The sequence below is a fragment of the Streptomyces sp. NPDC104309 genome (assembly GCF_055584025.1).
This window is the reverse complement of the sequence record NZ_JBVJMV010000054.1, coordinates 1-47900: the sequence shown is the minus strand read 5'-3', so window position 1 is coordinate 47900 and position 47900 is coordinate 1. Positions and strand designations below refer to the sequence as shown.

General features: G+C 68.6%; 34 protein-coding genes and 8 pseudogenes. 20 read left to right on the top strand and 22 right to left on the bottom strand.

The genetic code is table 11. The features are described 5' to 3' along the window. Positions 1 to 197: 197 nt before the first annotated feature. Positions 198 to 3698 carry a DEAD/DEAH box helicase gene (locus ACZ68L_RS40740; protein ID WP_469588269.1) on the bottom strand — a complete coding sequence of 1167 codons (3501 nt, stop codon included), beginning with the start codon at positions 3696 to 3698 and terminating at the stop codon, positions 198 to 200. Then, positions 3683 to 4573 carry a hypothetical protein gene (locus ACZ68L_RS40735; protein ID WP_469588267.1) on the bottom strand — a complete coding sequence of 297 codons (891 nt, stop codon included), beginning with the start codon at positions 4571 to 4573 and terminating at the stop codon, positions 3683 to 3685. Before ACZ68L_RS40735 ends, ACZ68L_RS40740 begins: the two co-directional genes overlap by 16 nt. Positions 4574 to 5130: 557 nt before the next feature. Between ACZ68L_RS40735 and hydA the strand changes: the two genes are divergently transcribed. The 5 genes and pseudogenes from hydA to ACZ68L_RS40710 all read left to right on the top strand — a co-directional run bounded on the left by hydA (position 5131) and on the right by ACZ68L_RS40710 (position 9009). Beyond that, on the top strand, positions 5131 to 6522 hold the full coding sequence (gene hydA / locus ACZ68L_RS40730) for a dihydropyrimidinase (RefSeq protein WP_469588264.1): 1392 nt from the start codon (positions 5131 to 5133) through the stop codon (positions 6520 to 6522). Between the two features lie 196 nt (positions 6523 to 6718). Continuing rightward, the gene (locus ACZ68L_RS40725; RefSeq protein ID WP_469588261.1) at positions 6719 to 7537 is read left to right on the top strand and encodes an IS5 family transposase; all 819 of its coding nucleotides are present in this window, start codon (positions 6719 to 6721) and stop codon (positions 7535 to 7537) included. 21 nt (positions 7538 to 7558) lie between these two features. Continuing rightward, the gene (locus tag ACZ68L_RS40720) at positions 7559 to 8089 is read left to right on the top strand and encodes a GNAT family N-acetyltransferase (RefSeq protein WP_469588258.1); all 531 of its coding nucleotides are present in this window, start codon (positions 7559 to 7561) and stop codon (positions 8087 to 8089) included. Positions 8090 to 8157: 68 nt separating this feature from the next. Continuing rightward, positions 8158 to 8492, top strand: a pseudogene (locus tag ACZ68L_RS40715) (transposase); the annotation flags it as partial. After that, entirely contained in the window at positions 8458 to 9009 is a 552-nt protein-coding gene (locus ACZ68L_RS40710) for a contact-dependent growth inhibition system immunity protein (protein WP_469588257.1), read from the top strand. The pseudogene ACZ68L_RS40715 and the gene ACZ68L_RS40710, both read left to right, overlap by 35 nt. Here ACZ68L_RS40710 and ACZ68L_RS40705 read toward each other — a convergent pair. The 6 genes and pseudogenes from ACZ68L_RS40705 to ACZ68L_RS40680 form a co-directional block, all read right to left on the bottom strand. Beyond that, on the bottom strand, positions 8899 to 9420 hold the full coding sequence (locus ACZ68L_RS40705) for a transposase (RefSeq protein ID WP_469588277.1): 522 nt from the start codon (positions 9418 to 9420) through the stop codon (positions 8899 to 8901). The two genes, ACZ68L_RS40710 and ACZ68L_RS40705, sit on opposite strands and share 111 nt — an antisense overlap. 88 nt (positions 9421 to 9508) lie before the next feature. After that, positions 9509 to 10018, bottom strand: a pseudogene (locus ACZ68L_RS40700) (SDR family oxidoreductase); the annotation flags it as partial. A gap of 47 nt (positions 10019 to 10065) precedes the next feature. Further along, positions 10066 to 10428: a VOC family protein gene (locus ACZ68L_RS40695; protein ID WP_469588255.1), complete on the bottom strand. Its 363-nt coding sequence runs from the start codon at positions 10426 to 10428 to the stop codon at positions 10066 to 10068. A 122-nt stretch (positions 10429 to 10550) separates the two neighbouring features. Beyond that, positions 10551 to 12026 carry an NF041680 family putative transposase gene (locus ACZ68L_RS40690; protein ID WP_469588253.1) on the bottom strand — a complete coding sequence of 492 codons (1476 nt, stop codon included), beginning with the start codon at positions 12024 to 12026 and terminating at the stop codon, positions 10551 to 10553. 183 nt (positions 12027 to 12209) lie between these two features. Further along, on the bottom strand, positions 12210 to 13238 hold the full coding sequence (locus tag ACZ68L_RS40685) for a hypothetical protein (protein ID WP_469588251.1): 1029 nt from the start codon (positions 13236 to 13238) through the stop codon (positions 12210 to 12212). Positions 13239 to 13397: 159 nt separating this feature from the next. Then, positions 13398 to 13934, bottom strand: a pseudogene (locus tag ACZ68L_RS40680) (JmjC domain-containing protein); the annotation flags it as partial. 392 nt (positions 13935 to 14326) lie between these two features. On the opposite strand from ACZ68L_RS40680, the gene ACZ68L_RS40675 reads away from it, so the two are divergent. The 3 genes and pseudogenes from ACZ68L_RS40675 to pdxR form a co-directional block, all read left to right on the top strand. Beyond that, positions 14327 to 14503, top strand: coding sequence for a hypothetical protein (locus ACZ68L_RS40675; protein ID WP_469588248.1), 177 nt, complete (start codon positions 14327 to 14329; stop codon positions 14501 to 14503). 18 nt (positions 14504 to 14521) lie between these two features. Next, positions 14522 to 15412 (top strand): serine hydrolase, encoded by an 891-nt coding sequence (locus tag ACZ68L_RS40670; protein ID WP_469588246.1) that lies wholly within the window; start codon positions 14522 to 14524, stop codon positions 15410 to 15412. Between the two features lie 9 nt (positions 15413 to 15421). After that, positions 15422 to 16837, top strand: a pseudogene (pdxR, locus tag ACZ68L_RS40665) (MocR-like pyridoxine biosynthesis transcription factor PdxR); the annotation flags it as partial. Positions 16838 to 16864: 27 nt separating this feature from the next. Here the strand turns inward: pdxR and ACZ68L_RS40660 are convergent. From ACZ68L_RS40660 to ACZ68L_RS40635, 6 genes and pseudogenes are all read right to left on the bottom strand, one after another. Continuing rightward, positions 16865 to 16969, bottom strand: a pseudogene (locus tag ACZ68L_RS40660) (DUF1048 domain-containing protein); the annotation flags it as partial. After that, complete coding sequence (locus ACZ68L_RS40655; RefSeq protein ID WP_469588243.1) at positions 16966 to 17292, bottom strand: PadR family transcriptional regulator; 327 nt, start codon at positions 17290 to 17292, stop codon at positions 16966 to 16968. The pseudogene ACZ68L_RS40660 and the gene ACZ68L_RS40655, both read right to left, overlap by 4 nt. 148 nt (positions 17293 to 17440) lie before the next feature. Then, positions 17441 to 17773, bottom strand: a pseudogene (locus ACZ68L_RS40650) (transposase); the annotation flags it as partial. Beyond that, positions 17773 to 17940, bottom strand: coding sequence for a hypothetical protein (locus ACZ68L_RS40645; protein ID WP_469588280.1), 168 nt, complete (start codon positions 17938 to 17940; stop codon positions 17773 to 17775). The pseudogene ACZ68L_RS40650 and the gene ACZ68L_RS40645, both read right to left, overlap by 1 nt. Before the next feature lie 96 nt (positions 17941 to 18036). Further along, positions 18037 to 18228, bottom strand: a complete 192-nt coding sequence (locus ACZ68L_RS40640) for a hypothetical protein (RefSeq protein ID WP_469588240.1) — start codon at positions 18226 to 18228, stop codon at positions 18037 to 18039. A 126-nt stretch (positions 18229 to 18354) separates the two neighbouring features. Next, complete coding sequence (locus ACZ68L_RS40635; RefSeq protein WP_469588237.1) at positions 18355 to 19128, bottom strand: heavy metal-responsive transcriptional regulator; 774 nt, start codon at positions 19126 to 19128, stop codon at positions 18355 to 18357. Positions 19129 to 19212: 84 nt separating this feature from the next. Between ACZ68L_RS40635 and ACZ68L_RS40630 the strand changes: the two genes are divergently transcribed. From ACZ68L_RS40630 to ACZ68L_RS40615, 4 genes are all read left to right on the top strand, one after another. Then, positions 19213 to 19503 carry a hypothetical protein gene (locus ACZ68L_RS40630; RefSeq protein WP_469588235.1) on the top strand — a complete coding sequence of 97 codons (291 nt, stop codon included), beginning with the start codon at positions 19213 to 19215 and terminating at the stop codon, positions 19501 to 19503. A 297-nt stretch (positions 19504 to 19800) separates the two neighbouring features. Further along, positions 19801 to 21102 carry a PP2C family protein-serine/threonine phosphatase gene (locus ACZ68L_RS40625; RefSeq protein WP_469588274.1) on the top strand — a complete coding sequence of 434 codons (1302 nt, stop codon included), beginning with the start codon at positions 19801 to 19803 and terminating at the stop codon, positions 21100 to 21102. Positions 21103 to 21819: 717 nt separating this feature from the next. After that, on the top strand, positions 21820 to 27966 hold the full coding sequence (locus ACZ68L_RS40620) for a DNRLRE domain-containing protein (protein ID WP_469588232.1): 6147 nt from the start codon (positions 21820 to 21822) through the stop codon (positions 27964 to 27966). A gap of 124 nt (positions 27967 to 28090) precedes the next feature. After that, on the top strand, positions 28091 to 28618 hold the full coding sequence (locus ACZ68L_RS40615; RefSeq protein ID WP_469588229.1) for a hypothetical protein: 528 nt from the start codon (positions 28091 to 28093) through the stop codon (positions 28616 to 28618). Positions 28619 to 29468: 850 nt separating this feature from the next. On the opposite strand, the pseudogene ACZ68L_RS40610 reads toward ACZ68L_RS40615, so the two are convergent. After that, a pseudogene (locus ACZ68L_RS40610) lies at positions 29469 to 30446 on the bottom strand (IS1380 family transposase); the annotation flags it as partial. A gap of 345 nt (positions 30447 to 30791) precedes the next feature. Here ACZ68L_RS40610 and ACZ68L_RS40605 point away from each other — a divergent pair. The 3 genes and pseudogenes from ACZ68L_RS40605 to ACZ68L_RS40595 all read left to right on the top strand — a co-directional run. Beyond that, positions 30792 to 31730: pseudogene (locus tag ACZ68L_RS40605) on the top strand (amidohydrolase family protein); the annotation flags it as partial. An 11-nt stretch (positions 31731 to 31741) separates the two neighbouring features. Then, entirely contained in the window at positions 31742 to 32743 is a 1002-nt protein-coding gene (locus tag ACZ68L_RS40600; protein ID WP_469588227.1) for a TIGR03842 family LLM class F420-dependent oxidoreductase, read from the top strand. 88 nt (positions 32744 to 32831) lie between these two features. Further along, entirely contained in the window at positions 32832 to 34412 is a 1581-nt protein-coding gene (locus ACZ68L_RS40595) for an NCS1 family nucleobase:cation symporter-1 (protein WP_469588224.1), read from the top strand. Here ACZ68L_RS40595 and ACZ68L_RS40590 read toward each other — a convergent pair. Continuing rightward, positions 34372 to 35151, bottom strand: a complete 780-nt coding sequence (locus ACZ68L_RS40590; RefSeq protein ID WP_469588222.1) for a hypothetical protein — start codon at positions 35149 to 35151, stop codon at positions 34372 to 34374. The genes ACZ68L_RS40595 and ACZ68L_RS40590 overlap by 41 nt on opposite strands. Positions 35152 to 35371: 220 nt before the next feature. Between ACZ68L_RS40590 and ACZ68L_RS40585 the strand changes: the two genes are divergently transcribed. Continuing rightward, on the top strand, positions 35372 to 35725 hold the full coding sequence (locus ACZ68L_RS40585) for a hypothetical protein (RefSeq protein ID WP_469588219.1): 354 nt from the start codon (positions 35372 to 35374) through the stop codon (positions 35723 to 35725). A 333-nt stretch (positions 35726 to 36058) separates the two neighbouring features. Next, positions 36059 to 37534, top strand: coding sequence for an amidase (locus ACZ68L_RS40580; protein WP_469588216.1), 1476 nt, complete (start codon positions 36059 to 36061; stop codon positions 37532 to 37534). On the opposite strand, the gene ACZ68L_RS40575 is transcribed toward ACZ68L_RS40580, so the two are convergent. Both ACZ68L_RS40575 and ACZ68L_RS40570 read right to left on the bottom strand, forming a co-directional pair. Continuing rightward, complete coding sequence (locus ACZ68L_RS40575; RefSeq protein ID WP_469588272.1) at positions 37512 to 38321, bottom strand: class I SAM-dependent methyltransferase; 810 nt, start codon at positions 38319 to 38321, stop codon at positions 37512 to 37514. The two genes, ACZ68L_RS40580 and ACZ68L_RS40575, sit on opposite strands and share 23 nt — an antisense overlap. Before the next feature lie 2 nt (positions 38322 to 38323). Beyond that, a complete protein-coding gene (locus ACZ68L_RS40570; protein WP_469588213.1) occupies positions 38324 to 39307 on the bottom strand; it encodes a carboxymuconolactone decarboxylase family protein in 984 nt (327 codons plus the stop codon). A gap of 168 nt (positions 39308 to 39475) precedes the next feature. Between ACZ68L_RS40570 and ACZ68L_RS40565 the strand changes: the two genes are divergently transcribed. The 3 genes from ACZ68L_RS40565 (at position 39476) to ACZ68L_RS40555 (ending at position 43950) form a co-directional block, all read left to right on the top strand. Further along, entirely contained in the window at positions 39476 to 40624 is a 1149-nt protein-coding gene (locus tag ACZ68L_RS40565) for a sensor histidine kinase (RefSeq protein WP_469588210.1), read from the top strand. Beyond that, on the top strand, positions 40621 to 41310 hold the full coding sequence (locus ACZ68L_RS40560) for a response regulator (protein ID WP_469588207.1): 690 nt from the start codon (positions 40621 to 40623) through the stop codon (positions 41308 to 41310). Before ACZ68L_RS40565 ends, ACZ68L_RS40560 begins: the two co-directional genes overlap by 4 nt. Positions 41311 to 41418: 108 nt before the next feature. Next, complete coding sequence (locus ACZ68L_RS40555) at positions 41419 to 43950, top strand: SpoIIE family protein phosphatase (protein ID WP_469588204.1); 2532 nt, start codon at positions 41419 to 41421, stop codon at positions 43948 to 43950. A gap of 190 nt (positions 43951 to 44140) precedes the next feature. Here ACZ68L_RS40555 and ACZ68L_RS40550 read toward each other — a convergent pair whose 3' ends face one another. The 4 genes from ACZ68L_RS40550 to ACZ68L_RS40535 all read right to left on the bottom strand — a co-directional run bounded on the left by ACZ68L_RS40550 (position 44141) and on the right by ACZ68L_RS40535 (position 46736). Then, positions 44141 to 45196, bottom strand: a complete 1056-nt coding sequence (locus ACZ68L_RS40550; protein ID WP_469588201.1) for a lipoyl protein ligase domain-containing protein — start codon at positions 45194 to 45196, stop codon at positions 44141 to 44143. A 110-nt stretch (positions 45197 to 45306) separates the two neighbouring features. After that, positions 45307 to 45525 carry a hypothetical protein gene (locus ACZ68L_RS40545; protein ID WP_469588199.1) on the bottom strand — a complete coding sequence of 73 codons (219 nt, stop codon included), beginning with the start codon at positions 45523 to 45525 and terminating at the stop codon, positions 45307 to 45309. A gap of 60 nt (positions 45526 to 45585) precedes the next feature. Beyond that, the gene (locus ACZ68L_RS40540; RefSeq protein WP_469588196.1) at positions 45586 to 46152 is read right to left on the bottom strand and encodes a signal peptidase I; all 567 of its coding nucleotides are present in this window, start codon (positions 46150 to 46152) and stop codon (positions 45586 to 45588) included. Further along, positions 46149 to 46736 (bottom strand): hypothetical protein, encoded by a 588-nt coding sequence (locus tag ACZ68L_RS40535; RefSeq protein WP_469588193.1) that lies wholly within the window; start codon positions 46734 to 46736, stop codon positions 46149 to 46151. Before ACZ68L_RS40535 ends, ACZ68L_RS40540 begins: the two co-directional genes overlap by 4 nt. Positions 46737 to 47900 lie beyond the last annotated feature (1164 nt).

Genomic DNA, 47900 nt, shown 5'->3' with positions numbered 1-47900 from the left:
CAGACCGCATGGATCAACGACCCAGCCAAGCGCAGGGAACCCACACCACAAACCTCATAGCGTCACGACCGTCTCACTGGACTTGAAATCTTCCGGCTCCACTGTCAGCCAGTCGCGGGCGGGGTCGGCGGCGTGGTTGTGGAAGCCGCCTTCCGCAGAGAGGCCGATCCTGCCCGGCGCTGGCCAACCTCGACGCCCTACGAGCTGGCCCTTGCCAAGGTGGTGACCAGCTGCCCGGCCTCAAGGCGGTGGGTGAGGTCGAGGCCGCTGTCGATCACGGTGAGGACGGCGTGATGCCGGGCGGCGGGGATGGCGGCGATCTGACTGCCGTCGCGGTTGACCTTGATGGTCGCCGGCTTCTTGCCTGGGTGGTTCAGGGTGACCGGCCCGTCTGCGGTGCCCGGTCCTACCAGCGCAAGAGGGATGGTCACGGGGCGACCTCGCAACAGTTCGTTGAGCGGGTTGGCCGACTTGCTCACGTAGTCGAGTAGGTCCTCGACCTCGTATGTGTTGGCCTTGTAGGCGGTGATCCAGCCGTCGATCTGCTGATCGGCGAGCCAGGTGCGAAGCTCGCCGGAACTGATGCGGGCATCTGCTGCGGCGCGGCCAATCTGGTGGGCCAGGCGGCGGGAGGTGATGCCGGAGGTGAGCAGGGTGATTGCCTGCTCGCTATCGACGCCGTGCCGGATGTGCCAGGCCGTGTGTGTGAACAGGCGGGGCGTGGTGGGGGTCAGCAGGGGGTGGGTGTTGACGAGGTTGACCAAGGCGCCGGCTGTCCAGCTGATCGCGTGCTCGAAGGCCTGGCTGATGTTGTGCACGGCCTGCTCAAGCGGCTGGGGATCGGACGGCTCGCTGTCGGGCATCCAGGTGCGCGCCAGTTCCGGGATGGAGGTGCCGGAGATCCAGTCCCGGATCGCGCCGCTGATCGGCACGTCTGAGTCCAAGTCCCAGCACCCGGAGGTCTCGGGCATCTCCAGAAGCTCCTCGAAGACGCCTTGCTCGGACAGGAAGCTCATAGTCTGCTCCAGCTGCCATTCGGGCGGCCCGAAGAAGATGCTGATCTCGTCTGGGGCGTCTGCTGGGTCCGCTTGGGCGACGAGCTGCTCCGCGAGGCGCTGAGCGATGCTGTCGAGGGAGCGCGCGGATTTGAGGCTGGTGCCGGTGCTGGCCCAGCGACGTGCGGAGCCAGGGTCGGTGGTGTCGTAGACCGTGGCGACCTTCTCCGCGAGCGCCATCCAGCGGGTCGGGACCGACGCGTCGTCAGCCTGTTCCATCGCGAGCAGCGATCGCACCGGGTCTAGCCGGTCTCCGGGTGCGTGAAGGGTCTCGGCATGGGTCTGCAGGACGAGCCACACGAACGTGGCGAAGTCGGCCGCGACAGTCCCTGTCACATCGAATAGGTTGCCGAGGTATTGGTGCAGCTGCCGCTCAGCCTCCTCCAGGGCCGACAGTGCTTCCTCGCTGAGCAGTTCGGAAGTGACGGTGAGCTGCTCAGCGTCAGGGGTGAGCGTCTCGAACTCCGCTGAGCGTGGCGGGTAGGCGCGGGTAGGGCGGGTGAGGATGACCCACCCTTCGCTCTCACGCCCAGCCCGGCCGGCCCGGCCGATGGCGTTTAGCAGCTCCGCTGGGCTGAGGCTGCGCTGCTTCTCGCGCTTGAAATCACCGTCGATCGTGTGATTGATGATGACAGTGCGTACTGGAAGGTTGACGCCGTCGGTGAGAGTGGTGGTGCTGGCGATGGCCAGCAGGTCTCCGTCGCGAAGCCCTTGTTCGACGGCGTGGAGGACGTCGTCGGGAAGGTCACCGTGGTGGAAGGCGACGCCGTGGCGGGTGCAGTTGACCAGGGGGTGCTGCTCGCCGAGGGTCTCGGCCAGGAACTCGGTGAGCGCCGCGGCCTCGGGCCGGACACCCAACCGCTCGGCCATGGCGTTCGCGGCGTTTCTGGCGATGGCTTTGCTGGCGACGACCATCAGGACGCTGCCGGCACGGGTCAGGGCAGCGGCGCCGGCGGCGAAGACCTTGTAGTCCTGGATGCTCCCGGTGAGCTTGGTTCCATTGTTCCACTGCCAAGAGTTGGCGGAGGCGTACGCCCTGGTGCCGACGTCGGGGATGGTCAGACCGAAGGTGCCGCTGGTGGCAGTCGGCCGGACGTCGAGCTGGGATACCACCGGCACGGTGGCCCGGGTGGTGGAGGGTTGCTTCTTGCTCGGGTTACGCGTGGTGAGCTTCGCCTTGCCCTTGAGCAGCTGCGGGTACATAAGGCCGTGCAGCCGCCGGGGGCCGCGCCAGTCGTCGGTGAAATACACCTCCTCCGGTGGCCGTGTGGGGTCCAACCACGAAGCCAGGGCAGCCCGGTTGCCGACGGCGGCTGACAGCAGCACCAGCCGGATGTCGGGGCGGGTTCGCAGGAGGGCGAGCAGGCTCTCCAGCACGAAGCCGCGTCGTCCTTGCGTGAGGTGGTGGGCCTCGTCAACGACGATGAGGCTGACTTCGTCCAACGCATCGCCAGGGTTGTTGCGGATCATGTGCATGAGCCGTTCCGGGGTCACGACGTCCACGTCCCCGATTAGGGACCCGCTGCCGTCGGCGAGCGGGAAGTCCGGCTGCTCGGCGACCAGCTTGCGTTCCATCAGCCGTAGCCGACCGCGTAGCGCGGCCCTCATCTCCCGGCCGAGGCTGCGCATTGGCGATACATAGATCACGCGGCCGGGCTTCTGCGCCAGGTGGGAGCAGATGATCAGCTGGGCCATCAGTGTCTTTCCCGCGCTGGTAGGCACGCTGATCAGGCTGCGGCCAGTGCCGGGGTCGACCGGGTTGCCCCGCTCCAGGTTCAGCAACTGGCGTTGCGGGGGCCACAGGGTCAACACCGGCGGGTGGGACACAGTGAAGGTCCGGGCAACCGCATCCGGTGTCCCTTGCGGAAGCAGCGTGTACAGGCTGCTGGCGGCCATTTCGCCGCTCAGATGGAGAAGGTGGGCCGCGACCCACCGGGCGGACGGGTCACCGCGGCCGGCACGCCCGTCCAGCACGCTACCCAGAAGGTCCTGTGCGTCGTGCAGACGGTCCAGATCACCGAACGAGAGGAACAGTCGGAGGAGGTGGACCGCCTCGACGACGGCTTCGGCGGGGCCGTACATCGTGCCCGCCAGCGGTTCGTCGTCCATCAGCATGCGCAGCTCAGCGAACTGGCGGCGCCAGGCAGACAGGGCCCTGTTCATGTCGGGCCGGTCGAAGGCCAGGAACACGACACCGGCCTCCAGGGCCAGGGTATCGAGGTGCGCCGGGAGCGAGGAAGTGAAATTCACCAGACTCTTGACCTGGCGGTAGACGGCGGTGGCGTTGGGCTCTTGCTCACACCTGCGGTACCCGGCCTGGGCGGCGAAGGCGATCCTCAGCCGCTCGGTCGGGGAGTGGCGCCCGTCGGCCAGGGCCAGATCCATCACGTGCGCGCTGACCGCGAGGGCCTGCCGGGTCCGCATCGGGTCGAACCCGGGCGTCTCCGGCTCGACTGCGGCCAGTCCGTGCAGAAGCCACGCCGTCGCCAGCACATCGTCGGGGATCTCCTGGTCCCCGCCGAAGGCGGCAATCTCCAGCCGGGTGATGGACGCCAGCAGTTCCTGCGCCGAGGGCAGGACCCCGCCAGGGCGGTGTTCTCCGAGGGCGGTCGCGAGTGCAACCGGATCTAGAGTGCGGTCCACACGTACTCCCTCACCTCATGGGCGAAGCCCTCGAGATCGTCGAGCGCCACCACCAGGCCCTGCAATGCGCCAGGGTGCTTGTGAGTGGTGAAGTGCTCGTGCGCGAGGTGGAAGGCCTTTGTCGGGATCGCCGTGGTGTTCAGTGCGACGCTGACCCCGCCGCCGGCCGACTCCTCCTCATCGACCCACTGCTCGGCCAGACTGCCCACGAACTCCCGAGTGTCGTCAGCGAGCAGTTTGTCGCCCCAGGAGAGCATTCCCAGGTAGGTCGCCCCCTTGGTGCTGAGCTGCGTCCAGCCCTTGTGGATCGCCCCATCCGGCCGGTTCGCCTTCCCGGTGTACTTCTTCATCTCCCACAGACGGAAGGAGAAGCCCCGGGCCGTTCCGTCTTCCCGGTAGACGATGAGTCCGTCGCCGCCTCCGTCGTTGACGGCGGCCTTAGGCGGTCCGAGAATCTCCACGGCGCGCGCTGGATCCTCGGGCAGGTCGCGGGTCAGGAGGTACCAGAGCCACTCGCCCACGTACCCAGCCAGCCCGTGATTGTGCTCCTTCTTCGCCGCTGCCGCTTCGAAGACGGGCTTCGCGTAGTGCTCCACCAGGGCGTGATCCTTCCCGGTCAGCTTCACCCCGTTTAAGGTGGCATCGCGCCACTTTCCGTAGCTCCGTGGGCGCCCGCCGGTGCGTTCCCGCATGATCTCATCGGCGATGATCCACCCGGCAGCCGCCCGGTCCTCGAGGCTGCCGCTGAGGGTCACGACGAGCTCCCAGCGGCACGTCTGGTCGTCTCCTCGGGGCTCTCGTCGTACCAGATCGGCCACCCGCCCACCGACGGCCGTCGCTCGGGCCAGCGCCTGCGCGGGCGAAACGTTTGCCACCCGAACCCCCTGCTCGTCCGAAACGACCCGCACCGTATCGGCTGGGTGCAGGGACCGAGGTGGCCCTCGGCAGCGTCACCCTATCGAGTGGTCCTCTTCGAAGCCGAAGGGCCGTCCGTGCGTGAGCATTTGCGCTGGCAGCGGCCTGACTGGGGACGTCGTTGCTGTCCTCGGTGGGCCGGCGCAGGTGTGGTCACTGCGATGACGAGCTGTTGGTCGTGGATGAGCAGGTGGAGCTCTGCGGCTCCGTTGTGAGTGCGCAGGGTGGTGGGGACGTATTCCGAGATGACCACGGCATTTCAATGGGCCTCTTCTTCGGATGGGGGAGGCGACGTCGAAGGGGCATTTCAGAGAATCCAAGGGTTTCATTGGCTCGGGTGACCAGGGATGTTCAGTCCTCGTAAGCATCTGACCTGCAGGGACGCGGAGATCTCGAACGGCCGGCGGGGCGAAGTCGCCTATCTGTCCCGTCGGTAGATCCTCATCGGGGCGCACCGGGCGGGCAAGAACGGTTCAAGAGCGAACGCCGTTGATCCGACGCGAATGGAGCAGAAGCTATGGCACGCACTCTCATCACGGGCGGACTGGTGATCACGGCCGCCGACGAGTTGCACGTTGATGTGCTCGTCGACGGTGGCCACGTCGTGGCCATGGCCACCCGTGACAGTCATGGGTGGACGGCCGACCACGTCATCGACGCTGCCGGGAAGTACGTGATTCCGGGTGGGGTCGATGGTCACACGCATATGGAGATGCCGTTCGGTGGCACGTTCGCTTCCGATACTTTCGAGACCGGTACCCGGGCTGCGGCGTGGGGCGGCACGACAACCATCATCGACTTTGCGATCCAGTCCAAGGGCGGGTCCCTAGGTGAAGGGCTCGATGCCTGGCATGAAAAGGCGAATGGAAAGTGCGCGATCGACTACGCGTTCCACATGATCATGTCCGATGTGAACGAGTCCTCGCTCAGAGAGATGGACGGGCTCGTCTCGGCCGGCGTTACATCATTCAAACTCTTCACTGCGTACCCGGGGGTCTTCCTCTCTGACGATGGTCAGATCCTTCGAGCCATGCAGCGCGCCGGTTCGAACGGTGGCCTGGTAATGACGCATGCGGAGAACGGTCTCGCGATCGATGTGCTCGTAGAGCAGGCGCTGGCGCGCGGTGAGAGGGACCCGCGCTATCACGGCGAAGTCCGCAAGGCGCTCCTTGAGGCAGAGGCGACGCACCGGGTGATCAAGCTGAGCCAAGTTGCGGGTTCTCACCTCTACGTGGTGCATGTGTCGGCTCAGGAGGCTGTCGCAGAGTTGGCGAGAGCTCGGGACGAGGGGCTTCCTGTGTTCGGTGAGACGTGTCCGCAGTACCTTTTCCTGTCGACCGACAACCTTGCTGAGCCTGAATTCGAAGGTGCGAAGTATGTTTGCTCCACTCCGCTGCGCCCGAAGGAGCATCAGGAAGCTTTGTGGCGAGGGTTGCGGACGAATGATCTGCAGGTGGTGTCCACGGACCATTGCCCGTTTTGCTTTAAGGGGCAGAAGGAGATGGGACGGGGAGACTTCTCGAAGATCCCGAATGGCATGCCGGGTGTCGAGAACCGCATGGACCTGTTGCACCAGGCCGTTGTTGACGGGCATATCAGCCGACGTCGCTGGATCGAGATTGCCTGTGCTGCGCCTGCTCGCATGTTTGGCCTTTATTCGAAGAAGGGCACGATTGCTCCGGGAGCGGACGCCGACATCGTCATCTACGACCCGACTGCCGAGCAGATCATTTCCGCAGAGACGCATCACATGAATGTCGACTACTCGGCTTACGAGGGTAAACGCGTAGTGGGGCGGGTTGAGACCGTGCTATCGCGCGGGGTTCCCGTGATCGAAAACCGTGCGTATGTGGGGAAGTCCGGACACGGAGCCTACTTGCCACGCGGTATTTGCCAGTACACGAACTGACTCGACAGTGGTGATGGGATACCCGGGCCTCAGAGGGTGGCGCACGCCGGTGATGGGCCAGTGCGCGACGACGTCCTGCGGTCAGCTTCGTCTGTCCACGCCGATTGTGCAGCTCTCTTGGGATCCACGGCCGGAGCCCGCAGCACGGAGACTATTAAGACGGTGTCCTATGTGGTGACGGCTCGTTGGGTTGTTCATGGGGCGGGATACGTGGGGTTGGATTGTTCCGGACGGGCTGTGGGAGATCGCGAAGCCGTTGATCCCGCCGTCGAGGGTGCGTCCGCAGGGTGGCGGGACGCAGGACACGCCTGATGAGACGCTGTTCGCGGCCATCATCTATGTGCTGGTGAGCGGGTGTGCCTGGCGGGCACTGCCGCCCTGCTTCGGGGTCTCGAAGTCCACCGCCCACCGGCGCTTCGTCATCTGGTCCAGAGCCGGTGTCTGGGGCCGGCTGCACGAGGCGGTGCTCGACCGTATCGACGAATGCGGACTGCTCGACCTGACCCGCGTAGTCCTCGACTCCGTCCACGTGCGGGCCAAAAAAGGGGGCGAACTCACAGGTCCGAGCCCCGTGGACCGAGGTAAGCCGGGTTGCAAGATGCACGTCCTGTCGGACGCGGCCGGGCTGCCCCTGGTCGTCGGCGTCTCCGCTGCCAACACCCACGACAGCCAAGGTCTGAAGCCCATGGTGGCCGGTCTCCAATCGAGACGCGACCCCCACCGCGGCTGGAGCCATAAACCCGGCAAGCTCCACGCCGACAAGGCATACGACATCCCTGACCTGCGGAGATGGCTCCGCGGGAAACGTATCGGCGTCCGCATCGCCCGCAAAGGAATCGAATCCAGCGAACGGCTCGGACGCCGAAGGTGGGTCATCGAACGGACCATGTCCTGGCTGACCGGCTACCGCAGACTCAACCACCGCTACAAACGCCACCCCCGCAACTACCTGGCCTTCCTCGGCCTCGCCGCCACCCTCTGCTGCTACAAACGACTCCTCCGACTCACCACATAGGACACCGTCTAAGCTTTCGTCGTGAACGACACCACATATGGCATACGGATCAGACCAGGTAACCTGGCCGACGCACCAGCCGTGCTGGACATGCTCGACTCTGCGGTGGCCTGGATGAACGATCGCGGCAACACCGAGCAGTGGGGCACGACACCGTACTCGCAGAAGCCCGGCGGGGTGGCGCGGGTCGAGCGGTACATGACCGAGAACACCCCCTACGTCGCGGAGTTGGGCGGATCACCTGTCGGAGCCCTGGTGTTGGACTCCGGGCCCAGCCCTCAGATGCCGATCGCGCCGGCCGGGGAACCCGAGCGGTATGTCCGGCTGCTGGTCTCCGACCGACAGCACGCCGGTCTGGGCATCGGCGCAGCGTTGCTGACTCATGCCGCAGGGGAGACCCGGCGGGCCGGCGTGGAGCTGCTGCGGGTCGACTGCTGGGCGGGCGGCGGGGGCGAACTGGTCGCGTTCTACGAGCGCAGAGGTTTCACTCCCACCGATCGTTTCCTGTCCGGGTCATGGCCGGGGCAGGTGTTGGCCCGGAGGGTCGGCTGACGACGCGGACATCCGGCACCGGCTCGCACCTGGCCAAACCGGGCGAATGCGACTCTCCTCAGGGCCTTGCCATCGTCCTGGTCTGGGACAACCTGCGTACCCATCTCATGCCGCAGATGAAAGACTTCATCGCAGCGAACGAGGACTGGCTGACCGTCTTCCGCTTCCCGTCCTACGCACCCGACCTCAACCCACAGGAAGGCATCTGGTCCCTGGTGAAACGGACGATCGGCAACCTCGCCGCCGCGAACCTTTCGACCAGATTGCCGCCACCGTGAAGCGCAGCCTCAAGAAGACCCAGTACCGACCGCACCTCATAGATGGCTGCCTCAGACCGCGTTTGAGTCTGGTCGTGGGACGATCGATCGGTGGCGCACCACTTGAACCACGCCCGCTCCCTTGAAGAGCTTGAACGCGCCTGCTGGCCGGATCCGTCAGCCGACGACACTCGTCTTGTAACTACCGCTCACGCCTTGCGGCGTCGGCCGATCGGCGAGCTGACCGTCGAGGACATGCACTTGTTGATCGGGCAGCACATAGGCCTGCCCTACCTCCTGCCACCGGCACTGGAGGTACTGCGGGAGAACCCGATGGCAGAGGGGCACATGTACGAAGGTGATCTGCTGTCCGCGCTCCTCACCAGGAACCCATCGGTCTGGGCCGAGTTTCCCGAACTCGGCCGAGAACTGAGCGAGATCGTCTCGAAGTTGGCTGGCCTACCCCCTGACCTGCAACAGAAGGTTGAACACTTCCTGGCTCCATCGGGCACCGCCGCAGGACGTTCCCCATGGAAGGGACGGCTGGCGTATCTACGGAACGTCTCGCAGGAGCAAGCGCGGGCCGGGACGCGTCGCCGGTCGGCCACGGGTGAGTCGGCGGACCATGATGCCGATCATTGCCCAGCGGATCATGGTCTCTGAGCGAGCCGGGCTGGTCTCGTAGTCACGCGCAAGGCGGCGGTGGGCGGTGAGCCACGAGAAGGTGCGCTCGACCGCCCGTCTCTTGGGCTGGACCTGGAATCCACGCTGGTCCGGGGCTGTGCGCACGATCTCCAGCTCACGGCCGAGGATCGTACGTGACCACTCCACGAGGCGGCCGGCGAAGCCCTGGTCCGCCCAGATCTTCTGCACGCCCGGATGGTCCAGGCGGGTCCACAGCAACGAACGCTTCGCGCCGTCGCGGGCCTGGATGTTCGCCGCGACCACGTGAACCGCGAGCAGCAGGCCCAAGGTGTCCGTGACGATGAACCGCTTGCGTCCCTTCACCTTCTTGCCCGCGTCGAAGCCGCGGGTGTCGGAGGGGACAGTGTCGGCCGCGGGGCCGAGCTCCAGACTGTCGACGCTCCCCGCTCTCGGTGAGGGTCCGGACCATCGTCAGGCGAACCCCGTTGCCCCCTGGTTGGCGTCCTCGCGTCGCTCGCTACATGCCCCCGGCCACGCGCAGAACCGCGCCGGTCGTGTAGGAGGCGTCAGTGGACAGGAGCCAGGAGACGGCTCCGGCGATCTCCTCGGGATGCCCGGCCCGGCCCATGGGGATGTTGGCGGCAACCTTGGCGGGCCGCTCAGGGTCCGCGTGAAAGTCCGTCCAGATGGTGCCAGGGGCGACGCAGTTGACGCGGATACCGTCTGCGGCAACTTCCTTCGACAGGCCCACAGTCATCGCGTCGACCGCCGCCTTCGCTGCGGCGTAGTGCACGTACTGGCCAGGGCTGCCGATGGTCGCTGCGGCCGAGGAGACATTGACGATGGCGCCCCTGCCGGTCCGTGACATGTCTCGCACCGCGCGCCGCGCGCACAAGAGGTAGCCGAGCACATTGACGCCCAGAGCCTGGCGCATGCCTTCGGCGTCGGCCTCGGCCAGCCGCCCGTTGGGGCCGCTGACCCCCGCGTTGTTGACCAGGCCTGTGACGGGACCGAGTCGCTGCGCGGCGACCTGGGAAAACATCACCGGAGTTCGAAGAAAGGTACTCAGTCTCCCTAAGGAGTGACCAGACAGAAGGGATGGCCGACGGGGTCCGCGTAGACCCGGTACCCGATCGGCTTGTCCGAACCCTCCAGCAGCGTCGCACCGAGGGCGAGCACTTGGGCCTCAGCCGTGTCGAGGTCCCCGACCATTACATCGATGTGCATCTGCTGAGGGCGCGCGGAATCCGTCCACTGCGGCGCGCGGAAGTCGTCCACTCGCTGGAAGGCGACCACCGGGGTGCCCGCGGCGTTCTGGAGCACGACGAACTCACCGGGGTCCTCCTGTCGTGAGAGCGACAGCAGCTTCTCGTAGAATCCGGCGAGCTCACGCGGGTCGGGGCAGTCGATGACAACGGTGTACAGGCGTCCGATCATCCGGCTCACTATGCCACTCGCTCGCGAGCGGTCCAGCCTGTGGGTCGGTGCAGCCCCACCTGCAGGCGTGCCAACCTGCGGTCGCCCGGCCCAGGTTCCGACACAGGCCCTCAACTTGTGATTTATCCAGTGCGGCGTGGCTTGGTGCCGACCTTGTGGTGAGCCGGTCGGCGGTAGGACTCGCCGATGGCCAGGAGCAGGCCCACGTCGTAGCGGTTCGCGGGGCGGCGGTTCTTGGAGCCGGGCGGGCGCCCGGGGCCGGGGCAGGTGGGTTTCGGCACTGCGGCCGGCGTTGAGGTTCTGGCGTGCAGGTGTCGGAACCCGCGTCGGACCCGTGCTGGGGTGAGCTTGTTCGGTTCGGCCGGCTTCTCCCAAGGCCGTCGCAGGTCGGTGGTCAGAGAGCGGGCGAGGCGGAGCTGGGTGCGGGCGGTGACGATCAGCCAGGTCCAGCGGTCCGCCGCCTCGGCTTCCCGCAGTCTCGGAGCGGTCCAGCCGAGTGTCTGCTTGATCATCCTGAAGAAGTGCTCGATGTCGAACCTGCGCAGGAATGCCTGCCAGGCCAGGTCGGTCCCCGCAGGGCCGGCCGTGGGCCGTGACCACCACAGCCACAGCGGCTTGGGGTCGCCGCCGCTGGGCAGGTGGTCAACTTGGAGTCGGACGACGGTGCCCTCGATGACCGGAAGCTGGCCGGGGTGGTCCCGCCAGGCGGCGCGCCCTTGCAGCTCTGGGTGGAGCCGATCCCAGCTCCGGGCGTGGGCGGTGCCGTAGCGGGTGGTCTCCGCCTTTGTCTCCGCGTCCGGGGCGCCCCAGGTCCGGGAGTCCTTGAAGATGAACTCACTGCCGTGCTTGGGCGGCCGCCCACCGGCCGGGTTGGCCAAGGCGAACTCCGCACGGGTAGGGGCCGGGCGGCGCATCACCTGGTCCGAGCGCAGACGGCCCAGAATCTCCACGGGCAGGTCGCGTAGCAGGTAGGCCAGCCGCATCACGTCGTAGCCGGCGTCGGCCACGATCCACACCAGCGGGTCGCCCGGGCGCCACTGGCCTGCGGCGATCAAGCGCTCGACCAGTTCCCGCAGCTGCGAGGCGGTGACCGCGGCGAGGTCGTCGCCGGGCCTCAGCCGCACCGCGTCCAGCGGGGCGACCCACGAGGTCCGGCCCGATTCCAGGGCGACGACCCACGAGTAGAGCCAGCCCGGAATCATCTGGTGCCTGGCGTCGCCTCGACCGTAGGTGTGGCAGAACGAACGGGCGTCGCTCGTGTCGGCGTCGGGCCGCAGCCACGGCGACACGTCCACCGCCAGCACCAGGCGGCCGTCGGCGGCACGCGGCAGGGACAGGCTGGCCAGCGCGGCCCGCAGCCGATCGACGTCCAGCCGGCCCCGGTTCAGCGCGCCGTACAGGGCGCCGTGCCCGCGCCGGTGCTCGGGAGCCAGCGCCAAGTCGACCAGGGTCTTCACGGGGCCGTCGGTGCACAGCACCGCGTCGGTGAGCTCGAACAGCGCGTCGCGCCGTCCGGTCAGGCAGTCGTAGAAGACCCCCCGAAAGCGTGACAGTTCCGCGAACGGATCGCACTGCACGGCCTGTTCCACCACACTCACCACTACGGCCTTCGCGTCATGTCCTGTACCTCTTGGTCGAGTTCAGGATCACGCGAAGGCCGTGCTGCCGTCCCGGAAACACCCGGACGAGTGACCACCGGGCCCCTTGTTCGAAGCCGGACGCGAGAAGCCAAGCGCGAATCGCCGCAACCGGTTGGCAGCAATGGCGGCTTGCTACCGCCATCAGTGGCACGGGGCCCACGGGTCGTCGCACCCCACCGGATCGGCCCTCTCGGGGTGGAGCATCTCTCGGACACAGCGCTGCAGCCCTGTCTCGCCGGATCCGCCGGCGGCACCCATCCAGGGCAGGGCTTCCATGGCGTGGGCGCGCTCGTCGGTGGCGAGGTCGTCGACGGCGACGCGCAGGTCCTTGGGAGCGGGTTCGTCGGCGAGGCAGAGCCAGCCGATCGCGGCAGCCAGCCGGACCTCGGGCGCCTGCGTCCGGTCCTGCAGCCGATCGCTCATCCACGCGGCGGCCAGCAAATGCGGGTGGGCGCGGGTGGCCTCAGCGATGGCGAGGACCAAGGCGGCGCGGACGATCGGGTCCTGCTCGATGGCGAACCGGGTGCGAAGAGCTGACCGGACGGTCCGGTGGGGGTCGGCTGCGGTGGCCAGTGCGTAGGCGGCGTGGACGCGGATCGTCGAGTCGGGATCGTCGAGAAGGGGCTGCAACAGGGCCGTGTCGGCGGTGATCGCGGACCGGGCGGCGGCGACCGACCAGCCCGCCGGGTAGCCGGTCACCTCGACACCGTAGCTGTCGTAGAGGTCGTCGCCGTGGGTGTCGGAGCGGTGGAGCAGCAGTTCATCGCGGGAGGCGACGCCGAAGTGCCGTGCGCGGGCTGGCGAGGAGAGTTCGGCGAGCGTATCGACCCGGTGGGCGTGGCGGGTGTCGGCGGCGATGCGCGCCATGAACGGCACGGCGAGCGCGGCGGCGGCCCTCATGTCGTTGGCGCACATGCCGTCCACAACGCCCGTGCCGACGCGAACGGGCGCGCCGACATGCAGCAGATGGACGGCTTCCCTGACACGATCCCCCTGCGGGAAGTTCTCCCAGGGGACCTCGTCGAGCAGGAATCCGTCCTTGGCCTCGGGTGAGATGGCGGCCACCACTGCACGCACGTCGAACGGACCGCCCGCGAAGGAGGCCAGTTCCGCGCCATCCACCAGTGCTCGACACATCGCGAAGGTCGGATCGGTCCGCCAATCGCCCACTCCACACCACCCCACCGCTGAGTCTGATCAGGCCCGAGCGGACCGACAACCGTGCAGACGGACTACCCTCGCGCGGCTTGGCGGGACGCGAGCTCTGCCCTTCCTGACCCAGACCGCAGATCCGTGATCGTCAGGCCCGCGTGTTCGAAGCCGGACGTTAAACGCCAAGCTGAGCTTGGCATTTAGAGTCGCACACAGTTCCTCCTTCACCAGAATCTCGGCCACCTCCGCCACCTCGGCCCCGACGACGGCCGCTGCGCGCTCCAGGGAAACGGGGCGGCCGCTGAGCAGCAGCCGCAGTGCGGGTACGGCCTTGGCCGTGAGGGTGAGCCGCTTGCCCGATGCCTCAACGGTGACGGTCTTTCTGCTCCAGTGGAGTTGGGGCGGGAAGTGAGTGGTGCACACCACAGCGTCGAGCGGGGCCAGGGCGTCGAGGAACGGGACGTGTCGGGGTAGCGTCGTCGCCTGCTCGTACGCGGCCAGATAGTCGGCCGGGGAGCGCTCGTCGATCAGGCGGGCGGCAGCTTCGGCCAGAGCCTCGTTGTCGGTCTGGTCCTGACGGTCCAGGTCGTGCCGGAAGACCTCCCGCTCGCGACACCAGTCGCCCAGGCACGCCAGCCAACTCGCCCCGGTGCGCTTGGTGATGCCGAACGTCACATGGAGGCTCTTGCCCGAACCGCTGCCCGTCCGGGTGGACGGCGGCGAGCTCCTCCACCGCCACCAGGAGGCCACTCGGGGCCGGCGGCGTTGTCTTCGTACTTTATGTCACCTCGTGCTCCTTCCTCTTCCGTCTCCTGTCGGAGTCCCGGCGGGAGGCCTGTTGGAGTGAGGCCGCCGCCCGGGTGTGGAGGCTCGATGCCCTGCTTCTGGACGGCTGATCCCAGTCAACGGCCAGTGCGGGCAGGCGCGGAACGTTTCCACGGGGTTCCTCCTGGGGACGCCCTTCCACGCACGCGGGGTAAAGCGGCCCGGGGCGACGTCCCAACGGGATGACGGAGGTGATTCGTGTCTGGTGAACCGTTGGCGATCCACCCGCTGCCTGCGTCCGACAGTCGCGCGGCTGGGGCAAGGCCGAGTTCGCTCGACTCATGCAAGCCCATGGGAGGTCGCTCGGAATCCCGCTCGCGACCAACGGCACCACCGTCTGGAAGTGGGAGCAGGGCCAGGAGCCGGATGCCGACGCTCGACACGTGCTCGCCGACCTGCTGGAGGTGCCGTACGAGCAGGCGCACGTCTCGCCCTGGCCGCACTGGCTGCCCGCATAGGGAGTGGCCGGGCTCAGCATGCCCTGGAACGAGGCCGGAACCGTCGAGGCTTTGACTGACCTGGTGGGGAGTGGCCACTTGGACCGCAGAGGCTTCCTCACGATCAGCGGCGCCGCCCTGACGGGACTCGCGGCGAGCTGGGCCGAGGCGCCCTCCGCCTTCGCCTCCGCGTTCAACGGCGATCGCGTTACGGACACGATGGTCTCGACGATCGAGCAACGAATCAGCACCCTCCGCACGCTCGACGACCAACTCGGCGGCGCCCGTCTTCTGGAACAGGCCCGTGGCGACCTCGCCCTGATCACCGGTCTCCTGAGCGCTGCCCGGTACACCGACACGATCCGCCTTCGCTACCGGGTCAGCCACATGGTGCACAGCAAGCCGGATACCGACCTCACCACCGTGCCTCCGGAGTTGCTCGCCGAAAATTTGCGCGACCAGGTTGCTGCCTGGAGCGACCCGAGCTCGCTCAGCAACAGGGCGTACACAGTTACCGAACCGGCGGGGATCGACTTCAACTCACCCGAGGTGCAGGCAGCGGAGCTTCCGGCTTCCAACGGCATCGGGACCGCGCGGGCGCTCGCACGGATGTACGCGGCGTTGATCGGAGAGGTGGATGGCGTACGTCTGCTCACCCCGGGCACCCTGACGCTGGCGGCTAACGAGCAGGCGGCCGGGATGGACCGCGTGCTGATGGCGCCGAGCCGATTCAGCTCCGGATACCAATTGCCCACCGAGGACAACCCCATGAGCGGACCGCGTGCCTTCGGTCACAACGGCCGCGGCGGCTCCCTCGGCTTCGCCGATCCGGAGCTTGGTGTCGCCTTCGGCTACGCCATGAACCACATCATCAGTGGCGCCGACGACGTACGCGCGACGTCGATGGTCGACGCGGTGCTCACGTCATGACGTGATGGCGTGGCGGTGGACCCACCCCGCTCAGCCCAAGCGTGCCGACGTGGCCTCGACGGCCCCCTCCCGCGGCATCGTGGCAGACTCGTCAGCGCTGACGGGGGACTGAGGGGGGACAACGTGGGGTCGTCGGAGCTGCTCATCGTCCTGGATCGGGAGAGTGGCGCGTCCTTGCAGCAGCAGGTGTGTGATCAGGTGACGGTGCTGGTGCGGTCGGGGCAGCTGCGGCCCGGGGACGCCGTGCCCGCGTCCCGGGAGCTCGCCCTTCAGCTCGGGGTCTCGCGGACCGTGATCACTCGGGCCTATGAACTGCTGCGGGCCCACGGCATTCTCACCGCCCGGCGCGGCTCCGGGACCCGGGTCGCCGGGCTCGCGGGCGGGGCAAAGGCCGGTGTCCGGCGGGCGGTGCCCGCGACGCTCGCCCCGCAGCCGCCGAGGTCGACGGACGAGGGCCACTCCCTGTGGCAGCCGTGGGAGCCCGCGCCCACCTACCGTCCGGGCACCGCCCTCGACTTCCGGCACGGCACGCCCGCGCTCGCCGACTTCCCCGTGGCGCGCTGGCTCCAGTCGCTCCAGGAGGCGTACGGCAGGGCCGACGCCGCCGCGCTCGGCTATGGACCGGCCGAGGGCTCGCCCAGGCTGCGTACGGAGATCGCCACGCTGGTGCGGCAGAGCCGCGCCCTGGACGCGTCCGCCGACCGGATCATGGTCACCGGCGGCGCCACCCAGGCCATGGACATCCTCGTCAGGATGCTGGTGAAGCCGGGTGACGTGGTCGTCATCGAGGACCCGAGCCACACCGTGCTGCGGCAGGTCTTCGGCTGCTCCGAGGCCACCGTGGTGCCCGTACCGGTGGACGAGCAGGGGCTGCGGGTCGGTGACATCGACGCGTGTGTGCGGGCGCAGGGGCACGACCCGGCGCGGGTCAGGCTGGTGTACGTGACGCCGTCGCACCAGTTCCCGACCGGTTTCATCATGTCCGAGGAGCGTCGGCGCGCCCTGCTCGACTGGGCCTACGAGCGCGGCGCGACGATCCTGGAGGACGACTACCACAACGAGTTCACCTTCACCGCCGAGCGCCTGCCCGCCCTGGCCGCCGCCCGGCACCGGGACACCGTCGTCTACGTCGGCAGTTTCAGCAAGACGCTCTTCCCCGCGCTGCGGATCGGGTACGCGATCCTCCCGCCGTACCTCGTGCAGCCCTTCCTCGGCATCAAGTGGATCACCGACCGGCTGACGCCCACCGTCGACCAGGACGCGCTCGCCCACTTCATCGCGACCGGCGCCTACACCCGCCACATCAGCCGGATGACCCGGCTGTACCGGCAGCGCAGGAGCCGCCTCATCGAGGTCCTGCTCGAACACTTCGGCTCCGAGGTGCGCATCTCCGGCGAGGCGGCGGGCCTGCACGTCCTGGTCACGCTCACCGGCACGCGCGGCGCGACGGAGGTCCCACGCCGCCCGGTGGTCGTCTGGCAGGGCCTTGGCCCGGGCTTCGAACGCCTTCCAGTCCCTGGTGAGATCACTGCCTGTGATGGTCTCCCAGAAGTTCATCTCCCGCCCTCCTTGAGCCTGTCGATGCGTGATGAGACGTACTGCCATTTCGTCCAGAACTTCGCGAGTTCCTCGCGTCCGGCGTCGGTGAGCGCGTAGAACTTGCGCGGCGGACCCACCCCGGATGGTCGTTTCGTCACCTGGACGAGTTTGTTCCTCTCCAGTCGCAGCAAGATGGTGTACACCGTCCCCTCGACGACGTCGGCGAAGCCGAGCTCGTTCAGCTGGCGGGTGATGGCGTATCCGTAGGTTTCCTCGCTGCCGATGATTTCGAGCACGCACCCTTCGAGCGTGCCCTTCAGCATCTCCGTCAGGTCGTCCAACGCGAATCCTCCTCGGCGCTATCGGTACTGCGTAGTACCGAATACCACTATGCGGTATCACCGAGTAGTGAAGGGTGTCAGTGCGGCAGTCTTGCCTTCTGCAAGCTCGGGGCTTCCCCTACCGCAACACGCTGAACTTGACAGAGAAGTCGTCGATCACCGGCACCCCGCCCGCGTGCGGCGCGGTCGCGGGATCCGCCAGCAGCAGTTCCACCCGGCGGGCGTTGACCCGCTCGTGATCCCACGTCGACTCTGACAGGAAGAACTGCAGCCGCTGCACCGAGGGGTGCTGGGCACCGACCACCGGCTCCGTGCCGGCCAGGCAGGTCAGGGTCTTGTTCCGGCCCCGCGGTAGCAGCGGCCCCGCGAGGTACTCACGGAACCCGCGGCGCTGTGCCAGTGTGGAAAGCAGGTCATCGAAGCGTGCCGCATAGGCTTCCAGCGGCCCCGGAGCGGGCGGACACGGCAGACGACGGGTCATCACAGCCCCCCAGGCGGCGAGGCGACGTTCCTACGACCCTGACTCCCCGTCAACAGCCCGGGGGCCATCCAGCCGAGCAGCCCGCCGGCGGCCATCGCCGCCAGGTAGATCGCGACCTGGTGGTGTTCCATCCGCTCGAGCAGGCCCGGCGGTCCCTGCTGCGACACTCGAACTGATCCTTCGTGCTGTACCGGTCCCCTCGTGGCGGCCGCGCGCTTTCATCCTCACAGGCCACCGTGGGCAGCCAGACCTGTGGCTCCCTCTCAGCGAGCGGCCTTGCCGCCGTCCGTCTCTAGAGGTGGGCCGAGGGTCGGCATGCCGAGATCGGCCCGCGCCGGTGCCCTGCGGCAGGACGCCGCCCGGCGTCGGCGCCGTACAACGAGTACGCCGAGTCCGGCGGCCACCGTCAGTACTGCCAGGACGGGCATCCACAGCGCCCCGATTGCGGAGGTCACGCCGATACCGCCGAGGACGGCCAGGATCGGACCCGCGCAGCACACCGCGCAGGCGGCGACCGCGGCCGCGCCGACGCCGAGGGCATTTCCAGGGCCGGGACGGACGGGAACCGGGGGATGAGGCAGTCATACGTTCGCTCCGAAGAGGTCGGCCAGCATCCCGGCGGCGGCCTCGGGCGCCCGCACCTCCAGCTGGAGAGCGGTCGGGGTCAGGTGCAGGGTGAAGTCGAAGAACGCGCAGCAGCCCTGCTCCGCCGCGGCGAGGGTAGCGACCTCACCGGCGAGCTCGGCGCCGGCGGGGAACGAGAGGCGTACGCCGTCGTCGATTTCCTCGCGTAGCTCGGCCTTGCCGACCAGCTGCTGCCACTGCTCGGTGCGCTCGCCCAGCTCGGCGCCGCCCAGCGCGCAGGCCACCGGCACGTCCCGCCACGGCTCGGCAGCCGGCCCCCGGCGGGTCGGCGACAGCGCCACCGGCACAGGCCCGGCCACCGGAGCGCTGGTCGTGGTGCAGCCACAGTCCGGACCGCACGCCCCTGCGGGCGCCGGGCCCGACAGCTCGTCGTGGACACCGGCGAGGCGGTCGGAGAACGCGCGCAGCTCGGCGATCCGGCCGTCGGTCTCCGCGATCCGGTCCGCGACCAACGGCAGCATCCGCGCCCGCACGGACGCGCACACGCCTTCCTCACGGACATCGAGCAGCTCGCGGATCTCCTCCAGAGCCAGGCCCAGCAGCTTGGCCGACGAGATGAAGGCCAGACGCTCCACCGCATCCTCGCCGTACACGCGATACCCGGCCGGTGTGCGGTCGGCGGCCAGCAGACCGGCGTCCTCGTAGAAACGCAGCGTCGTGGCCGGAACGCCGGAGCGCTCGGCCAGCTGCGAGATGCGGTAAGTCGTCACACCGCCGACCGTAAACCTTCGACCCGGCTCGAAGGTCAAGCCGGAACCCGCACCGGATCAGCAGCGGATCCCCCACCTGTGTACGTGTTCGCCCGAGGGCCCCTTCAGGATTCTGCGAACCCGCGCGCTTCGCGGAGGCCGGCACGGAACCGACCTCCGGCGCGGGCCAGCGCCGTCAGCGGATGGCTGACCTACGACGCCCCGGCCCTGGCCTCCTTCACCGACAAGCTGCACCTTGCCTACCGCGACCGCAGCGGCACCCTGTACGTGGGCGTACAGAACGGATCCACCTGGTCAGCCACCCAGATCCAGACCGGCGGATACGGCACCCCCTCCCTCACCCGCCACTCCAACCTCTACACCCTGTACGTGTAGCCCCGGCTGGGTCCGCAGCTCGTACGTAGAGCGAGGAACTCAGACGACCCAGTTCGATGAGACATCGACTGGGTTCGTTGAGAACGGACATGCGCCACCAACAGAACCAGACCCTCGCGGCGTAACGACGACGTGTCCGCCGCGATCCGGTCGCGCATCCACCGTACGAGCGGCCAGCCGGCTTCCCAAGGCCACCGCTGCCGCGGTGTCGGTGGTACGGGAGGCGTTGCCTTCCGTACCGTTGGCCTTGACGAGCGAGGTGATTCCGGAGTGGCGGAAGACGAGCCGGCGAAGCCGATGACCGACCCGGATCTGGGTCTGCGTCTGGACGAGCAGCTGGAGGCTGTGGCCTCACGTCTGCGCGCCCTGGCCAAGGCGAAGGACCGGCTGCAGGGGCTGCTGGACGCCGTGCTGAACATCGGCAGCGAGCTGGACCTGCCCATGGTGTTGCACCGCATCGTCACTACCGCCATGGACCTGGTGGGTGCCCGCTATGGTGCGCTCGGGGTCCTGCATGCTTCGGGCGACCACTTGGAGCAGTTCGTCACTGCCGGTCTGTCGGAAGACGAGCGCGCTGCGCTCGGTGATGTCGACTTCCCGCACGGGCGTGGCGTGCTGGGACTGCTGATCCACCATCCGGAGCCCCTACGGGTCGTTGATATCCCTTCCCATCCGGCGTCGGTCGGCTTCCCTGAGGGCCATCCGCCCATGCATGCTCTGCTGGGCGTGGCGATCAGTGTCCGGGGTGAGATCTACGGGGACCTGTATCTGTCGGAGCGGCATGACGGCCGACCGTTCGACGGCGACGACGAGGAGGTCGTGCGGGCTCTGGCGGGTGCGGCCGGGCTGGCGATCGAGAATGCGCGTCTGTTCGGGCAGGTGCGGGCCAGTGCCGAGCTGTTCCAACGGTTGTTGCTTCCGACGTTGCCGGATCTCGTTCCATTTGAGGGAGCGGGGTTCTACCGTCCGGCCGCCGAGCCGGCCCACCTGGGCGGGGACTGGTACGACGCCGTCGTCCTGCCCGACGACGCCTGTGCCGCTGTGATCGGGGACGTGATGGGGCATGACCTGCACGCGGCCGCCGCGATGGCGCAGGCCCGCAACATGCTTCGGGCGCTGCTGTACGACCGGAAGAAGCCGCCGAGCGAGGTACTGGCTCAGCTCGACAACACGGTGCACGCCATCACCGATCTGCCGGTCACTACGACCTGTCTGGCACGGATCGAGCCGGCGGCCAAGGGCTGGCGGCTGCGCTGGAGCAGTGCCGGTCATCTGCCTCCGCTGGTCGTCACGCCTGACGGCCGCACTGAATACCTGCAAGGCGAACCCGGCATTCCGATCGGTGTCGATCCTGACGTTGAGCGCCCTGATCACACGCATTCTCTGCCGCCCGGTGCGATCGTGCTCCTCTTCACGGACGGTCTCGTCGAGCACCCGGACCACGCCATCGACGGCCAGCTGGGCGCGCTCGCCGACCTCGCTGCCGTGCACGCGGGCCTGCCACTGGACGACTTCGTCCGCACTCTGGCCGATCAGCATCCCAGTGACGGCCACGACGACATGGCCGTCCTCGCCTTGCGCGTTCCTGCCGCCGACTGAGACGCCACTTGCAGCTACGGCCTGCCTTCCCCTGAGGACCCGCTTCGTCGTGACTCTCTCGGGGCAGACGACGTGCGCGACCGGCACACGATGTGCTTGCTCCATAGCCAATTCCGCAGGCGGGGGATGCCCTCGGGCCGACCGCGAGAACGACGGAGCCCTGGGCCGGAAGGGGGAACTTCACACCCCTCACCGAACAGGCGGAACAGAACGTCGAAACTCTCCCTCACCCCGACCAAAACAATGCCTGACCAGCAAGAATCAAACGTTCACGTTCGGTTGAGATACTGCTTCTCACCACAACCTCATCACAACTTCATCACAACTTCCCGCACCAAAGTCGGGGGTGGGAGCACATGCGCGGCAGGCGTTTTATCCGATGTCAGCGCATACGCCGTCGAGCGAAGCGGCCACGCTGTCGTTCGGACGCGCGGCAGGGGAAGGCGGAGCCGCAGACGTCAAGACGGACTGCCGCGTGTTCGGGTCACCTTGCGGTAACAGTCAAAATTCGACCAAATGTGATTCATATATTTTCCCCTGTGTAATTCCGCAGCCGTGACGTCACTCGACGTGACGGTCTGACTGCAGGGGTGTGTTTTGAGGCTTTTGGGGAGATGGATCCCACGTTCAAGGGGACGCGGAAGACAGCCGCTTGATGGTTCGCTGAGGCGAACCGCGCTGGCGGTTGCCGCTGTTCTGGCGGCGGAGACGGCGCTGGTGTCGCTGGGGGCCGGACAGACCTTCGCCGCCGCGGACTCCGCCACCGCGAAGGTGACGTCGACGGCTGCCAAGCCGGCCGCGTCGTCGGCGGATTCGACTGCCGCGGCATTGCTGATGGCCCGGTTGCAGGGCCGGAAGATCGAGGTGTTGTCGGAGCGTTCGGCCAGCTCGACGACGTATGCGCTGCCGAACGGGCAGTTGCAGACGTCGACGTACGTGGCGCCGATCCGGCAGAAGGTCGACGGCGTCTGGCGGAACATCGACACCGCCCTGTCCGACGAGGGCAGCGCCCTGAAGCCGGAGGTCGCGGTCGCCGACATCGCGGTCTCCAACGGCGGGGACACCGCGCTGGCGTCGGTGACGAAGGGCGCGAAGTCGTTCGGGATGGGCTGGGAGTCCAAGCTTCCGACGCCGTCCGTGAAGGACGATACCGCCTCCTACGACCTCGGTGGCGGCGAGGCCCTGACGGTCACCGCGCTGTCGCAGGGCTTCAGCCAGAACGTGGTCCTGGAGAAGGCGCCCGAGGGTCCGCTGGAGTACCGGATCCCGATGCGGCTCAAGGGACTTGAGCTGTCGGTGGCCGAATCCGGTCACCTGCTCCTGAAGGACAAGGCCGGCGAGCTGGTCGCCGAGGCGCCCGCGCCGATGATGTGGGACTCCTCCAAGGACCCTAGGTCCGGCGAGTCGAAGTACCAGGCCAGGGTCGCCACGAAGGTCGAGACGACCGAGGACGGGTCGCAGACCCTCGTTCTCACTCCCGACGCCGACTACTTCACGAAGAACAAGCCGACCTACCCGGTCACGGTCGACCCGACCAGTACCCTCGCCGTGACCACGGACACCTGGGTCGCGACGAACTACACCGACTCGCAGGTCTCCTCGGGCGAGCTGAAGTCGGGTACGTACGACGCGGGCACCACCAAGGCCCGCTCCTACCTGAAGTTCGACGTGTCGGCCTTCAAGGGTAAGCACATCATCGACACGAACCTCGCCCTGTACTCGTACTACTCCTCGACCTGTGACACCACCGGTGCGGGTACGGAGGTGCGGCGGATCACCGGGACCTGGACCTCGGCCGACATCACCTGGGGCGTCCAGCCCGCCACCACGACCTCGGGCGCCGTCACCAACAAGGCCGCGCTCGGCTACAGCACGTCCTGCCCGGCCGGCACGATGAACTTCGACATCGACGCCATCGTGCAGGCGTGGGCTGACGGTTCCACCAACCAGGGCCTGCGCATCGCGGGCGCCTCGGAGACCGACAGCCTCACCTGGCGGCGCTTCCGCTCGGCCAACTACGTCTCTGGGGACGGCTCGACCGAACCGCACCTGACGGTGACGTACAACTCCTATCCGTCGGTGCCGAGCTCGACGGCCATCTCGCCGTCGCAGGTCAACGCCTACAACGGCAGCCGGTACGTCACCTCGCTCACCCCGACCCTGTCGTCGAAGGTGACGGACCCGGACGGCTCCAACGTGCGGGCCCAGTATGAGATCACGGCGGACCCGGCCCGTGCGGACACCACGTACGCGTACACGGCGTACGGCAAGACGGTGGCCTCCGGCTCCGCCTCCACGCTGACCGTCCCGTCGGCGAGCGCGTTCCCTGCGGGTGTCCATCTGCGGTACCGGGTGCGGGCGTACGACGGCACCGACCACGGCTCCTACAGCGGCTACACCACGTTCGTGCTGAACACCGGCAAGCCAGTCGCGCCGACGGTCACGTGTGACACGTACACCCAGAACGGCTGGACCGCCAGGGCAAGTTCGGCCGTGTCCTGCACGCTCGACACCACCTCCACGGACGGTGCCGGCTTCCAGTGGGGCCTGGACGACTCGTCCCTGCCGAACAAGAAGCTGGACACCAGCAACGGCACCGGCGGCGACCCGCAGACCATCAGCATCAACCCGGCCAATGGCTGGCACACGCTGTACGCGCGCACCATCGACTCCGGCGGCAACCTCTCCACCGCGACCACCGCCTACAGCTTCGGTGTCGGCACCGACGGTGCCGCCATCCTGTCCCCGTCCGACGGTGACACCACCGCCCGCCGGCTGACCCTGTCCGCCAAGGGCCTCACCTCCTACACGGGTGTGACCTGGCAGTACCGGCGCGGTGAGACCGACTCCTGGCACACCGTGCCGGTCGGTGACGTGACCGCTGCCGGCGCCACCGTCTCCGCCTGGCCGGTCGCCGTCAACAGCGGCACCGCCACCAAGCTCGTGTGGAACACCGTCTCCAGCCTCACCGAGGACGGCGTCATTCAGCTGCGGGCCGCCTTCACCAACGGCACCACCACCGGGTACTCGCAGACCGTCGGTGTCACGCTCGACCGCGACGCTGGTATCGCGCCCTCCGCCCAGGTGGGTCCGGGTCAGGTCAACCAGCTCACCGGTGACTACACGCTGTCGGCCACCGACGCCTCCGCCTTCGGAGCGAGCGTGGGACGTACGTACTCCTCGCGGGCCAACAGCACCAACACCGAGGGCCAGGCACAGATCTTCGGCTCCGCCTGGGCCTCCTCCGTCGACGCGGCCGGCAGCGACTACACGCAGCTGCGCAAGACCTCCAACGCATCGGTGGAACTGCTGAGCGCGGACGGCAGCTCTGTCGCCTTCACCGCGACCACCGGTGGCGACTGGGAGCCGGAGACCGGTGCGAAGTCCCTGACCCTGACGGGTTCGCTCACCGGCAGGACCTTCACGCTGAAGAGCGACGCCGCTGACGTCACCGTCTTCGCCAAGGCGGCCGCCAACGCGGTCACCTGGACGCTCGCCTCCTCGGCGACAGCGGTCGATGACACCACCGTCACCGTTGCCTCGGAGACCGTCACGGCCGGCGATAAGACGCTGGCCCGCCCGAAGTATGTAGTCTCCCCGACCGGCGCGGTCACGGTCGCCACCTGCCAGGCCACCCCGGCCACCAAGGGCTGCCGCGTCCTGGAGTACGTCTACGCCACGGCCACCACCGCCACCTCCAGCACGCTCGGCAACTACGCGGGCCAGGTCACGTCGGTCAAGCTGTGGGCCACCACCCCCGCCGCCTCCGCCTCGACCGCCGAGACGATCGCCTCGTACGCCTACAACGCCTCCGGCCAGCTGCGCCAGGTGTGGGACCCGCGCGTCAGCCCCGCGCTGAAGACGGAGTACACCTACGGCACCGACGGTCGCGTCGCCACCTACACCCAGCCGGGCCAGTTGCCCTGGACCTTCACCTACGGCAAGGCCGGCTCCGCACTGACCGCAGGCGCGGGCATGCTGCTGAAGGCCGCCCGAGCAGCCCTCGCGCAGGGCTCGGACAGCACCACGTCCGGCACGGCGGTCACCACCGTCGTCTACGACGTCCCGCTCTCCGGTCCGACCGCCCCGCACCAGATGGACGCGGCCACGGTCGCCACCTGGGCGCAGGACGAGGCACCGACGGACGCCACGTCCGTCTTCCCGGCCGGCTTCGTCCCCGCTTCGAACACGGGCAGCGATCTGACCTCGTCCTCGTACGGCCGGGCCGCCATCACCTACATCAACGGCAACGGCCAGGAGGTCAACACCGCGAGCCCCGGTGGCTCGATCACCGCGACCGGGTACGGCGAGACCGGCAATATCGTCGCCGAACTCACCGCCGCCAACCGTGAGCTGGCACTGAGCAGCAGCAGCTCCGACGAGCTGGCGGCCCTGGGCCTGGTCGACCTGTCGACGGCCGAGCGCGCCCAGCTCCTCAGCACGGTTTCCGAGTACTCCTCCGACGGCGAGTTCCTCACCGACGAGTACGGCCCACTGCACGAGATCACGCTCACGAAGGAACTCACGGGCACCACCGCCGAGTCCACCCTGGCCGCCGGCACCGTGATCCCCGCTCGCGCCCACACCTCGTACACCTACGACGAGAACCGGCCCAGCGAGGCGGAGGTCTCCGGCCTGGTCACCTCCACGACCTCCGGCGCCGCCATCGCGGGCTACGCCACCGACGCCGACACCGCCACGAGCACCACGACCTATGACTGGTCCACCGGACAGGAACTGTCCACCGGGGGCGCCGAGTCCAGCTCCGTGGTGACGGTGTACGACGACGCGGGCCAGGTCGTCAGTACCCGGACGGCCGGCTCTTCCGGCTCGGACGCGGGCACGCTGCGGTATACGTATTACGACGCGGCCGCCACCGGCACCTGTGCCTCCGTCGAGTGGGACGGGATGCTGTGCAAGACCACGCCCGCAGCCGCCATCACCGGCGGCGGGAACAACTTCACTGAGTCCGTCACCACTGTGTACACCTACGACCGCTGGGGCCAGATAGCCACCCAGACGGAGACCGCCAACGGTGTGACCCGCACGGCCACCAACACGGTCGACGCCGTCGGACGCACGACGAAGACGGCGGTCACCAGCGCCACCGGCAAGGCCACTCCACCCATCACGTACACCTACGACGGAACCACCGGACAACTCGCTGCCCAGACGTCGAATGGCCAGACTGTCAAGTACGGCTATGACGGCCTCGGGCGCCAGACGTCGTACAACGACGGCACGGGCAGCATCACCACCTCGGCGTACGACAGCCTCGACCGCGTGGTGACGGTGTCCGACTCGGTGCCCTCCACCTCCACCTACACTTACGACGGCACCACAGGCCGGGTCCTGTCCGTCACCGACTCCGTCGCCGGGACGTCCACCGCCACCGCCTACGACGCCGACGGCGCTCTCATCGGCGAGTCCCTTCCTGGCGGCTACACCCTGGCCACGACCTTCGACACGGTGGGCAACCAGACCTCTGTGACGTACAGGGACTCCGCAGGCGTCGTCGTGCTGTCCGATGCCGCGGCCTACACGATCCATGACAAGCAGGTGAGTCACACCCAGACCGACGGGTCCACCACCCAGGCCGACTACACCTACGACGGCAAGGGCAGACTCACCCAGGCCGCCGACACCATGGCCAACGGCTGCACCACCCGCGCCTACACCTTCGACGCGAACAGCAACCGCAAGGCCCTGACCGCGAGTTCGGACGACTGTGACAGCAGCACCGCCGACACCACCACGGCCACCACGTCGTACACCTACGACACGGTCGACCGCCTGGTGAACTCCGGCTACACCTACGACGCCTTCGGCCGCACCACCACCAGTGCCGGCACCAGCCTCACCTACTACACCAACGACCTGGTCGCCTCGGAGACCCTCGGCACCAGCCGCAAGACCTTGGGCCTGGACGCCGTCGGGCGCCTGGCGTCCTCGACCACCGAGACCACCAGTGACAGCGGTGCCACCTGGTCGACCACGAGCACCACGGTGAACCACTACAGCTGTGGCTGCGACACCACTTCGTGGACGGTGACCACCGAGGCCGCAGGCTCCGCTTCCACCGTCAAGCGCAACGTCTCCGACCTCTTCGGCGGCCTGGCCGTCACCACCAGCGCCACCGGCGACGCGGTCCTCCAACTGTCCAACCTGCACGGTGACATCTCCGTCCAGCTGGATCTGGAGACCGCCACCGCCGGAGTCCAGCGTTACGACGAGTACGGCACCCCGCTGGACGCCACTGCCGCCGCAGCGGAGTACGGATCCCTGGGCTCCTACCAGCGCGCCACCGACGGCCTGGCCGGATACACCCTGATGGGTGTCCGCGTCTACGACCCGACCACCGGCCGCTTCCTCCAGGCCGACCCGGTCTACGGCGGCAACGCCAACGCCTACGTCTACCCCGCCGATCCGGTCACGCAGCTGGACACCAGCGGGAGCCGACTGAACTATCGCGATCAGCAAAAGGCGACAAAGAACTACACGCTGTATCTCAGGCGATCCTGCACCGGGCATTCCAAGTGCAGTCTCACCTGGCGCCTGAAGCTGAAGAGCATATGGAAGAAGTACGGCTCCGTGAAACTGGTGTTCAGTATCACCATTCCGGGGAAGCGGATTGTGTCGAATCAGAGCTACGGTCACGCGGAGGCAGGGGATTACTTCTTCCACGCCTCCTGGGGGGTTCCGAACGGGAGAGGCAGATCGGAGTCTGAGCGAGGAAAGTACAGCGTCCTCGGGTTCACGAGATGGTTCGACTGGACGGACAATGTTGAATGGTCTGGCACCGTCACTGTCCAGAACATTTGCGTGAGAAACCCGAGGCTGAGCGTTTGGGCCCTGTTTACCTGAGGATCTCCGGGCCGATCCAGGTGAACGCGTGAAATAGCATATCGCCGGAAGGAATCCTTCCGGCGATATGCTATTTTATGGGGCGAACTTTCAGCAGGTGAATCCAATCGGAAGGCTGGCGAGGGTGTCGAATTTTCTGGACTGGCGGGACAGGATGTTGCAAGCGGTCTGGCGGCAGGGGGAGTCCATGTCGGAGGAGGTGCTGGCGTGGATGTCCGAGGTGCATGATGAATTCGGAGAAATTTCCGGAGAAGAATTCTGTGAACTCTGGACCACGCGAACCTTTTCCATGGCGAGATCGGCCTTCGAAGTGATCCAGAAGTCCGTACTCGACGAAACAGGGAAAAGGATTGTCGGGGAGGAGTTCAGCTACGTCAACTATTTTCGCGACCCGGAATTTGGGCCCGTCGGCGTGGTTCGCTTCAAGTCCGCAGAAGTCTCGACACCGGATTGGGCGGAAGTCCTTGGTGTCGTGGCGGAAGGGGTGCAGGAATTTCTTATGGATTATTATGTCACGGTCTGGCCCGTCTGTGGCCGCCACTCCTTCGGTCTGCACGTGGATTATTTCCGTGAGACTGCAGTTTGGAAATGTAATGGAGGGCCTGCAGGTGGTCATGTGGTAAGGGCGCTTGATCCTTCGATCCGGCTGTAGATCGTGCGGATAACGGCGTGAGAGGGCGGCATGTGAGTTGACATATGCTTTGCCTTTCGCCCTCGACGCAGCCGACCTCTGTGAAACCGACATGGAGCTGTAACGGGATCATGAGTGAGTCTTCTTGAGGTGTCGCCGGCAGACGAGACTGCATGCCGAGGAGGCGAAGGCGTCGTGGAGTTCGAGGCGTCTTCGCCATCACGCGGCGAGTCGTTTGAACTGGTGGAGCAGAGCGAAGGTCCGCTCGACGACGTAGCGGAACGTACCCAGTACTCCCTTCGTCCTTTGCGATCTGACGGGGCGACAGGTAATTGTCGGGGGCGCCGGAGCGCGAGTGAGGCCACCTGGTGATCATGGTGTTTCCATGGCGTCAGCTCCGCCCAAAGTCCCATAGACGTCCCAGAGATGCCGCCGCGCCCCTTCCCGACCCGCCAAACAGCAGGCCGGAAGGGGCGCGGCGGCATCCGCACATCAGGCGCCGCGGAAGAGACCAGCGGGGCCCGTGACCTGCTGCGCTGTGCGGCTGAGGGGTGCTGACCTGCGCAGATGGTCTTTCGGCTGTTCCACGTTCGTGCTCGCTGATGCAGCCGGAAGTCCCAGAAAAGTCCCAGAGCACTCCCAGCAGCGATGGCGACTCTTTCGGCTCTATGCAGCGTGCTGGGCCAAGGTGTGGGCTGGGACTTGTGCATCAGCCTCGCCGTTTCGGTTGGCTGAAGCGGCGTCGCTGATCACCAACTGTGGGGTGGTCGGGGCGATTTTGTTGCCTGGGCATGGCGGAGTCCCGGCGCGGTGGTCGGGTTCTCCGGAGTCCTTCGAGTTGTGGGTGGGTGGGGGGTTGAGGGGCGGCGGGTCAGCCTGCTGGTCGGGGCAGTGCGGCGAGGCGGTGGAAGGCCGTGGCCAGTTCGTGTCTCCAGGGCCAGGTCGCCGAGATCCGTAGGCGGAGGCGGCGGCCGCCGCGGGTGAGGCGGGCGGCGACGTGTAGCAGCCGGTAGCGGAGTTTCTTGGGTTCGGCGGCGGTGAGTTCGCCGTCCAGCAGGAGGACGCGGGCCCAGGCGAGGAGATCGATCGCCGTGAGGCTGAGTTCGAGCCAGGTGGCGTTGATGGTGAAGTGGCGGGAGGGGAAGCGGCCGAAGCCGGTGCTCTTGCCGCACCGGATGTGGTCCTCGACGGTGGCGTGTCCGCGGTGGCGGACCTCCAGGAACTGCGCGGAGCCGCCGCTGGGGTAAGGGGTATCGGTACGGAATACCTGGTGCCGCAGGCCCTCGTCGTGATCGAACAGGGACAGTTGGGCGCCGGGGTGCGGACGCTCTCGGCGCACGGTGATGCGGGTGCCGGCCGGGTAGCCGGCAATGTCGACCATGCCGATCAGCTCGGCGACGTCGCGCAGTGTCCCGTTCTGGTCCAGGGCGGGATGCCAGAGGTCTTCGGGCAGCGAGCGGATCGCGCGGCGGACGGGCGCGGTGATGGCGTATCCGACCGAGAAACGCAGGTCCAACCCGTGCTCGCGCAAGGTCCGGATGTGGGTGAGGAAGGCCTTCGCGGATCCGGCGCTGTCGGCGCGGACCAGGATTGCGGTGCCGTGCCGGTGAGCGTCGGGGATCTGCGCGAGGGCGTCGTCCAGCACCGCGATGTGATCGGCGGCGGTGTTGGCTCCGGAGTTGCCTGGCCGCAGCCGGCCGGACACGGCCTCGCCGGTGTTGGCGAGGAAACACAGCAGTAGATGGAAGCCGAAGCCGCCCTTATAGGTGGGTGCGGCCTGTTCCTTCTCGGAGTGGCAGGTGATCAGCGTGGCGTCGAGGTCCAGGACCAGGCCGGGAAGCTCTCGTCCGCCGGAGAGCTCGGCGTCAGCGAACGGACGGTGGCACGCCGCATCGTCCGCCTCCAAGAAGTCCTCGGCGCGCAGACCCGGTTCCAGCTCGGCGTCCAGGTCGGCCGCCGCGGCTGGCTCTGAGCGCATCGCGACGATGACTGGTTGCGGAGCTTCGATGACCGGATCGATGTCCTCGCCGATCCTGTCCAGAGCTTCCAGTACGCCACGCCGGATGACCAGCGTGGTTGCCGGACGTTGTCTCAGCCACCCGCGCTGAGGGACTCACCGTATAGATCGTCTCCACGCCGCGAGGGGCCTGGCAGGGTGATGGCTACGCGACGCCCGAGGTATTCGAGGGAATCCAAGCTGTTCATGGCCTACCCGGGCGTCTTCTACAGCGACGACGGCCAGATCCTGCGCGCCATGCAACGGGCCTCCCACAACGGCGGCCTGATCATGATGCACGCGGAGAACGGCATCGCCATCGACGTTCTCGTCGAGCAGGCGCTCGCCGAGGGGCGCACCGACCCGCGTTACCACGGCGACGTCCGCAAGGTGGCGCTGGAGGCCGAGGCCACCCACCGCGCCATCCAGCTCGCCCGGGTCGCCGGATCCCCGCTGTACGTCGTGCACGTCTCCGCCGACGAGGCCGTCGCCGAGGTGGCCGCCGCCCGCCACAAGGGGCTTCCGGTCTTCGGCGAGACGTGCCCGCAGTACCTCTTCCTGTCCACCGACAACCTCGCCGAGCCCGACTTCGAGGGTGCGAAGTACGTCTGCTCCACGCCGCTGCGCCCCCGGGAACACCAGGAAGCACTCTGGCGCGGCCTCAGGAACAACGAACTCCAGGTCGTCTCCACCGATCACTGTCCCTTCTGCTTCTCCGGCCAGAAGGAGATGGGCCGGGGCGACTTCTCGAAGATCCCCAACGGCATGCCCGGCGTGGAGAACCGGATGGACCTCCTGCACCAGGCGGTCGTGGACGGCCACCTCTCGCGTCGCCGCTGGATCGAGATCGCCTGTGCCTCCCCGGCCCGGATGTTCGGCCTCTACCCGAAGAAGGGCACCATCGCCCCGGGCGCCGACGCCGATGTCGTCATCTACGACCCGGCGGCCGAACAGACCATCTCCGCCGAGACCCACCACATGAACGTCGACTACTCGGCGTACGAGGGAAAGCGGATCACCGGCCGGGTCGAGACGGTCCTCTCGCGCGGCGAAGTCGTCATCGACGGAAGGAAGTTCACCGGCCGGGCAGGCCACGGCATGTACACCCCGCGCGCCACCTGTCAGTACCTGGAATAGGAGCACCCGTCATGGACTTCGGACTCGTTCTCCAGACCGACCCGCCCGCCTCGTCCGTCGTCGGCCTGATGCGCCGCGCCGAACGCAACGGCTTCCGCTACGGCTGGACCTTCGACTCGACGGTGCTCTGGCAGGAGCCCTTCGTCATCTACAGCCAGATCCTCGAACACACCGAACACCTCGTCGTCGGTCCCATGGTCACCAATCCGGGCACCCGCACCTGGGAGGTCACCGCCTCGACCTTCGCCACCCTCAACGACATGTACGGCAACCGCACGGTCTGCGGCATCGGGCGCGGCGACTCGGCGATGCGTGTCGCCGGCCGCAGGCCCAACACCCTGGCCCGCCTCGGCGAGGCCATCGACGTCATCCGCGATCTCGCCGAGGGGCGGGAGGCCGTCGTCGACGGGCAGCCGGTCCGGATCCCCTGGGTGAAGGACGGCAGGCTGCCGGTCTGGATGGGCGCGTACGGCCCGAAGGCGCTCGCTCTCGCCGGGCAGAAGGCCGACGGCTTCATCCTCCAGCTCGCCGACCCGTTCCTCACCGAGTGGATGGTCAAGGCGGTACGGGACGCGGCGGCACAGGCGGGCCGTGACCCGGACTCCGTGACCATCTGCGTCGCCGCCCCGGCCTATGTGAGCGACGACCTCGACCACGCCCGCGAGCAGTGCCGTTGGTTCGGCGGCATGGTCGGCAACCACGTGGCGGACCTGGTCTCCCGGTACGGCGAGCACTCCGGTCTCGTCCCCGAGGCCCTCACCGCGTACATCGCCGGGCGGTCCGGCTACGACTACAGCCATCACGGCCGTGCCGGGAACCCCGACACGGCCTTCGTGCCGGACGAGATCGTCGACCGGTTCTGTCTGCTGGGTCCCGCCGAGGCCCACATCGAGAAGCTCCGGGTCCTGCGCGACCTGGGCGTCGACCAGTTCGCCGTCTACAACATGCATGACGCGCGCGAGGAGACGATCGACGCCTACGGCTCGCGGATCATCCCCGCCCTGTCCACCTGACCATCAGGCCCGCCCCCCCACGGCTGTACGTACGCCCCGCGTCTCCCGCCCCGCACGGCACCGTTCCCGAGCGAAGGGTCCAGCCGCCATGACATCGACCGTCCCGCCCACTCCACCCACTCCACCCACCCCACCTCCTCCACCGCAGGCCCGGATACTCGATCCGTCGGGCCGCATCGAACTCGCCCCCGGCGCCGTGCCCACCGACAACCGCTTCGTCAACGAGGACCTGCTGCCCGTTCCGCTGGAACGGCGCCGGTGGACGACGTACAACTTCGCCGCGCTCTGGGTCGGCATGGCCCACAACATCCCGTCGTGGCTGCTCGCCTCTGGCCTGGTGGCGCTCGGCATGGACTGGAAGCAGGCCGTCCTCACCATCGCCCTCGCCAACCTGATCGTGCTCGGCCCGATGCTCCTCACCGGGCACGCCGGACCCAAGTACGGCATCCCGTTCCCCGTGCTGGCCCGCGCCTCCTTCGGTCTGCGCGGAGCCAACCTGCCCGCGCTGATCCGGGCGGCGGTGGCCTGTGCCTGGTTCGGCATCCAGACCTGGATCGGTGGCGTCGGCGTCTTCACCCTGCTCGGGAAGATCTTCGGTGGCTGGGCCGAGGCCTCCGAGATCGGCGGGCAGCCCTGGACGCTCTGGCTCTGCTTCGTCCTCTTCTGGGCGCTCGAACTCGCCATCATCTACCGGGGGATGGACGCCCTGCGCCGGTTCGAGAACTGGGCGGCCCCCTTCGTCATCGTCGGCGCGGTCGTTCTGCTGGTCTGGGTCGCGGTCAGGGCGGGCGGGTTCGGCCCGCTGCTCGACCAGCCCTCCCGGCTCGGCTGGGGGAAGGAGTTCTGGCCGGTCTTCTTCCCCTCGCTGATGGGCATGATCGCCTTCTGGGCCACGCTCTCGCTGAACATCCCCGACTTCACCCGCTTCGGGGCCGGCCAGCGCGCTCAGATCCGGGGTCAGTCGCTCGGCCTGCCGACCACGATGACGCTCTTCGCGCTGCTCTCGGTCCTGGTCACCTCCGGCTCGCAGGCGGTCTACGGGGAGGCGGTCTGGGACCCGGTCCAGCTCGTCGCCAGGACGGACAACGTCTTCGGACTGCTGTACGCCCTGGTGACCGTGCTCGTCGCGACGGTCTCCGTGAACATCGCGGCGAACGTCGTGTCACCTGCGTACGACCTGGCGAACCTCGCCCCCAAGCTCATCAACTTCCGTACGGGAGCGCTGATCACGGGTGTCGTGGGCGTCGTCATCATGCCGTGGAAACTCACCGGGACCCCCGAGCTGTACATCTTCACCTGGCTCGGACTGGTCGGCGGGCTGCTCGGTACGGTCGCGGGCATTCTCATCGCCGACTACTGGATCGTCCGCCGTACCGTGCTCGACCTCGCCGACCTCTACCGTCCCGGCGGCCGATACTGGTACGTCAACGGCTGGAACTGGCGGGCGGTCCTCGCGTTCGCCGTCGGCGGTGTCCTGGCGATCGGTGGCTCGCACTCGGCCCCCGGGACGGGCCCGTTCCCGGCCGGGGGACTGATCCCGTTCCTGAAGCCGCTCGCGGACTACGGCTGGGCGGTCGGGCTGGCCTCCTCGTTGGTGCTGTACGCGGTGCTCAGCGGACGTTCCGACGTCACAGCGGCGCCGACGTCGTACGGCTCAGCAGAGCATTGATGTCGTACGTCTGATCGGGCGGCGGCGTGGCCGTGGGCACCGGCTTGTCGAAAGCCGAGAAGTCCACCGCCGCGTTCGCCCCGCCGCCCCGCACCGTGATCCTCAGCGGGTAGGGCTTGCCCGTGTCCGCGACGTACATCGTCAGCGTCCGACCGTCCCTGATCCTGGTCAGCGGCACCACCGAAGCCCCGTCCAGCGTGGTCTTCCTGCCCTTGTTCAGCGTTCCCCGGTCGTTGTCCGCGTTGTCGCCGACCACCTTCTGGAAGGTGTGCAGATCGCATCCGGCGACCACGTCGCGCAGCCTCGGGTCGGTGGCCGAGCCCTTCATGTAACGCCCGTTGAGGATCGCGGCGAAGGCCGGGCCGCCGTTGGGCACCTGGTTCTTCCAGAAGTCGGCGTCCGGCTTGACCCAGATGGCGTCGCCGCGCTTCACGATCCGGACCGATCCCTGTTGGTCGCCGAGATCCACCGAACCGTTGCAGTTGCCGTCCCGGTCCAGCGTGAGACTCAGGGCCATCGACGGATTGCCGCCGTCCGGGTCGCCACGCGCGCTGAGGTGCAGGGATCTGACGCTCAGGAGCGCGTCGCGCGAGCGGTCGGCGATCTGCTGGGCGGAGAGCGTGTCGATGCCGTTGTCCGCGCGTGCCACACCGCCGCCGACGAGGCCGCCGCTCGTGAGTCCCAGCACGAACACCGCCGCCAGGGCGGTCCCGCGTGTGCCGATGAGTTGGCCGGTCACGGCGCCTCCCTCGAAGGGCCCGTCGGGCCTGCTCAGGTGTGCGATCCGATCCTCTTGAGCGTACGCCGGGGCGTGGTGGGCCGCGCGACGGAGGACGCGAGGGAGAACACCTGTGAAGCGCATACACAGTGTGACGTTTTGCCTCGTTTTGCGTAAGGGGCGTTCGGGGACGGTTTCCGGACGCACCGAGTTCGTCACCGACGAGGAGGAACAGGGAGACATGAAGCCGTCGAGGGGGAGTCTGTCCAGGAGCGCGTTCCGGGGCGCCGTTGTCGCGGGAGCGGCCGCCGCGCTCGCGGTGTCCGCGACCGTCGCCACCGCCGCGGCGCCCGCGGCGACGCCGCCCGGACTGTCCTGCGACACCGGAAAGCACGAGATCGACGACTACACGGGCTACGCGCTCTGCCGGAACGGCGGAAGCACCACACAGACCTTCTGGGTGCATCTGGTGTGCGGCTGGTCGCCGGATGTGGACGGTGAGCACGTCACTCTCGACCCGGGGCAGTCGGGTCAGTCCACCGCGCACTGCGCCGGCCTCGGAACCGGGATCGGCGAGATCAGCGTCCAGCCGTGAGCCGTGAGCCGTGAGCCGTGAGCCGTGAGCCGTGGCCCGTGACCCGTGACCGGTCGCGTCGGCCTCCGTGTACCGGTGGCCGGCCCGAACCACATGACGACGAAACCCTTCCCGCTCCTCCTCACGTCGCGGACCCCGCTTCCACACACCTCCAGCAGGGCTCTTTCGCCGTCCGTGTCCCCGGACGAACGCTGCGAGCCGTGCGGCCGTCTCCGGCCGCCGTCCTCCGAACGGTTGAGCGGACCGCCCGCGACTCGTTACCCTCCGGTAAGTTCGTTCTGGCGTACAGGTGCGGGCGCGCGCACCTGCCGATTCGAGGAAGGCGGGCAGCCCATGTCCTCAACGGAAGCCGTGGAAACCGGCGAACCGGCCGGCGCGATCGGGCTGACCGACAGCGCACGCGAGCTGGCCGAAGGCCGTACCACCTCTGTCGAACAGGTACGTGCCGCCCTGAGCCGGATCGAAGCCAGCCAGGGCACCCTCAACGCCTTCCGGCACCTACGGGCCGAGGCCGCGCTCGCCGAGGCCGCCGAGGCCGATCGCCGGCTCGCCGCGGGGGAGCGGCTGCCCCTGCTCGGGGTACCGGTCGCCGTAAAGGACGACACGGATGTCCTCGGGATGCCGACCTACTTCGGCTGCGACGGCGATCTGCCCGCCGCCACCGCCGACAGCGAGGCCGTACGCAGACTGCGGGCCGCCGGGGCCGTGATCGTCGGGAAGACCAACTCCTGCGAGCTGGGCCAGTGGCCGTTCACCGAGGGCCCCGCCTTCGGAGCCACCCGCAACCCCTGGAACACCGGGCACACCCCCGGCGGCTCGTCCGGCGGCTCAGCGGCGGCCGTGGCGGCCGGGCTGGTACCCGCCGCGCTCGGCTCGGACGGCGCCGGATCCGTCCGTATCCCCGCGGCCTGGACCCACCTCGTCGGTATCAAACCGCAGCGGGGCCGGATCTCCGTCCACCCGCAGAACGACGCCTTCCAGGGCCTGACCGTCAACGGACCGCTGGCCAGGACCGTCGCCGATGCGGCCCTGCTCCTCGACGCGGTCGCCGGACCACATCCCGACGATCCGCACCGGCCGCCCTCCGTCCAGGCCTCGGCCGCCGCCCGCCGCGACCCCGGCCGGCTGCGCATCGCCCTCGCCTGGCGTCCCCCGCTCACGCTCACGGGCTCCGCGCCCCACCCCGAGGTGCGGCGGGCCGTCACCGCACTGGCCGAGGCCCTCGCTCGTCTCGGCCACGACGTGGAGGAGGCCAGGCCCCGCTACGGGCTGATCGGCCTCGGCTTCGTCCCCCGCGCCACCGCCGGGATCGCCGAACTCGCCGCCCGCCACCCCGACCCCGCCCTCCTCGACCCGCGCACCCGCAGCGCCCTGCGCACCGGCACCCGGCTCGGCGGCCGGGTGGTGCGGGCGGCCAGGGAACGCGAGGTGCGTCAGCACCGCAGGATCGGTGCGTTCTTCCGCACGTCCGGGGCCCGTGCCGGATACGACGTGCTGCTCACCCCGACGACCGCCCTGCCGCCGCCCCCGATCGGCAGGTTCGACGGGCTGAGCGCCTGGCGCACCGATGTGACGATGGCCGAGGCCTGCCCGTACGCGTGGCCCTGGAACGTACTGGGCTGGCCCGGCATCAACGTACCCGCCGGGTTCACCACCGACGGGCTGCCCGTCGGCGCCCAGCTGCTCGGCCCCTCGCGCAGCGAGGAACGGCTGATCTCCCTCGCCGCCCAGCTGGAGGCCGACCGGCGCTGGTACGAGCACCGGCCCCCCGCGTCGGCCCCCTCCGTCAGGCCGGGCGGCGGGCGCTGACCACCCACACCCCCGCCCGCATCAGCACACCCTCCGGGGTCTCGTGCGACAGCAGCACCTCCGCCATGGAGTCCCGGGTGGCGTCGGAGACGGCGAGCCCCGGCGTCCGGGAGACGAAGAACTCCACCGCGTCCGCCGCGTCCCGGCCCCAGCAGGTGGCCGCGGTCACGGCGACCGCGTCGACCCCCGTGAACCCCGCCGCCCCCAGGACCTCGTGGAGGCGCTCCGGCTCCGAGAGGGAGGCCATCGCCGTCGCCACCGCGTTCTCCGTCGCATGGTCCCGCCCCAGCAGCGAGGCAAGCAGGCCGAGCGCCTCGCTCTCCCCGCCGTCCGCCCGCGGGGGCTGCGGGCAGACGAAAGCCAGCCTGCCGCCGGGCCGCAGCGCACCGGCGATGCGGGTGAACGCGGCGATGTGGTCGGCGAAGAACATCACACCGCCCCTGCTGATCACCGCGTCGTAGCCGCCCGGCTCGAACGGATGAACCTGCGCGTCCCCCAACTCATAGGAGACGCGGGGAAATCGGTCCGCGGGGGTGAGAGTCCGGGCCCGTCTCAGGAGTGGCGCCGAGATGTCCACGCCGGTGACCCGGCCCCGCGGGGCGCGCCGGGCCGCCATCCGGGTCGTGAGGCCGCTGCCGCAGCCGATGTCGAGGACCCGGTCGGTGGCACCGATCGCCGCCGCGTCGAACAGCGGCGCGTCGAATCCGGTCAGCATGGTGTTGTAGCGGTCCTGGTGGTCGGCCCAGTGCCGGCCGAGCGGTCCGTTCCAGGCGTCGGCGACGGTCATGTTCACGCGTGCTCCTTCGTCGGGGTGGTGAGAGTGGCCTCGATGCGGTCGACGGCGCAGATCGCACCGAACGCGATGAGGTGGACCAGGCAGTGGTCGGTGTACGGGGGCACGAGCCAGGCGGCCACGTCGGCGTCGCTGATCCGGTACGGCGCACGGGCCGCGAGCAGCGCCAGCCGGGCGCCAGGCAGTTCGTCCCGGTCCGGGAGTCCCGCTTCGTGCAGCGGCAGAGGCGTGACACCGTCCCAGGCCGCCACCGACTCCCGGACGAGTGTCTGCTCCTCGTCGCTCAGCAGCCCCGCGCCGAGATGTGCCGCGGTTCGCAGCGCGCCGAACGCCGTGCCGATCGCCGTGCCCGCCGCCCACCACGGTGACTCGCCCTCCGTTTCGAGCAGCGCCAGGCTCTGGCCGGGCGTCAGCTCACGGCGCACGGTGCCGGCCAGGGAGCGGCCTGCCACGGTTCGTACGAGGCGGTACTTCTGGGCGCCGCCGGGCAGCATGTCCTCGGTCAGCAGCGACGACACGATCCGGTTGATGAAATGGAAGGCGAGCGCCGTCCCGATGTACTCCGCGGCCTGTTCCGCCGGGAACGGCGGTGCGGTGCTCATGTCCTCGCCCCAGGCCAGCAGCCGGCGGTGTCCCGGGTCCTTCGGCTGTTCGCCGCGGGCGATCGTCTCGGCCAGCCGGTGGTCGCCGGTGGCATGCAGCAGCACGATATGCGCGTTCACACAGAACGGGCAGCGGTTGACGAGTGACACCCCGGCAGCCACCACCTCCTTGTCCGTGCGCGGCGCCCGTCCGGCCAGCAGGGACTCCCGCAGCACGGCCCAGGTGCTCGTCAGCAGCGGAGGGGAGGCGGACAGGACGACAAAGGTCGAGGCACGTTCGATGCCGAAATCGGTGCCCAGTCGGGCGTACACATCGGCGACCGTGCCGGTCGCCGACTTCGGCGGTACGGGTGAGGTGTAACGGGAGGGTCCGGTCATGGCGACGATGCTCGCCCGCCCGACCGTCCCCGGTCGTCGTACAGCCGAAGGCAGTCGCAGCCGGTCCCGTGCGACCGGCCGCCACCGCGTCTACTTCCCAGGGAGTAGTCGCGCACCCGTCCCCGAGGGTGATGCCTCCGCAGCCGTACGGCGGTTAGGGTGCCGCACATGCGGGGGGACGTGAAGGACATCGACCGGCGAACTCGCCTGCTGGACACGGCACTCGCCGTCGTCATCGCGGCGGCGGTCATCATGGCGGCCGTCGTCGCCTCGGCGCCCGACAGCCTCGACCTGCTGCTCATCGTGGCCGGCGCACTGGCCCTGGCCGGTCACCGCCGGGCCCCGCGCACCGTTCTCGCCGTCACCACGCTCTGCATGCTCGGTTACGTGGTTCACGCGCACCCTGGAACCTGGGCGGCGTTCCCCGTACTGGCCGCCGTGCACGGGGCCGCCCGCAGTGGACACCGCGCGTGGGGTGTCACCGCGGGCGCCCTCTTCCTCACCGGCTACTTCACAGTCATCATCGCCTGGGCACCGGACGACCGGGACACCGTCGAACGGACCCTCCTGCTGCTCGGCTGGTTCCTCTGCGCGGGGGTCACCGGACTCATCGACAAGAACTGGCAGGCGTATCTGCGCCAGACCGAACAGCGGGCCCTGGACGCCGAACGCAGCCGGGACGAGGCCGCGCTGCGCCGGGCGGGGGAGGAGCGGCTGCGGATCGCCCGCGAACTGCACGACTCGCTCACCCATTCCATCTCGATCGTCAAGCTCCAGGCGGGAGTCGCCGTGCACCTCGCCCGCAAACGGGGCACCGAGGTGGAACCCGCGCTGCTCGCCATTCAGGAGGCGAGCGGCGAGGCGATGCGCGAGCTGCGGGCCACGCTGGAAGTACTCCGGACCGATGTCGTGGAGCCCGGCACCGGGCTCGACCGCATCGACGAGCTGGCCGAGCGGGCCCGTACCGCGGGCATCGCACTCGCCGTCACGGTCGACGGCGACGCACACCCGCTGCCGCCGGCCGTCGACCGGGCCGCGTACCGCATCGTGCAGGAGGCCCTCACCAACGTCGCCCGGCACGCCGGCCGCGCCACGACGACGGTCCGCCTCACCTACACCGAACGGGCGCTGACCGTGCGCGTCGACGACCAGGGCCCCCGCACCGCCGGTGCCACCGTCACCGCGGGGACCGGCCTCACCGGCATGCGCGAGCGCGTCACCGCGCTCGGCGGCACCCTCGAAGCCGCTCCCCGCCCGGCCGGCGGCTTCTCCGTACACGCGGAACTCCCCCTGCACGCCGCCGGGACCACCGGATGACCGACGGCGGCGACCCGGCGATCCGGGTGCTGATCGTCGACGACCAGGCGCTGATGCGGGCCGGATTCCGGGCCCTGCTCGACGCGGAGGACGGCATCGAGGTGATCGGCGAGGCCGCCGACGGCCGCCATGGCCTGGAGCTCGCCCGGCTGTACACCCCGGACGTCGCACTCATCGACGTACAGATGCCGGTGATGGGAGGCATCGAGGCCACCCGCGAGATCGCCGCCGACCCCCTGCTGGCCGACGTCCATGTCGTGATCCTCACCAATTACGGCCTCGACGAGTACGTCTTCGACGCGCTGCGCGCCGGAGCGGCCGGATTCCTCCTGAAGGACACCGAGCCGGCCGAACTCCTGAGGGCCATCCGTGTCGCGGCCCGTGGTGACGCGCTGCTCTCGCCGGCCATCACCCGCCGGCTGATCGGCGAATTCGTCGCCCGACCACCCGACCGGAGCACCGCGCCCGGATTCGAGAACCTCACCCGTCGGGAACGCGAAGTCAGCGCACTCGCCGCCCGCGGTCTCACCAACGAGGAGATCGCCGCACACATGGTGATCAGCCCGTTCACCGCGAAGACCCACATCAGCCGTGCCATGACGAAGCTGGGCGCCCGTGACCGGGCACAGCTCGTCGTCTTCGCGTACGAGTCGGGGCTCGTCGCACCCCGGGAACCCCGCCCCTGAACCTCCGCCACGGCGGTCCCGCCTACCCTCCACGGCCGCGGACATTCGCACCGGAGCGCCGCAGGCGGGATCATGGACTGGGACCGGAGTGGATGGGTGGTGACCAGTATGGCGTCCGCAGGCCCGCCGTCGGCGCCCGGAGCCGAACCGCCGCAGCCGGGCACCGCCCCCCACTCCTTCGACACGGCGAACGACGCGACCGCGGTGGTCGCCGGGACCGGAACGGTCGTCGGCTGGACGCAGAGCGCGCAGGACCTGCTGGGATACCGCGCCGCCGAGGTGGTCGGGCGGCCCGCCGGCTTTCTCCTCGCGATGCCCGGGGACCCGGTGCGCGTTGCGGGGATCGCCGAGCGGTGCCGCGCCGGTGTGGGGTGGAGCGGCGCCGCCACCGTGCGGCGGCGCGACGGCCGGCAGACCGACGTGGATCTGCGGGTCTCGGCCTCGTTCCACCTGGACGGCCGGGAGTGCTTCCTCGTCTCGGGACGCGAACGACGGCCGGAATGGACGCTCGGGCAGTCCGTGCTGGACGCCTTCCTGACCAGCTCACCGATCGGGATGGCGGTGCTGAGCCCGCAACTGCGCTACGTATGGATGAACGACACCCTGGAACGCTTCGGCGGCGTCCCGCGCGAGCAGCGCGTGGGACGCCGGATGAGCGACGTGCTCCCAGGGCTGGAGGCCGACGCCATAGAGACCCTGATGCGCAGTGTGCTGGACACCGGCGTCCCCGTCATCGACTACGAGTACCGGGGCTGGAGCTGGGCCGATCCGTACCGTCCGCGCGCCTACTCCACGTCGTTCTTCCCCTTGACCGCCGGCGACGACACCATCACCGGCATCTGCTACATGGTCCTGGACGTCACCGACCGGTGGAAGGCCCAGCAGCGCCTGGCCCTGGTCAATGACGCCGGAGCCAGCATCGGCTCCACTCTGGACGTGATGCGTACGGCTCAGGAGCTGGCCGACTTCGCGGTACCGCGGTTCGCCGATCTCGTCTTCGTCGATCTGCTGGAGCCGGTCGCCAGCCCCGAGGAGCCGGGACCGTGGCCCCCCGGCACGGGGCTCTCCGGTACGGGGCTCCCCGACGCGGGCACCGCGCGTCCCGGTGCGAGCGGCGCGTCGTCGTCCCGGCCGAGAATGCGCCGCGCCGGGTTGAGTTCCGTACGGGAGGGGTGCCCGGAGGCGATCATCCGGATCGGGGAACCGGTGGATTTCGTGCCCCCGCCCAACGACGTCCGCTTCCTCGTGGACGGTGCACCCGTCCTGATCCCGGTCCTCGACTCCGTCCGCCAGCTGTGGGCGGTCGAACAGCCCGCCAGGGCGGCGCGCATCCGGGAGTTCGGTCTCCACTCCCTCATCTCCGTCCCCATGCGGGCCCGGGACACGGTGCTCGGCCTGACCACCTTCATACGATCGGTGAACCTGGTCCCCTTCGAACCGGACGACGTGCTGCCGGCCCGCGAACTGGTGGCACGGGCGGCGGTGTGCGTGGACAACGCCCGCCGCTACACCCGCGAGCACGCGGCGGCGCTGACACTCCAGCGCAGTCTGCTCCCGCACACACTGCCCGGCGGAATGGCCCTGGACGTGGCCTCCTCCTATCTTCCGGCGGACGCCAAGGACGGTGTCGGCGGCGACTGGTTCGACGTGATCCCGCTGTCCGGCGCCCGGGTCGCCCTGGTCGTCGGCGATGTCGTCGGCCACGGCATAAGCGCCGCCGCGACCATGGGCAGGCTCCGCACCGCGGTGCACACCCTCGCCGACATGGACCTTCCCCCCGACGAACTGCTGGCCCACCTCGACGACCTCGTACTGCGCCTGAGCGAGGAGGAACCCGAGGGCGAGGCGAGCGGCACGACCGTGCTCGGTGCCACCTGCCTGTACGCCGTCTACGACCCGGTCACCCAGCGCTGCACGATGGCACGCGCCGGCCACCCGCCCCCCGTCGTCGTCTCCCCGGACGGGCGCGTCAGCTTCCCCGAACTGCCCGCGGGCCCCCCGCTCGGCCTGGGCGGGATGCCTTTCGAGACGGCGGAGATCGAGCTGCCGGAAGGAAGCCTCATCGGCCTCTACACCAACGGTCTCATCGAAAGCAGGGACCGGGACGCCGAACTCGGGATGTCCCGGCTCGGCGGCGCCCTGTCCCAGCGCGGACTCTCCCTCGACACCCTGTGCGCGACGGTGGTGGATCAGCTGCTCCCCGTCCCGCAGCCCGACGACGTCGCCCTGCTGCTCGCCCGCACCCACGAGCTGAGCCCCGACCACGTCGTCTCGTGGGACGTGCCCTCCGACCCCGCCGCCGTCGCGGGCGTCCGGGCCCGGACGGCCCGTCTGCTGAGGACCTGGGGCCTGGAGGAGATGGAGACGACCACCGAGCTGATCGTCAGCGAACTGGTCACCAACGCGGTGCGCTACGCCACGGGCCCGATCCGGCTGCGACTGCTGCGCCAGTCCGTCCTGATCTGTGAGGTCTCCGACACCAGCAGCACTTCTCCCCGGCTGCGCCACGCGAGGACGACCGACGAGGGCGGTCGTGGCCTCTTCCTCGTCGCCCAGCTCACCCGCCGCTGGGGTACGCGCTACACGCCCGAAGGCAAGATCATCTGGACCGAGCAGGAGATTCCGACGACGCCGGCTTGAGGACGTTCCTGGACGCCGGCCCCGAGCGGGGCACGCGATCCATGGCTCCGGCCGTGCGACACCGGCCGTACGGACGAGCTTGCGGAACCGGCTCCGCGGGACCGGCTCCGCGGGACCGGCTCGGTCGGCTCCGTTTCCCGGCACCCGTTTCCCGGCACCCGGCACCCGCACCTGCTGTCCGGCACCCGTTTCACGGCACCCGCGCGGTCCATTCCGAGGTGCCGAACTTCGTGCGTACGAGCTCCTCGGCCCGCGCCATCTCCTCGTCCGTCACCTTGCCCCGCGTGAGGCCGTGCCGGGTCCGGAAGGAGTCGATCATCCGCTCGATGACGGCCTCGCGCGCGAGCCCCGTCTGACGGCGCAGCGGGTCGACGCGCTTCTTCGCGCTCTTGGTGCCCTTGTCGGAGAGCTTCTCCTTGCCGATCCGCAGCACCTCCAGCATCTTGTCGGCGTCGATGTCGTACGACATCGTCACGTGGTGCAGTACGGCCCCCTCACCGCCCACCACACGCTTCTGGGCCGCGCCCGCGATCTTCCCGGCGTCCGTGGCGATGTCGTTGAGCGGCTGGTACCAGGCCTTGATGCCCATGTCGCCGAGCGCGCCGAGCACCCAGTCGTCGAGATAGGCGTAACTGTCGGCGAACGAGAGGCCCGAGACGAGCGCGTCCGGGACCGAGAGCGAGTACGTGATGGTGTTGCCGGGCTCCACGAACATGGCACCACCGCCGGATACGCGGCGCACGACCGTGATGCCGTGGCGTTCGGCGCCCACCGGGTCGACCTCGTTGCGCAGCGACTGGAAGCTGCCGATGATCACGGCGGGCGAGGCCCATTCCCAGACCCGGAGCGTGGGAGCCCGCCGCCCGGCGGCCACCTCGGCGGTGAGGACCTCGTCCAGTGCCATATGCAGGGCCGGGGCCTGCGGCTCCATGTGCACCAACTGCCAGGCGTAGTCGCTCCACTCGGTCGCATGGGCCAGCGCCCGCCGAACAGCGATGCCGACGCCCTCCGCGGTCAGTCCGAACATGACGGTCGACTCCGGCAGTGCTGCCGTGATCCGGGCGGCCAGACCTGCGGCGTCCGTCGAAGAAGGGGTGCCTTCCAGGGCCCTGTCGATCGAGAGGATTGCCTCGTCGGGCTCCAGGAAGAAGTCCCCGGCGACGCGCACATTGCGTAGTACGCCTTCTTCGACATCCAGATCTACGGCGACAAGCTTGCCGCCGGGCACCTTGTACTCGCCATGCACGGCTTTGTTCCCTTCCAATGCGCGGCGTTGCCCCTGAGCCTGTTGCTCGGACATGGGATAGACGCGCACGTCCTTCGCATCGCACTTTAATGCTCGCTCGTGACGAGCGGCTACGCGGCCTCGATGCCGCTGGAGCGGCCCCTGTGCTCGTCGATGAACGCTACGAGCGCGTGTGTGACCGGTCGAGCTCGGCCGCAAAGAAAGACGCCGGACTTCTGGACGACCGCCCTCAGCGCGGCCGACTCGTTCGGATAATTGCCACGAACCTCAGCGACCATACGGACCGCCCATTTGCGCAGCTCAAGAGGATACGAAGAGGGGCGTGCCATGACTCAATCCCTTCACGGAATCGAGTCTCCAATCGAACCGGGGCGGTTCAGCCACCGGAACTACTTGTGTTGGCTGCGGCTGTGCGGTGGCAGAGCGGCAAGTGCGAGCAGAATGGCAAGTCCGAGCAGCACGATCGCCTCGGGCACGGTCTGCTTGGCGCGCCAGAGCTGGACTGGCAGCCCGATCCAGGGCACGCGCAATCGTGCTACGCCTTGGAGTGCCGTGGGCCGTATCGGGGTGGAGTCCGGTGCGGAGTTGGCGTCACCTTTGGTGATCAGATCGTTGTTGGGAAGTACCTGGTAGACCCGATGAGTGAGCAGATGGCTGGGGCGGGTGGGATCCTGGGCCAGCACAATTTGGCCCACCGCCGGTGTACGGTCGCGTGGCGGAGGCTGGTAGAGAACGACGTCGCCGGGCATGAGGGCGGGACGCATGGAGCCGGACTGCACCACGCCCGCTGTCCAGCCCAGCGCCACCACGGGCAATTGCGCCCACACCAGCAGCCCAACCATCGAGCCGAGCACGGTACGTGAGATGACCGAGGTGACCACGCGAATCGGGTGCGGGGCGCCCTCGGCCGTGGGTTGGTGGAGCGCGCCGGCGGCCAGGCCACTTTGGAGAGTCACTCGTGTTCCCGCGCTTCCCAGGTGAAGGACGCCTCGTTGGTGTCCACGCTTTGCGAGCTGTTGGGTGCGCTCGGGCTGAACTTCCACGCGAAGCGGAAGCTCAGCGAGTTGGGTGGCTTGCCGGGCAGGGTCCAGGGACCCACGCCGGTGCGGAAGTCGGTGTACAGGGCGATGAAGGTGTCCAGAGTGCCGTCGAACGCAGTCTTGTGCGGAATGAAGCCGTTGCAGTCGCCGAAGGTGCCGCCGCTGCCTACCTCGATTTTGAGGTTGATGAAGGATTGGAAGTTGCTGGGCCAGTTCGGTGAGTTGCTGTACAGCTTGAGCTCGGTGGGGAAGCTGGCGTTCGACTTGATCCTGATGCAGTTGGAGCCTGTGTCGCCGGGTCGCATGTTGTCGATGCGGAACATGGGCACCGTGCTGTCGTTGGCCAGCCCCAGCGAGCCGGCGGCCCACGTGTTGCCACTGTTGCTGCTGGTCCCACTCCAGTCGGCGTTGGTGGCACTCCAAACCAGAGCACCGCTGAGCAGCAACCCGACCGGAACGGGCACCACCTGTGCCAGCACGATCAGCCACGGACGCCCCATCACCCACTCCGTTCAATTCCGTCGCTCCTGCACCATATTGTCTCGCCCTGTCTCACCTGCGGCTGTGCCGCTCCGTGTCGCAATCCGGGTCTGAGGGAGGGTCGGGAACCGGAAACAGAACGTCCGTCACCGCGTCAGGTCGGCGGCGATCCGTGGCAGCGCCGCTACCGGCCCGCACAGTCGGTGACGTTCGCCGGCGGCATGGACGCCAAGCCGCTGATCGAGGCCGGGACTCTACCTTGCCCAGGGGCGGAACAGGGTCAGGCTGTGGGTCTGGCCGCCGCGTAGCCGCACGTGTGCCGTGCTCGTCTGATCGACGCCCGGATCAGCGTGACATCCCCGACCACCAGGCGGACGAACCCTCGGCTGCCACACCCGCGACCGGTTCGAAGAGGAACGGCCGCCCGGCAGACGCTGGCGACCTTCTCCAGCAGCCTGACCACACGTACAGCGCCCGCTCGATCCACCTCTCCTCAATCTACTCTTCCACGTTGGTTTGCTCGTCGCAGACGGTGTACCTCACCTGGGGAGGCCGGTCCGGACCCGCTGAATCCCTCCCGCGCGTTTCCGGATGTCCCGGCCCCTCGCACTGCACACGATCCCCCCGGTTGCACTCCATCGCTGTCTCCATTTTCCGGGGCCGACTTGCACGGGTTCGCCTCTCTGAAGTGCGAAACCCGCCGCACACCCGCTCTGAGCGCAGTCGCACTGTCATGACATCGCGACTGATGACCACCGGCGACCGCTGTCGGCCGAACGAGGTAACGCAGTTCACGTCGGCCGACTGAATAAGGGCTGTCCCGTAATCCGTGGTGGATCGGCACACGGCGTTGGATGCGGTGCATCACAAGGCGGAGGGACGTCCGCATTGATCGGCGGCAACGGCAGCCTCGTCTCCGTCAGGGGTCAGGTCCGTGCGAGGGTCGCGCTCGATGCCGCCATACTCGGCGAACTGCCGGCGGGGGCTGAGTGGTACCGAACGCGCTACCTTGCCGACGGCCCCTGGGACGATGCATACACCGGACCGGCCGATCACCTCCTACTCAGCCGCGCCGACAGGCCGGCCTCGCTAAGTGGTCGGCTCCGGAAGTCCTTCGGGGGTTGATCACGCTGCCAGGGCGATGGAGGATTCTTGGTGTCGGTCGGCGGATGTGTGTCGGTCGA

Excerpts from the sequence above, each read along its gene's own strand:
- hydA (WP_469588264.1), top strand. The coding sequence starts at position 5,131 with ATGGCACGCACTCTCATCACGGGCGGACTGGTGATCACGGCCGCCGAC.
- ACZ68L_RS40725 (WP_469588261.1), top strand. The coding sequence starts at position 6,719 with ATGGGGCGGGATACGTGGGGTTGGATTGTTCCGGACGGGCTGTGGGAG.
- ACZ68L_RS40695 (WP_469588255.1), bottom strand. The coding sequence starts at position 10,428 with ATGATCGGACGCCTGTACACCGTTGTCATCGACTGCCCCGACCCGCGT.
- ACZ68L_RS40675 (WP_469588248.1), top strand. The coding sequence starts at position 14,327 with ATGCAAGCCCATGGGAGGTCGCTCGGAATCCCGCTCGCGACCAACGGC.
- ACZ68L_RS40670 (WP_469588246.1), top strand. The coding sequence starts at position 14,522 with ATGCCCTGGAACGAGGCCGGAACCGTCGAGGCTTTGACTGACCTGGTG.
- ACZ68L_RS40625 (WP_469588274.1), top strand. The coding sequence starts at position 19,801 with ATGACCGACCCGGATCTGGGTCTGCGTCTGGACGAGCAGCTGGAGGCT.
- ACZ68L_RS40600 (WP_469588227.1), top strand. The coding sequence starts at position 31,742 with ATGGACTTCGGACTCGTTCTCCAGACCGACCCGCCCGCCTCGTCCGTC.
- ACZ68L_RS40595 (WP_469588224.1), top strand. The coding sequence starts at position 32,832 with ATGACATCGACCGTCCCGCCCACTCCACCCACTCCACCCACCCCACCT.
- ACZ68L_RS40585 (WP_469588219.1), top strand. The coding sequence starts at position 35,372 with ATGAAGCCGTCGAGGGGGAGTCTGTCCAGGAGCGCGTTCCGGGGCGCC.
- ACZ68L_RS40580 (WP_469588216.1), top strand. The coding sequence starts at position 36,059 with ATGTCCTCAACGGAAGCCGTGGAAACCGGCGAACCGGCCGGCGCGATC.
- ACZ68L_RS40575 (WP_469588272.1), bottom strand. The coding sequence starts at position 38,321 with ATGACCGTCGCCGACGCCTGGAACGGACCGCTCGGCCGGCACTGGGCC.
- ACZ68L_RS40570 (WP_469588213.1), bottom strand. The coding sequence starts at position 39,307 with ATGACCGGACCCTCCCGTTACACCTCACCCGTACCGCCGAAGTCGGCG.
- ACZ68L_RS40565 (WP_469588210.1), top strand. The coding sequence starts at position 39,476 with ATGCGGGGGGACGTGAAGGACATCGACCGGCGAACTCGCCTGCTGGAC.
- ACZ68L_RS40560 (WP_469588207.1), top strand. The coding sequence starts at position 40,621 with ATGACCGACGGCGGCGACCCGGCGATCCGGGTGCTGATCGTCGACGAC.
- ACZ68L_RS40555 (WP_469588204.1), top strand. The coding sequence starts at position 41,419 with ATGGCGTCCGCAGGCCCGCCGTCGGCGCCCGGAGCCGAACCGCCGCAG.
- ACZ68L_RS40545 (WP_469588199.1), bottom strand. The coding sequence starts at position 45,525 with ATGGCACGCCCCTCTTCGTATCCTCTTGAGCTGCGCAAATGGGCGGTC.
- ACZ68L_RS40535 (WP_469588193.1), bottom strand. The coding sequence starts at position 46,736 with ATGGGGCGTCCGTGGCTGATCGTGCTGGCACAGGTGGTGCCCGTTCCG.